This window comes from Lutibacter litoralis (assembly GCF_014646675.1).
In the GTDB taxonomy this organism is placed as follows: domain Bacteria; phylum Bacteroidota; class Bacteroidia; order Flavobacteriales; family Flavobacteriaceae; genus Lutibacter; species Lutibacter litoralis.
Genome location: NZ_BMNS01000003.1, coordinates 353,251 through 410,921, shown reverse-complemented (window position 1 = coordinate 410,921; position 57,671 = coordinate 353,251). Strand labels below are relative to the sequence as shown.

Sequence of the window (57,671 nt, the reverse complement as noted above, 5' to 3'; positions counted from 1 at the left end):
TGATAAAGCAATTAAACTTGCTAAACATAAACCAGAAAAGGTAATTGTATATCAACGTAATTTAGGAGCGGTAAATCCAAAAACAGAACGTTATATCAGCTATAAAAAATTAGAAAAAAACTCAGAACCTGCAGCTTGTGTTGCTATGAAAGCAACAGATCCACTTTATATTTTGTATACATCAGGCACAACGGGAAAACCAAAAGGTATTTTACGTGATACCGGAGGTTATGCAACAGCTTTAAAATATTCTATGAAAAATATTTATGGTGTTGAAGAAGGAGATACTTTTTGGGCAGCATCTGATGTTGGTTGGGTTGTTGGGCACAGTTATATTGTGTATGGACCATTATTAAATAGGAACACAACCATTGTTTTTGAAGGAAAACCAATTAGAACTCCAGACGCAAGCACATTCTGGAGAATAATTAGCGAAAATAATGTAAAAGTTATGTTCACTGCGCCAACTGCAATTAGAGCTATAAAAAAAGAAGATCCAGACGGTGAATTCATGCAACAATACGATTTAAGTTGTTTGAAATATCAATTTTTAGCTGGTGAACGTTGCGATGTTGCAACTTTAAAATGGTTGGAAGAAAAATTACAAATTCCTGTAATTGACCACTGGTGGCAAACTGAATCTGGTTGGCCAATGCTAGCTAATTCTATGGGAATAGAAGCGTTACCAATTAAACCAGGATCTGCAACAAAACCCGTTGCAGGATATAATATTCAAATTTTAAATGCAGAAGGAGAACAAGTTGATGCAAATTCTGAAGGTTTTGTAGCTGTGAAATTACCACTACCTCCAGGGAACTTATTAAATATTTGGGGCAATACAGACCGTTTTATAGATGGATATTTAACAAAGTTTCCAGGTTATTATTTTTCTGGAGATGGAGGTTATACAGATGATGATGGATACGTTTACATTACTGGACGTGTAGATGATGTAATTAATGTTGCGGGTCATAGGTTGTCAACTGCAGAAATGGAAGAAATAGTTGCCTCTAACTCTTCAGTAGCAGAATGTGCTGTTTTTGGGATTGAAAACGACTTAAAAGGACAAGTTCCTTTAGCGTTAGTTGTACTAAAATCAGGCGATTATGTTTCCAATTTCGAATTGGAATATAATATTGTACAAGAAGTTAGAAAGCAAATTGGTCCTGTTGCTTCATTAAAAAAAGTATTGATAGTTAAGCGTTTACCAAAAACACGTTCAGGTAAAATCCTTAGAAAATTATTGAGAAATATTGCGGATGGAGTTGAGTTTACAATTCCTTCAACAATTGATGATCCTGAAATAGTTACTGAAATTACCCACGACTTCAAACTTCATAAAATAGGAATTTATGAGCACGCTACCGAAGAAGAAAAAGAAACTTTAGATGATTTACAAGTTGATTCTTTTATTAAATATTATAAATCTTACCAACATAGTGTTAATGATCCTGAAGGATTCTGGGCACAAATTGCAGAAACGTTTACATGGCGTAAAAAATGGGATAAAATTGTAGAATACGATTGGGACAAACCAAAATTTGAATGGTTTAAAGGTGCAAAACTTAATATTACTGAAAACTGTTTAGATCGTCATTTAGAAAAAAGAGGAAATGACCCAGCAATTATTTGGGAACCTAATAGTCCAACAGAACCAAATAGAATTTTAACCTATACAGAATTACATTCAGAAGTGAGTCGTTTTGCCAATGTACTTAAAAACAACAATGTTACAAAAGGCGATAGAGTTTGTATTTATATGCCAATGGTTCCAGAATTGGCAATTGCAGTATTGGCTTGTGCTAGAATTGGAGCTGTGCATTCGGTAGTTTTTGCAGGATTTTCGGCAGTAGCACTTTCAACAAGAATTAATGATTCAGAATGTAAAATGCTATTAACTACAGATGGCGTAAATAGAGGCGCGAAAGCAGTTGATTTAAAAATTATTGCAGACGAAGCTCTAGAAACCTGTCCAACTATTGAAACTTCAATTGTGTTGAATAGACTTAATTCTAAAGTAGTTATGAAAGAAGGAAGGGATGTTTGGTGGCATGATGAAATAGCAAAAGTAAATGATATTTGTCCTGCTGAGGAAATGGATGCTGAAGATATGTTATTTATCCTATACACCTCTGGATCAACAGGAAAACCAAAAGGAATGGTACATTCGTGTGCTGGATATATGGTTCATACTGCTTATAGTTTTAAAAATGTATTCCAATACCAACATGGTGATGTTTATTTCTGTACTGCAGATATCGGTTGGATTACTGGACATTCATATATTGTTTATGGACCATTAGCAGCTGGTGCAACAACATTAATGTTTGAAGGAGTTCCATCATACCCAGATTACAGTCGTTTTTGGCAAATTGTTGAAAAATATAAAGTAAATCAATTCTATACAGCACCAACTGCAATTAGAGCGTTAGCGGCACAAGGAAATGAATTAACCGAACAAAACGATATTAGTTCCATAAAAGTTTTAGGAACTGTAGGAGAGCCAATTAATGAGGAGGCTTGGCACTGGTACGATGAAAAAATTGGAAAGCAAAGATCTCCAATTGTAGATACTTGGTGGCAAACAGAAACAGGTGGAATTATGATTTCTCCAATGGCAGGTGTTACTCCTACCAAACCAACATTTGCAACAAGACCATTGCCTGGAATTCAACCTTGTATTTTAGATGATAACGGTAATGAAGTAAATACAAATCCTGCAGAAGGTAAATTGTGTATTAAATATCCTTGGCCTTCTATTGCTCGAACTATTTATGGAGATCACAAACGCTATAAAGAAACTTATTTTACAGCATTTAAAGACAAATATTTTACAGGAGATGGTTCATTTAGAGATTTGGAAGGAAATTATAGAATAACTGGTAGGGTTGACGATGTTGTAATAGTTTCTGGACATAATTTAGGCACTGCACCAATTGAAAATGTAATAAATGAACATTCAAATGTTGTAGAGTCTGCCATTGTTGGATATCCACATGATATTAAAGGAAATGCCTTGTATGCTTATGTAATTGTATATGAAACTCCAGAAAACGATGATTTCTTACGTCATGAAATCAACGATTTAATACGAAGAACTATTGGACCAATTGCAAAATTAGATAAAATTCAATTTGTTCCTGGCTTGCCAAAAACACGATCTGGAAAAATTATGCGTAGAATCTTAAGAAAAATTGCAGAGAACGAAACTTCTAATTTAGGTGATATTTCAACATTATTAAATCCAGATGTTGTAGCTGCTATTATGGAAGGTTCTTTGGTTAAATAATTTTAAAATCAATAAAAAAATTCTTTTTATTGCTAACATTTCTGATTGCTTCATTTTATTTAGAACGACAATTTAAAAAGTACTAATAAAAATGAAGCAATCTTTTTTCTTTAATTAAAAAATGACTTCACTCCTATGTTAAAGTTTATCAGAAAAGTAATTATTTAAATTATTCTGCTTATTTATTCAACAACATAAAATCGGTTAACACCATAGCGGCTAATGCCTCAACAATTGGCACTGCTCTTGGCACTACACAGGGATCATGACGACCTTTACCATGCATTTCAACAATATTCCCATCTTTATCTATTGTTTGTTGCTTTTGCATAATGGTGGCAACTGGTTTAAAAGCTACTCGAAAGTAAATATCCATACCGTTACTAATACCTCCTTGAATTCCTCCAGAAAGGTTAGTTTTAGTAGAACCATCATCATTAAAAATATCATTATGCTCACTACCTTTCATTTTAGCACCACAAAAGCCACTTCCATATTCAAAGCCTTTAACTGCATTAATAGAAAGCATAGCTTTACCTAATTGAGCGTGCAGTTTATCGAAAATTGGTTCTCCTAGGCCAGCAGGTACATTTTGAATAACACAAGTTACAGTACCTCCAATAGTGTCACCTTGTTTTCTAATTTCATCAATTTTAGAAATCATTTTTTTAGCAACTTCAGTATCAGGACAACGAACAATATTGTCTTCAACTTTACTAAAATCTAGTTCCTGATATGGTTTTTCTAAAAATAAATCACCCACCGATGATGTGTATGCATTAATCTTTATTGATGGTATTACTTGTTTTGCAATAGCACCTCCAACAACCCAGTTAGCAGTTTCTCTAGCAGAAGTTCTACCGCCTCCTCTATAATCTCTATGACCATATTTTTTATCGTATGTATAATCTGCATGAGATGGTCTAAATGAGTCTTTAATATGAGAGTAATCATTAGAACGCTGATGTACATTTTTAATAATAAATCCAATGGAAGCTCCTGTAGTTTTTCCTTGAAAAATACCCGATAAAAACTGTACCTCATCTGGTTCCTTGCGCTGTGTTACAATTTTAGATTGACCAGGTTTTCTTCTATCCATATCTTTTTGAATAGCATCAAAATCAACTTCAATACCTGCAGGACAACCATCAATTACGCCACCAATAGCTTCACCATGTGATTCTCCAAAAGTTGTAATTGTAAATATTTTTCCAAATGAATTAGACATACAAATAATTTAAGCAACAAATGTAAAAAAAGAATTTTATAGTAGGTACTTTTACCAGTTGAAATAAATTTAAAAAAACCACAGTTTTATTGCCATAATAACAACCATAACAATTAAAAAAATACGAACCATACCGTCACCTTTTTTAACAGACCATCTACTTGCAAACCAGCCTCCCACAGCATTTCCAATTGCCAAAGTTAAACCTATGCGCCAATTAATAGCGTCGTTATAAATAAAAACTGCAATTGCAGAAAATGTATAAATTAAAGCAACTGTTACTTTAATAGCATTGCTTTTCACTAAAGAAATATTATTTACCGAAGATAAAATCAATAACATAATAAAACCTACTCCAGCTTGTATAAATCCTCCGTAAATTCCAACAAAAAAGAAAAGTATAATACTTAACCACAAATGTTTACCTGTTGTTTTTTCTATGTCGTTTACATGCTTAAATTTAGATTTAAACACCATATAAAACACAACAACTACCATTATAACTGCCAAAATTTTATTAAAAGTTTCGCCCTTAATATCTATTGCAATTTGGGCCCCAATAATGGCTCCAATTAAAGCAGAAATACCTACATAAATGCTAAATGGAAATGTTTTAACTCCTTTACTTTTAAAACCAGCGGTAGTAAATATATTTTGAATGATAATAGCAATACGGTTTGTACCATTGGCAATATTTGGTGGCAAACCTAAAAAAATAAGAATTGGAAGTGACAATAAAGAACCTCCTCCTGCAATTGTGTTAATAGCTCCTGCAATAAAACCAACTACAATTAAAACGATAATTTCTACTATTGGATTCATTCAAAAAATTGAAATGCAAATGTATATTATTTTTAATAAAAATATTCTAAAAAAAAGTTCAAAAAAATTTGAGCAAAACAAAAAAGGGTTTTATATTTGCCCTCGCTAAGGGAGAAATGGCAGAGTGGTCGAATGCGGCAGTCTTGAAAACTGTTGAGGGTCACACCTCCGGGGGTTCGAATCCCTCTTTCTCCGCTGAGAATTTACCAAATTCTAACAAAACCCTGTAAATCAAATGATTACAGGGTTTTTAATTTTCTATAATATCATTTTAAACCATAAAATATTAAATAAAAGGTGCGCTATTCGGTGCGCATTGTTTTTTATGAAATTACGCACCTAATTCACCTCAAAATACTATTAATCAAATTGTTGCAGCATATTTATTAATTATTATTTTGTATCTTTAAATACAATTTTAATACATACGCACTGATGCAAAGTAGATTTTCTATATTATTTTACCCTAGAGGCAACGATATAAACAAAAATGGCAGAGCTCCTGTTTACTTAAGAATTACAATTGATGGGAAACGTAGTGAATTAAGTATTAAAAGAAAAGTTCTTTTAGAAAAATGGAATACAAAAGCTGGTAAAATGAGAGGTACAACCTCAAATGTACGAGAACTAAACAGGTATATAGATGGTATTAGAAATAGAATTTATAAAATCCATGAAAAGCTTAGTGAAAATGAAAGCACAATTACTTATAGCTGTACAAATTTCGTAGTGCTTCCTCTTCTAATAGTTGCTCATAATTGGTAACATGTTTTTTAGCATACGCTTTTATACTTTTTCCAAACTTATGTTCAACGTCTTTTTTTGAAGTTGCAAGTAACCTTTTTTGTGTTGCTGTATCTAAATTAGAATAGTTTAAATAAATCATAACTTGTGTATATTAAATTAAACCGTTATCTGAAAAACTATAAAACTCACCATTTGGAATTATAATTAAATGGTCGAGTACTTTCACATCAAATAAAACTGCTGCTTTTTTTATTTTTTGGGTCAATTGTTTGTCCGCTTCACTTGGCTGTAGTTTACCGCTTGGGTGGTTATGTGCTAATATAATCCCAACTGATAGGGATTTTAAAATGACGGCAAATAGTATTCTAATATCAACTAAGGTTCCAGTAATTCCTCCTGTAGATAATTGATAAACTCCTTTGACTTTATTTGAGTTATTCAATAATAGTACCTTGAATGTTTCTTGCAGTCCAATGGTGCTTTTGTTCCAATGCTTAAAAAGTATCTTTGCTGCTGTTGAGGAGCCCCTTATTGCTTCCAAGGTTTCTAATTTGGTCTTTTCTTTATAACTGATTTTTATTTCATTAACTTTGATTTTTCTCATAGCTAAATAGTTGTTTTGGAATTCGTGAATCTTCGATTTCATTGTTTTACTTTTTATGGTTAATACTAATAAAAGAGGGTACAATTTTCCAAGAGAACACCCTCTTTATGTTGTATGCTATTCAGCGTTACCTAGCAATACTATTTCATTTGCTAAAACTTCAGTTACATAGCGTTTTTCACCCTCTTTGGTTTCATACGAGCGAGATGTCAATTTACCTTCAATGGCAATCTCTTTGCCTTTGGTAACATACTTCTCAATAATTTCAGCAGTTTTTCCCCAGGCTACAATGGTATGCCAATTGGTTTCTGTTTGTTTTTCTCCGTTTGAGTTTTTGTAATTTTCATTGGTTGCCAATGATAAACGAGCTACTTTTTTACCACTTTCAAGGTTTGTAATGGTTGGTTCTTGTCCAACGTTTCCGATTAACTGTACTTTGTTTTTTAGAGTACTCATAATAAAATTATTTAAAAATTAATTAAAATACCATCTGAACTTTTCAGACAGTTTGTTTTTGTTTTTTTGAAGTGATTTACTTATTATATCTTGAGCATTTTCCTTTTTTGTTTTTTTTGGTGCCGCTTCCTTTTTGATATTTTTGTAAGATTTCATAAGATTAATTTTAGATTTACTTCCCATAGTGCCCTCGCTGTTTCCTTTTTTTGTTGCTGATACATTTTCAATAGTTGGAATTGATAAGGACTTATAAAAAGTGAAGCGTAGCGAAATGGTTTATGCAGTCCGTTCAACTTCCAACTATTGGTATTTTGCTGTCAAAAAAAGGGAGGATCAGTGAGGGTGCGGATGTAAGTTTAAAGATTTTTGTGAAGTATCAAAACATAGGAAGCAGTACCAAAATGAATAATGTAATTCCGATTTGGCGGACGCTATTCACGATTTTGGCTCGGTAATGTAGTGTTCCTTCCCAGCATAGAGGGAAAGGTTAACGCAATGGACAGCTGAAATCGGGGATTGTGTCCAAGATCTTTGTAATGAAACTCTTTCACCGAAATGAAGCTTTTTTTGCGGAATGTAGGGGAATGTGCTGAATGGAATTAGAACCAATAGTATAGTAAAAACTCCCGTTTAGTGAGGTACTAGAGAAATCTTTTACAATGTTTCTTTAAACCATTGCATATATTTCATCAAACAATTTCTTATCTAACCTTTCCTGTTGTGAAAAGGACTTTCAATGGTTTGCGAAAGTGCATTACTATTAACTATCAATGACAAATTGCTGATTTGGCATTCAACAATGAATAAATTAAATACAACCCCGACAGCTATAGGAACACACGCGATTTATATGAAACATATTTAGCAGTATTTAAGAAATTAATAGTAATTTAAACATCAAATATATTGCTAACAACCTAATATGCAAGGTAATTGCCCTTTAACATGAAATGTTTTCTTTTTGAATTTAAGGTAATCACTGTCAATACCTGTTAAGTGACTAGCCTCAAATATTAAAAACTTGATAAGATATCAAAAAAAATAGCATATGGGAGTAAAACCTATCAATTGAGTCCCCTTCAATTCCTAGTCCTGAACATCCGCAAACAAGTTGACTTTCGTTATCGTAAAATAAACTTTTTTTATAATCTCCTATAGTATAAATTGGTTATAATGTTTTCAATTTTTATGTATTAATTTATATTAAAATCAAAATTATTGTCGTTATCAAATAAATGCAGGCCATTATCTACATAAATAATTTGGTTCAAAATTTGTTTTGACTTCTCTTTTAAAAGAAAAGCAACAGTATTTGCCACTTGACTTTTTGTTAAATCTGAATCCTTATTTGATTTAACCTTAACCCTTCCCAATTCTGAAGTTGAAATAAAATTATCAAACTTCGGAAAAATTACTGTATTCTTCTTAAACTGAAAAAAACATTCAATTGCAGCATCTTTTTTATCAAAATCTATTACCTCTGTTTCATAGGAATCTCTAATTATCTTTAATGACGAATGAAAACCAAGATTAATAATTGAAAAATTATTAGAAAGTATATTTTTTAAATCAAAATCTTGATAAAAATGCTGTAATAGTTTTTTGTATTTATTAGCTTTATCATCATCAACAATATTTATAAGAGCATCAATTACTACATTCTTTGAAGGTATATTATAAATCTTTTTTATATTATTATTTAAATCACTTAAGTTGTTTGCATTAATAATAATTGGGTAAGCACGTTCACTCTTGAGAGTTCTTGCTATTTGATTACATACGCCATAAATATCTTCTGTTATAATAACAACTTTATCTTGAAGGTTTAAATCCATAATTACAAATTAATATTTTAAGATTTAATATAAAAAATTAAGTGTATTTTCCTGATTTGTAACTGGCAGGAGTTAATCTTGTAACTGATTTAAAACTCTTGAAAAATGATACCGATCTGAAAATACCAAATAAAATGTAAACTTAAGCTGAATATAATTTATGCTTAAATTTGAACTAGCACAAAATGACAAACATTTTAACAAACGATTTGCTACGTCCGAAAAAGCTCAGATTTTTACAGTCACACAAATCATATTCAAAATCAGTTAATAATTAGATGAATTTCCTTTTTTGTAATCGGCTAAAAACTGAGCCAATCCAATATCTGTCAATGGGTGCTTTAACAAACCATATATTGAAGATAAAGGACCTGTCATTACATCAGCTCCTAATTTTGCACAATTAATTACATGCATTGTATGACGGACTGAGGCAGCTAAAATTTGAGTTTCAAAACCATAGTTATAATAAATCTGTCTAATTTCAGAAATAAGATTTAAACCATCTGTTGAAATATCATCTAAACGACCAATAAATGGCGATACAAAAGCTGCTCCTGCCTTTGCTGCCAACAGAGCCTGTCCGGCTGAAAACACTAAGGTAACGTTCGTTTTAATACCTTTATCAGAAAAATACTTGCAAGCTTTTACTCCATCTGCAATCATTGGTAATTTCACTACTATTTGAGGATGTAAAGCCGCTAGCTCTTCTCCTTCTCTAACCATTCCTTCAAAATCTGTTGCAATAACTTCCGCACTTACATCACCTTCAACTATATTACAAATAGCACTATAATGCTTTAGAATATTATCTTTCCCTGTAATTCCTTCTTTTGCCATTAACGATGGGTTCGTGGTAACTCCATCTAGAACTCCTAAAGCTTCTGCTTCTTTTATATGCTCTAAGTTTGCTGTATCTATAAAAAATTTCATTTTGTGTTTTTTATTTATGAATTTAACTTCATATAATTAATAATTTCTTTGCTTATATGTTCTGGAGTAAATCCAAATTTATCATCTAAAACCGTTGCTGGTGCTGAATATCCGAAATGATTTAATCCCCAAACTTTTCCATTTTCACCAACCAAACCTTCTAGGTTTACTGAAAGTCCTGCAGTCAATCCAAAACGAGGAATTCCAGCAGGTAATACAGATTGCTGATATTCCAATTCCTGGGAACGGAATAATCCTTCAGATGGAACGGATACTACACGAACTTTAAAATCTTCTTTCAATTTATCAGTACTCTCAATTAATGTAGAAACTTCTGAACCACTTGCTAAAAGCACAATATCTGGTGTCCCTACACAATCAACTACAACATAAGCTCCTTTTGCTGCCTTCAAAGCATTTATATATGGATTTTCTACAGGTAGGTTTTTAATGTTTTGTCTAGAAAGGATTAATGCTGTGGGTGTTTTCTTATTTTCTAAAGCCATTTTCCAAGCAACAGTAGTTTCAACCACATCAGCAGGACGTAAAACCAGCATAGAATTTCTACCACTATGATTTTGTAATTTCTCCATCAATCTAATTTGTGCCTCTTGTTCAATAGGCTGATGTGTTGGGCCATCTTCTCCCACACGAAAAGCATCATGTGTCCATATATAAATTACTGGAAGTTCCATTAGTGCCGATAATCGAGTAGCTGGCTTCATATAATCTGAAAACACAAAAAATGTTCCACACACTGGAATCAATCCTCCATGAAGTGCAACTCCATTCATAATGCTTGCCATTGTCAATTCACAGACTCCAGCTTGTAAAAATGCCCCAGAAAAATCATTTTTATTTAAAGATGTTGTATTTTTTAAAAAACCATCTGTTTTATCTGAATTCGACAAGTCTGCTGATGAAACAAGCATATTTTCAATTTCATTTGCAAAAGCACTTAAAACAGTTGCAGATGCTCCCCGAGTTGCTGAATTTGGGTTTTGTTCTATTTTTGAAAAATCGAAATCTGGTACCTCTCCTGATAAAAATCGTTCAAGTTTAACCGCCAATTCTTTGTTTTCAGCAGTCCATTCTTTCTCTATTTTTTTCTTTTCAGCAGCAAACTTTAAAAGTTCTCCTTTTCTATTTAAATATAATTCTTCCACTTCTGGAAAAACTTGAAATGGATTTTCAGGATTACCACCTAAATTTTCAATAGTGGCTTTAAAGCTTGCCCCAGCAGCCGATATAGGCTGACCGTGAGTTGCTGTTTTTCCTTCAAAATTTTCACCAGACTCCTGTAAACATCCTTTTCCCATTATAGTTTTACCTATAATAAGTGTTGGTTTATCTAAACTACTATTTGCTAACTTTAATGCTTCTCTAATTTCACTAGCATTATTACCATCAATAATACTCACATTCCAGCCCCAGGCTATGTATTTTTTAGCAGTATCTTCAGACGTCACATCATCAACTGTTGTTGATAATTGAATGTCATTTGAATCATAAAACATAATAAGATTATTTAACCCTAAATGTCCTGCAATACGACCTGCTCCCTGAGATATTTCTTCTTGAATACCTCCATCAGAAATAAAAGTATATGTTTTATGAGCCATCCATTCACCAAATCGAGCCACTAAAAATCGCTCAGCTATTGCTGCTCCAACTGCCATTGTATGTCCTTGACCTAATGGCCCTGAAGTATTTTCAACACCTCTTTTAAAATCAACTTCCGGATGTCCAGGAGTAACACTACCCCATTGTCGAAATTCCCTCAAATCATCCATCGTATAATATCCAGACAATGCCAATACTGAATATAACATTGGAGACATATGACCTGGATCTAAGAAAAATCGATCCCTGTATGCCCAATTCATATCTGATGGGTCATAATTTAAAAATTCAGAGTAAAGAATATTTATAAAATCTGCTCCACCCATTGCTCCACCTGGATGACCAGATTTTGCTTTTTCAACCATGCTCGCAGATAAAATTCGTATATTATCTGCAGCCCTTAATTCAATATTTTTTATCATATCTTAAAATTGGAATAGTAGTCATCTCAAATTTTAAATTAATTCTTTTGGACTACTACTCTCTAATAATTATTATTTATTTACACTATGCTTCGCATAATTTAATCCCATAACCTCATATCTTTTAGAAATATGATTTAATCGTTGTTGAAAATCATCCCAGTTCTTTCCTTCTTTTGACGACCAAACTACTTCAGATAAAGCTGTCATTCTAGGTAGAATCATATATTCAACATAATCAGTTGTTTCCATATATTCTGTCCAAACATTTCCTTGAGCCCCTAAAATATATTTTTGTTCTTCTGTGGTTAACTCCTTAGGTGTTGGTTCATAGGCATATACATCTTCAACGGTGGTCATTCCTCCGATAGCCAATGGCTCATTATCCTTATCCTTGGATTGGTAATGATCAAAATAACAAGAATGCCCAGGAGTCATAATTACATCGTGTTTTTGTTTTGCTGCTTCAATACCTCCTTTGGTACCTCTCCAAGACATTACAGTTGCATTTGGCGCTAAACCACCTTCTAAAATCTCATCCCAGCCAATTAATTTTTTTCCCTTTGAATTTATATATTTTTCCATTCTCTGAATGAAATAACTCTGTAGCTCGTGCTCATCTTTTAAACCTTGCTCTTTTATTCTTTGTTGACATCTGGAGCATCGTTTCCAATTTCCTTTTGGACATTCATCACCTCCGATATGAATATATTGAGAAGGAAACAATGGAATGACTTCGGCTAAAACATCTTTTAAAAACTGAAAGGTTTCTTCTTGACCGGCACAAAATACATCATCAATTACACCCCACGTTTCGTAAACTATTTTGGGTGTTCCGTTGGCTTGAAGTTCTTTTCCTTTGTCTGAGACCATATCATTATAAATTTTTGTTGGTTCTTCAGGGAAACAACTTAAAAAAGGATAGGATGCAATAGCTGCTCCTCCATGACCTGGAAGTTCAATTTCAGGGATTACAGTTACATGACGTTCTGAAGCGTATTTTACTATCTCCTTTACTTCTTCCTGTGTGTAAAACCCTCCATATTTCTTTTGATCGTTTGAAATTCCCGGGTGATGACCAACAATAGTTCCATTTCTCCAGGCTCCAACTTCAGTTAATTTTGGATATTTTTTTATTTCAATTCTCCATCCCTGATCTTCTGTTAAATGCCAATGGAATGTATTCATTTTATGCATTGCAATTAAATCGATGTATTTTTTCACAAATGAAACAGGAAAGAAATGACGAGCAACATCTAAATGCATTCCTCTATAAGAGTATCTCGGATTATCTTTGATGCTCACTGCTGGAATGGTTAATTCTTCTTCTGTATCACCTCCTGATTCAATAGAAGCTGGCATTAATTGTCTTAATGTTTGAATTCCATAAAAGATACCTTTAGAAGTTTTTCCTGAAATAGTAATTTCATTGTAAGTTACTTTTAATTCATACCCTTCATCATTAGTTATAGCTTCATCTATTTTTAATACAATGTTTCCATTGCTACTTTTTGAATCAAACTCAATATTTTCTCCTGTTGAAAGACTTAACATTTCTGCTAAATATTCTCCTTCGTTTGTCAAATTTAAATCCCCTAAAATTTTAGTATCCGAATTTATTAAAAATCTTCCTTTTGAAATTTCTAGTAGAGTTGGTTTTGGTATTACTTGATAAGCCCCTTCTTGATTGCTTATATCCTTATATTTATTTGAGCAGGAAATACTCAATAAACAAATTATTGCTAAAATTGTAATTCTCATTTTTATATTTTTTAGTGTATTTTTATTTTTGAAACCTTATTAATTTGTATGGATCAATACCTTTAAAGGTATTGATCCCACAAATAGACAATCAATCCACAATTAATCAAATAAACTTTAATTTTAATATTCATAAACCACTCCACTGTGGCATCTAAATTCAGGAACAACTACTTCTAATTGGTTTCCAACTTTTTTCATTTTCAATTCCATTTTATCTGGAATAGTGTAGACCTTTTTAATTTTTTCATCAAAGTCCACACGTACATTTACATTGTATAAAGGTACCAAATCTTCTATTACCTTTGCACGACCACGCTGATGTGGCGTGGCATATGTTAAATGCACCACATAGCGATTTTCTTGCGGTTGATGTAATAAATTTACACGTCCACTACTTGGTAAATCTGCTTCTACAAAAGGATCTGTTAACACCTGTTTTAAGGCATTATAAAATAATTGCTTATGTACTCTCGACCCTTCTTTTCCGTAGTTTCTTTCAAGACGGTGTGCCGCCCAAACAATATTTCCATTTCTAATAATTGCTGGATGAGCAGCTGCTTTTGTATTATACGGCGTATTGTCATGAGATGTCCAATGCTCAACAGTTCTGTTAAAATAAGGTTCATGAATTTTTGCTAGTATTTCTGTTCCTGCTTCAGGTTGAACTCGAACTGCAGGATAACGATTTAAAAATGGCGATTGTATTAAATCTTCTGTCAATTTATCTGAGACTAATGTATAATAAACATCGGCTGTGGCATCTCCCAAATATGTTGCTCCAATATCAAATTTCCACTTCCCGTTTTCAAAAGCTCCTTTTTCAAGAATAAACAGTTTCCCTCCCTTATCAACAAATGCTTGAATCTTTATTGTTTCTTCCTCATTTAACTTCACATCACTGTTTAAGATTATTAATTTTAAATCACTCCAATCATTTAAATTATTTGCCACCACAAAATTCACTTGTTTTTCCAACAACATTTTGGTCAAATCATTATCTCTTCCTGTAAAGCTTAACCAAATAGCTGTTTTTGCCAAATGTTTTGAGTTTAAACTATAATCTTCAATTTTTTCAATATACTCATATGCATGACCAATATTATCATAAGTTGCTTTTTCTAATTTTCCTGTAGGATGTAATTGATCTCCAAAATTAGCCATAGCTCCATAAGAAAGCATACTCGCTGCTTCATACCAGATAGCATCTTTGTGTTTAAAGCCTCCAAACTCTCCCCAGGCCGAATGGAATTTCCCACTCATAGCCACAATTGGTTTTCCTGTATTTGCATAATATTTAGCTCGTACCGGAAATACATCATAACCTGCCCAAGTAGTTGGTAAATCTTCTAAATCCTGCTTGGTATTATATTGATCATAGTGCTCATCCACAATGCGTTTATTACTTATTGGAGTGGTCCAGTTATAATAAATAGTGGCATTGGGTTTGTATTTTTTTATAAGCGCATTTGTCTTCTGAAAATAAGTATGCATTTTTTTACAATGATAAGCCCAGGCCTCCTCTTCATTATTCCAATCTATACCATTGGCTTCCATATCTTTTTTACTGTACTCATTGTAATTGATATTTCCAACAGGCACAATATCAAACCAAAAACCATCAACATCGTAATTTTTCACAATCTCTTCAGTATGCTTCAACAAATGCTCCATATAAGGGCCTTCTGGATACATGTTAGGCCATCCCCAAGAAAAATGTTCTCCTGGTTTTGATTTCGCCTCCATTTCTGCAAAAGTATTTTTACCATCCTTACCTGTTGACACCCATTCTGGATGCTCCTTTCCATCGAGCACATTCCAGCCAACAGTTACATAAGCTTGAGATGAAACACCTATTTCTTTGTTTGCTTCAATTTGAGCTTTAAGTAAATCAAATTTTAAATTGGGGTGACGTTTCCCTATTTTAGTATTATAATAAGCCCATCCGTGATGTCCTTTGGCAAAAATATTAATGGAGTTTACATGTCCATCTTTTAAGGTTTGTTGCCATTCATCCTTATTCCAACTCTTACCAATATTCTCCAATTTTTCAGTAGTATGAAAATCAAGATGAACTTGTCTGGAACCTTCTCCCTTATAAAATCCTTTCTTATTCGATTGAGAAAACCCTTGAAATGTCATTAACACCAAGGTTAAATTTACAATAAAATATTTCGTAATTGTACCTATCACTTTTATAGTTTTACTTGAACGTATTATTCAATTTCTTTTCGTTACATTCTTATTACAATCTCATATTTAAAACCCTACCAACTTTTGTCTTTTTTATTTTACAACATTGCTAATTTTAAATGAATATGCATACTTAGATGGTAATTCATCAGGTGTAAGATTTGGAACTTTAAGAATTAAATTCTTTCCTTTTTGAACAAATTCAACTTTTAAATCAGTTCCCACTAATGTAATTTCAGTAGTTGAAGTTGCCTTCATATCTCTAATAACCAATGTCTCTTTAGGCCATTTTGGTACAATTGCAAATACGTCTTCTCCTTTTTTAGTAAAGAAAATCTCACGAACTCCATATCCAGGTTCTGGATCAATAGTTTGTTTTAAAATGAAATCAGCTGGTAGGTAATGAGCTCCTTCTGGTTTCCAATCTTTTTTTCCTTTTTTAGACCACTGACAAGCACGTTCCCATTTTCTTGAACCATAAATAGCTTCTCCATTTACCTTTAGCCAATCACCAATTGCTAACAATCTATCCTGCATAATTGGTGGAATATTACCGTTTGCATCAGGACCTATATCTAGCAATAAATTCCCTCCATTACTCACTACATTTAATAGTAAATAAATTAGTGTTCTGTCTGAAGCATAATCCCATGAATCTTCATTGGCATTGTATCCGAAAGAAAAACCAATTCCTCTACATTCTTCCCAAGGCTTGCTTCCATCCAATTCTGATTGATATTCAGTTGTATAATAACCCCCATGATTAAAACGAGCCCCATCTCCCCAGCGGTCATTCACCACAACAGATTCTGCAACCGCTGACTCATTGAACAACCATTTTAACAACTCAGGTGAATGCCATGTTTCTGGTTTGGCACTCCAGTCACCATCAGACCAAATTAGATCTGGTTTGTAATTTTCTACCAAATCTTTAAATTGTGGGTGAGTGTGTTCTAAAGCAAACTTTTCCTTGTCTTTTTTCCATAACGGATTGAACCATTCGTATAAAGAATAATAAGTTCCGAATTTCACATCGGTCTTTTTAACCGCGACTTCTAATTCTTTCAATAAATCTCTTTTCGCTCCAACATCTTTTGCATTCCAAGGGAAACCCCATGTTTTATTTGCTTCTTTACTTGGCCACAATGTAAACCCATCATGATGCTTTGAAGTAATCATCATATATTTTGCTCCTGCATCTGCAAAAAGTTTTGCCCACTTATCTGCATCAAAATTACGGGCTGTAAATTGTTCTCCAAAATTGTAATAACTAAAATGAGGACCATAAGTTTCTACGTGATAATCATACACTTCAGTCCCTGTAAATTTTCCATTTCCAAAAAGCGATTTACTTTGTAACCAATATTGATACCATTCTGAATAAGTTCCCTTCGGACTCCATGCGGGAACCGAGTAAGGTCCCCAGTGAATAAATATTCCAAATTTTGCATCTTCAAACCATGGTGCTATCGGACGACTGTCAATTGATTCCCAGTTTGCTTCGTATTTTTTTTGAGCAAAACTTCCTTGAATTCCTATTAGACATAGGGCGATTATACTAAAAACTGCTTTTTTCATTTTATTTACTTTTATTCTGTTATTATATCGAACTCAGCATATCCTGCTTTGTTATTATTATCGGTATTTTTTATAGCTCTTAATTTTATAAATCGAGTTTTTGCTGTATCAAATGTTTTAGTTTGCCAAATTGGACTATTTTTAATATTGGAAAACTCTCCCTTGCTCTTTAACTTCCAATTTCTACCACTCGCAGAAGTATAAAACTCGTAGTTAAAAATAATTCCTGAAGACCATCTACTTTGATCTGGTAAATATCTAAATCCAGCTATTTTATTAATTCTTCCTAAATCAACAATAAGATCTAAAGGCATTTTCTTACCAGATTGCCCCCAAGAAGTTGAAGATTCACCATCAAATATTTTAGCCACATTTTCATCTTTGGAATTTAAAACTTTCCATTTCTTTTTTGAAATATCAAAGGTTTCTGAAGAAACAGGGCTCGACTTCCCTGATTGCTTATCAAGAACTATTGCTTTAATTTCTGATTTCTTATCGTATTCGAATGATTTAGAATAGCTGTTAGAACTTTTAGTTGGTTCCGAGCCATCGGTTGTATAATACACTTCTAATTCTTTATCTGCTGAATGGATGGTTATCATCCCTTCTTTATTTCTTTTAATTTCAGGAGCAACTACAACCTTTGGAGCTTTGTATACTTCAATATTAGAAATTACAGGACAAGCCTTTGATTTTTTAATATTCAATTGAAGTTTTGAAACAGTAACTGTTGGAAGCCTCAAAATTCTTTTGTAACCAATAGTAGTTTCTGAAGCTAACTCTTTCCAATCTCCATCAACAAAGCCATCCAAGGTAAATTCTTGAACACGTTGACCCAATTGAATATATTCTTGAACTAAAAATCGGTTTATTTCAGTTGGTTGTTCTAAATCTATCGTTAATGAAGCTGTTGTTATTTCATCATTGGTTGTCCAGTAGGTTTCTTTATTTCCGTCATTTACATTTGAAGCATCGTATTTAGATGAATTTCCTCTAACACTTGTTGCTTCAGCATCTTTATTTTTGGCTAATTCTTCTTTAAAATCTTCTTTTAAAATAGCAGCCAATCCTCTCACCCGTTTTTCATCAATTTCATGAACTAACCCTCTTTGATCTACAGGGAAATTTAATAAGAAGTTACCACCTCTACCAACAGAATTGTAATAAATATTCAGTAATTCTGGAACTGTTTTTACTTTATGATCCTCCGATTTATGATAAAACCACCCTGGACGAATTGAAACATCTACTTCGGCTGGTACCCAATGCGTACCGTCTTCATGACCATACCTTAATTCTTCATAATTTGGATATCCAGGCCAAACTTCATCACGCCTTAACAAATTCCAATTGGTTTCTCCTACCCAACCTTCTTCATTTCCACACCAACGTGTATCAGGACCTGCATCACTAAACAACATGGCATCTGGTTGTAATTCACGAACAATTTTATAGGTGTTTTGCCAATCGTAATATGTTTTTCTATCTACACTTCTTGTTTCATTGGCTCCTCCATAATATCCTGATCCTCCATTGGCCCCATCAAACCACACTTCAAAAATATCACCATAATTTGTTAGTAATTCTTTTAATTGATTACGGAAATAGGTAATATATTCAGGTTTTCCATAATTGGCATAATTACGATCCCAAGGCGATAAATACACTCCAAATTTCAATCCAGCTTCCTTACACGCTTCAGAAAGTTCTTTTAATAAATCTCCTTTACCATTTCTCCAAGGTGAGTTTTTCACTGAATAATCTGTATACTCTGAAGGCCACAAACAGAAACCATCATGATGTTTGGCTGTTATAATTACCCCTTTCATTCCAGCATCTTTAAATACTTTTACCCATTGACGTGTATCAAGTTCTGATGGGTTGAATAATGCAGGATTCTTATCTCCGTATCCCCATTCAATATCAGTAAAGGTATTCATACTGAAATGTACAAAGGCATAGTATTCCATTTCATGCCATTTCATTTGACGTTCAGAAGGAACTGGACCAAAAGCTGTTGGAGGTGGTACTTGCTTACAAGAACCTAAACACAAAACAGCTGTTAGAATTAGTAAATATTCAATTTTTCTCATATCTTATTAAATTTTATATATGTAATAATTTGTATAATTTTAAGCTTGTAAAATCAAATTATCTTTCAAAGATAATTAAAACTTTTTATTGCTTAAACGATTTAGCATAATTATTTTAAATATTTTTTTATATCGAAATAACCTAATGATTTAGATTCTATACTTCTTATCCTTTTAATAAATGTAACTTTTCAGAATCCAATAACGCTAACTATCATTCTCCTTAAAACCCCAATATATATATAAGACTCATCTCCAGATTACACATAGTTTAATGTATTCCGCATAAGTTATTATTTATTGTTTTAACCATTGTAATTCATACCAGTATAAACCATGATTATCCAGCATTTGATGACCTTCAATTCCACAAGTACTGATATATGTTTTTCCTTTATAAGTAACTATTTCGGGAGCATGGCTATGTAGGGTTGTAATCGTATTTTCCAACTTAAAAGAATCAAAGCGATCAGAAACTATCACCAAAGTTTCGTCATAATGTCTGTGCGCATAAGACACAAACAAATAATACAATCCGTTTCTTTTTACAACATAGGGAGATTCCAATCCACTCCAGCTAACGCCATCTGGAATATGGATTACTTCTTTCGGTTTTCCAAAAGCTTCAAAATTTTCAGTCTCTATAACGGATATAGATGATCCTTCCATACGCGGAGTTACAATATATAAATAATCTTTTCCGTTATCATCTTGAAAAAAACAAGGGTCTCTCATATTGTCGTGAGATGCTAATATGGGTGCATGGGTTCTTTTCCAATTGTACAAATCATCAGAGACTGCTAATTCCTGAAATCTTTCTTTCCCAAATTTTGCCTGAAAGAACATCAAATACTTGCCTTCTTTATTTTTTACCACATAAGGAGCTCCAACAAATCCATTACCGTTTTTATACTCTGAAATTGCCATTCCTACATGCTCAAATTCCTTTTCAGGAGCACTCATTACTGCGTGACTGATATGAGGGTGATAAGAATAGTTATAACTTCCATCCTTTAAAAACGGATTATTAATACCAAAGAAATGAAGATTTCCCTTTAGATCTTCAATAAAAGTGTGGTCATTAATATACCATTCCCCAATAGAATCAATAGGTTCAGCATTCAGAACATATTGAGCCTGACCTTTAGTAAATGGAATTTCTGCAATTTCTGTTAACCTTGAATTTTGACTGAATACCTGAAGTGAACCTAACAGAAATATGACTCCAAATATTGTTTTTTTTATGTTTCTATAATATTTCATATACTTATTTTTTCAATCTGCTCAATGCGCTTAACCAACCTCCAGAATGTGTAATCCAACCTTCATCTGTAAATACTTTAGGTTCTGTAAATTTAAATTAACGAAATCCGTTGTACATTTAGAGAAAATTTTTATCTGGAGCCTCGAACTGACATCCAAGAATAAATAAATCCCCCTCAATGTACAGCGGGTTAACGAATTTTGAACATTTCTTTCATCTTTTAACAATAATCAAATTTGGTTGAAGAAAACTTGAGGTTTTCACATCACATTAAACTCATAAAAATAACTTTCTATTGATCTTTAGGATCAACAGTGTGTAATTTTTCAAAATCTAATAATACTTCTTCTTTCGCTCCTTTATAGTCAGGTTTTATATTAGATTCTCCACCTGGCATCATATAATAAAATGTTGTTGGAGCATAATTTATTGAGGCTTTATTCCAATGCCACAACTCCATATCAAATTTTAAACTTGTATTAAAAGGCAACACATCAAGTGCTCTAACTCTTGTATTTACGGTATAACCTGGCGTCATATTTCCTCCACCTGAAGGCTGGGCAATAAACGGGTGTGAAAACTTTTCTGCCTTGCACCAAGCATAATTATAGTAATCCTCTGTTCCTGTTCCAAAATGTGATGGAAATTGCTCTCCATCAATGTATATTTTTTCATCTCCTTCTCCCCACCAGCAATAATTAAAAGTTCCCTCTTCTTTGGTCCAACTTGTTTTTCCTATAGGCAAATTATCATTAAACAATGTTAATACATCACCCACATATACTCCTTTACCTTTTAGAGTTACAAAATTTACGTCTCTAACACCTTCACCTCCTAACATATTTTTAGGAACTCCAGTATTTACCTTTGTATATTGGTGCCATGATGTATAAAAATGCATTGCGTTTTTATTCCATTTATATGAAGAATACTTTAACGATCCATTAACTCCTATGGTTGTTTCTCCAATATTTTCTAAAGTAATTTTACAAGATTTCTTAAAGGGCATAAGCCATTTAGATTTAAGATTACCATCTACAGATACTTTGTTATACCTTGTTTCAAATGCATCTATTCGATAACCTGCTCCAAAAAAGTCACCTAAAGGTGCCCATACTGTTTGTTGATCGTCAAAAGTACATTTGATGATAATAGACCTTAACGATTGTGTTGGGTTATCTTCCTGAATACGCATATTTAATTGTTGAATAGCTGCCCCTACATCTTTTTTTGAGACCAACAACTCTTCACCAGGAGCTAATTTTATTTGAAAATTATCAAGCTCATTTAACTTTTTTTCTTGACTAAACCTTCCATCTAACAACATTTGATTGGTTGCCTGAATAATTGACTTGTTTTGAGTTATTGAATTTTTATTGAAACTTTCAATTCTTGTTCCTTCAGCATATTCTCTATAATCAATATTATAATACAAAATTTCACTTCTTGTTTCCCAAGGGTTTCCGTCCTTAACCAAATCCGATTGATAGGTGATTTTACAAGATTTTGCATAAGGTATTGGCAAATATAAATTATGGCCACGTTCATCGGCTATAGTCTCCGGAGACACGGAACAACTCATTGGATAGCCTACTTCTTTATTTTCCCCGATAAAACTTCTTATCGTCTGACTTATTACAGGTTTTTCATTACCATCAATATAAATTCGTAATGTCCCTTGCCCTCTGTTTTCCCCTGATCCAGTCATCCAAAAATGTGTAATTGCTCCTGGAGATTTTTCATTCATTAAAACATATTCCTTTCCATTCTTAGTATCTTCAACACCTTCCCATTGATTCATATCCCAATTATGAAACCAGTTCTTTTCAGAAGGTGAAGTGCTTGATCTATCATAACTACTCACATGTTTCGTGAGAAATGCTTGTTTTGGAAAACGTGTAATTTGTTCTCTGGAGGTCATTTCATTAAGCAGTGATTCAACACTAACAATTGATTTCTTTTGAGCCTGAATACAGCTTAAAACTGAAAATGAGACTAAGAGTAAAACTATTTTTATTTTTAAATTTTTCATTTTATTTACTTATCATTTTTTAATATTGGCTTATTGATTTTACTTAAAGAAGTATGTTGCTTTTCAATTCCTAACAAAACAGTCTTCTTAGTTCCTTTATAATCAAGTTTTATATTTTTTTCCTACCTTGTATCATATCATAAATTCAGTCTTACAAGACAATTACCCCTCCAGCTAAATTCAGGTTTATCATAAATTGTCACTGCTTGAATATTACATTTTTGGCCTCGTGGCTTTATACTGTTAGCAAACTCAACAGGTATCAACTGCTTCATTGACTGCGAAGCGTAATACACACCTGCTGATGTGTTTGAAGAAATCTCTATTCCAGATTTTTTTACAATTAACCGATAAGCATCCATGGGAAGCTTAGCATCGTTGAATACCGAAATTCCTTTTGATGGTATTTTGTCAGTAAGTTCAATTTTTATTCCGCTTGCTTGTTTAAGTTCATTTATAAACTGATTGCTTACTTTTAGTAACTTTTTTGCATCCTCATGAAAATAGATTTTTGTATTTTCATTTAGCTCAAAACTTCCCTCTTCTGGAATAAGCTCTACAGGTTGAGAAACAAGCTTATATGAGTTTATTTCATTTCTCTTTTCTAATGTACAACTAACATTAAAGAAGGTAATAATTACTAGTGAAAATAATGTAAATCTGTACATTTTATATATTGCTATTAAAAATTTAAAATGGTCAATGCCAACATACAATCAAAGTTACTTTTGAAGCGAATAGAAGTCACTTTGATTATATACTAGCAATAGTTGATTTTTTAAAAAGCTACTTAAACAAAATTGCGCTATTGTGGTCCAAATTTACGCCCACCATAGACAGGCTGTTGATCAACCACTTTAAATCGCAAAACTCCAAGTTGATGCTCTCCTGAACTATAAACTTTAAGTTTCACATATCTAGCTTCAACAGGCTTTTGATCTTCACCATATTGTTGATTTATTGCCAGTGTGGAAACTTTCTTACCTTCTCCGTAAGTAGTCCAATTTTCACCATCCGTAGAAGTAAAATATTCGAATTCATATCCGTGTCTGAAATAAACTTCTTCTTTTGTTTTAGGCTGAATGTAACCAAATGCCGAGTTTACATAATACACATCTGATGTTTTTCCTAGATCCAATATTAATTCTCCTTCTTTTCCTTCACCTCTCCAATACGTTTCTGTTTTCCCATCAGTTGTGAAAGATGCTCTACTGTTTGCAGTACTACCAACAGCAGTTATCTTTTTACCTATAGCTACACCTTTTTCAACGACATGAAATTTAGCATCAACTGGTAAAGACTCTGGTAATAATTTCTCAATTTCCTCTCTGTGTCTTAAGTCTTTAATTTCAGATTTTACACCTGCCTTTTCTTCGATCCATTTTGGGTATTCTCCAGCATCACTTTTATAATAATAGGCTTCTCCCCTCACATTATAATCATGTGATCCATTTGCCAAGTATGGTTCATGTGAAGAACCTATAACTACATTATCTTGAATTTCAATTCCTCTAGAACCATTGTCTATATAAATACCATGACTATAAGCACTGCAAAACCTAGCCTCAGGATGTGCTACATTTTCAATATAATTGGCATACCATTTTGTACCTGGAGATGCTCCTAAATTGTAAATTGCTGCAGTATCACCCAGTTTTGTAGTAACATTGGTAATTTTATTATGTGCTACTAGAACTCCTCCAGCAACTGTGTCGTGATTGTAAGCTTTGTCTGAACCGTCTTTCCAGAAATCGAAGTTGTCAACATCATAACGCCCCCATCCCCATCCAAGGGTAATTCCACCTGCTGAAGATCCATTGATCGAATTGTTCACGATGGCTGCATCCTTCACATACGAGCATTTAATAGCACAAACATCCCAGTACTCAACCCCTACATTTTCAATGCTATTGTTGTCGATAATAATTTCACGGCTTATTTTTTCAGGAACAATATGATGATCTTGTAAGTTTCCAATAGCAATAGCTGAACCTGAAATATCATTGAACGCATTACTAAAAATATTTACGTTTTGGTTGTTCGTATCAAAATTCAAGGCTGTTCCTCCAAGATGCTGAAAGGTATTTCCTTTCATTACTATATTTCTTGAATTCTTAAAGTGAACATTCCCTGGAATATCAACCAAACCTTCAAAAGCGTCTTCGATTGATTGGTAATCAGGATCTGCCAAAACAGCACCCGATTGGATACTCACATAACCAAGAGGCGTAGAAGGTTGATTCCAGTTTGCATAGGCAAATGTTATTCCTTCGAAGGCTACATTTTCTAATCCGTCAGCATCAATAATCTTTTCTACATTAGAAATAACCACTTCAGCTTTATTTAATTCTTCACCTTTCATTGGCTTATAGTAGAGCGTACGGCTTTTCTTATCTAAATACCACTCTCCATCTTCATCCAAAAATTCAATGGCATTTTCCAACCAGTTAACTGCCTTATGATTATCATTATTCAATATTGCGAAAGGACCTATTTTAGCAAGATCCCAATATTTTTGATTCACATAAGCAATACCATCTTCTATTTTTTGAAGTTTTCCCCTATACATTTTCCAACGCATAATATTAACCATCTCAACATCTTCTATATTTGAAAGCTTAGGAAAATCTTTCGGTATTTTAAATCCGTTAGGAGTATTTTCATCATCTCTACAAGATACCGATCCACATGGATCTGGTCTATTTGCTATTCTTTCCCATCCGTCAGCATTAGCCGTTCTTGCTCTAACTGCTCTATTTCCGTTCACATATAAATGTCTACCTTTTATTCCTCTTGGAACTTTAGCATGCCAAATTCCATTTTTACCTTTTCTCCAATTCTTTACTTTTACACCACCACTTATAATTGGTTTATCTCCATCTACTGCTTTATAAGTAACATTAGAATCTTGATAATTTAATTCTAAGGTCTTATTTAAAGTGTACGTTCCGTCAAAAAGGTTGATGTTTACATTGCCATCAAAAAATCTTGCTTGTTTCTTTGCAAATTCCAGCGTTTTCCATGGTTTTTCTTTAGAACCATCATTAGAATTAGTACCTGAAGGAGATACATAAAACTGTGTATTTTGTGCAAAAGCATTGCTCATTCCTGCTAAGAATAAGATGAATAAGCAGCTTATTTTTAAATGTTTTTTTATATTCATTATTGATCTATTTATAATTGTTACTTTTTTTATTTTATCATTCGTTTTACTTAGCTCTTAGCTCTTGAAGTTTTACTGCATTTAAAGCAATTGTTTTACTATTTAATTTAAATAAGCTTACCACCAATGCTGTTAATACAAATACAATTGCTGGTACAATTGCAAATACAAATAAAATACCATTAGTTGCTTTTAGCGTTTGTTCAACACCCCCGCTTACATATCCATAATACCCCATAATAGTCAATGCCAAAGCTCCTCCTATTGAAAGTCCTAGTTTTAAAGAAAACAATGTAAATGAAAGTGTTAATCCGTCCATCCGTTTGAAAAATTTCAACTCTCCATAATCAACAGCATCAGCAGTAAATGTAAACCAGATAGGTGCAATCATTTGGTTAAAGAATCCTACAAAAAATTGTATTACCATAATTAAAATGATATTTGTGTTTCCAACGAAATAGGAAATTGCAGAAATAATAGCACATATATACAATAACATAATATATGCCTTTCTCTTATCCATTATATCCAGCACTTTTGTTGCTAGCTGTGCTCCTATCATACCTCCAATCATCCAAATAGATAAAAATAAGGCTGAATAGGTCACTGCGTCTTCAACATAAATAGTTATATAAAATAATTGTGTCGTATTTTTAATTGTTTGAGCACTCACCATTAAAAGTGTTGCCAAAGCCACCAAACGATATTGGTCATTTTTAAAAACAAATTTAATATCTCTTATAAAATTTCCTTTTCCTTTTTCTGAAACCAATCCTTTTACACGTTCTTTTGTTGTTGCAAAACAAATGACAAATAGTATAACAGATAAAATAGCCATTAAAATCATGGCATTTCTATATCCTATTGCCGGGTCGCTCCAATAGGTGGTTAAAGGAAGAACCAAGGATGTTACTATTAACCCACCTCCTGTAGCAAACATAAATCTAGTTGCATTTATTGATGCTCTCTCCTTAGGGTCACTAGTCATTACACCTGTTAATGCTCCATAAGGTATATTAGTGGCTGTAAATAATAACATTAAAGTAGTATACGTAGCATACGCATAAATAACTTTTCCTTCAGGTCCTAGATCTGGAACAGTAAAAACCAACACACTTGCTATCGCATATGGCACTGCTAATATGATTAAATATGGACGATATTTCCCCCATTTAGTATTTGTTCTGTCTACTATTGCTCCCATTAAAGGATCGGTAACTGCATCTACAATTCTTACAACTAAAAAAATAGATGCTACTGTTGTTGTACTCAATCCATATATTTCTGTATAGAAAAAACCAAGTAATAGTAATACTGATTGGTACACAAAGTTACCTGCAGTATCTCCTAATCCATATCCTATTTTTTCTAGCAATCCTACTTGCCCTTTATTTTTGTTCAAATTCATCATTTATTTATTATTAACGTTTATTGAATCGACAGCCCTTCTTTATTTGGCAAAGATTTTAATTGAATGCTTGGTAATGTTTGGTACCAAAAGGCAACTGTAGCTATATCATCCTGACGCATTAAATACTTTCGTTCTTCAACGTTGTCAAACTGTTTTGTATTGAAATTCTTCCATCCTAAATCCTGAACCGTAACTTTTAGTTTTCCTTTAAACCGAATAGGATCTTGTATATGCCAACGATACAATGAAAAACGTGGTTGAATTTTATACAAACCATCAGGAGCTTCATATTTATGGAAGCCTCCATAAGGTGAATTATAAGTAGTGTATCCTTTATTTGTTTCCCAGTTAAAGGCTCCTAAAAAATAATCTTCCAAGCCAGTACCACAAATTGTAGGAAATTTATTATCATCGTCGATAAAAAATTTTACTTCACCTTCTCCCCACCATCCACCGGCACCGTTTAAACCAACACTCATTGCTGTACCGACATAATGGCCTTCTCCTACTATATTGTCAATAATAGTATGAACCTCATTCACCTTAACGGGATTTGACCTTCTAAATGAAGCATGAAAATAGGCGCATTTTTCAGGTATTTGTGTTAATTGAAAATTTATCTGATAATATAAAACCCTATCAATATCACTTCTATTTTCTATGGTGAAATAGCATCTTTCTTTAAACGGCATTGACCAAAAACAGTTAAACGCATTTGAAGGATTTACTGCTACCGGAATGGAAACCAAAGGATCAAATTCACCACCCAACAACACATCGGTATTGTCAATATAACCACTGGCAAAAAAATCTGGAAATGGCACTTCTACAGATGGATGCTCTTGATTATCCCAATAGATTCTAATAATTAAATCTCTGGAAATAAGACCAGTCATCCAAATACTTTGAATATTCCCCATCTCTTGAATATCTGCTATTACAACTGTTTCTTTTGGAGCAATAGTAATTGCTGGGTTTACTTTCCAACCTTGTCCTAACTCACTTGCCTGTTTTTCAGCAAAACCTTTTGTTGCTCTTCCACCTCCACCAGTTTCTCCTGCGGGGTTTTCTGCAGTAATACATCGCGATTGCGCATCAGATAGCAGACTTAAATTTCCTAAAGACATATTTAATCCATCAAAACTCATAATTACCTCTTTTTAGTATTCCTATATATTTTTTATACTTATTGTACTATTAAATAATCTACCCCTAATTTATCAGCATTTAGATTATTCTTATTGGTTCCTTTAACTATTAATTTTATTGAGTTATTTCCTTTGTTAAGTTTTCCATTATCTATACTATATTCTTTAAGAGATACTTTTTCGCTGTACAGATCTAAATTTTTGAAGATGATTTCATCATTCAACAACACATCAACAATCACATAATCAGGAGCATTGGTAAATACAGCAGTCAATTCTCCTTTTCGTTCTTTTTCTGAATACAAAATAGTTTCCAATTGATCACCTTTTTGAATGCCTCTCCATAATAAATGACTTCGTGCACTCCAATCATAAGAAAGAAAAGCCTGAGTGATCACCTCTCCTCCCTGAACTTGTTTAACCTTAAATCCTTCTGCTTCAAATTTACCTGATAATTTCACAGGGAGTTGCACCCCTACTACATCTTCCATAAATTCTGCCTTTGCATCCAAAGTTCCATACCAAAAAGTGGTAGGCGCATAATCCATTTTTGTAGATGCCCAATGCCAGATTTCCATATCAAATTTTAATGATTTGTCAAATGGAATTACATCCAAAGATCTCCAACGGCTATTGACTGTCAACCCCGGACTTCTATTTCCATCTCCAATAGGCTGAGCAATAAATGGTGCTTCAAAATCAACTACACTACACCAGGCATACCCGTAATAATCTTCCGTACCTGTTCCAAAATGAGAAGGAAACTGTTCTCCATCTACAAAAATCTTTTCATCACCTTCTCCCCACCATTGATAACTATCATTAAAAAGAGTCAATACATCTCCCACATACTTTCCTTTTCCTGAAATAGTGATGAAATTAACATCCTTTTTTTCTGAAGTTTTAACATTTGGATAATTACGCCAGTTGGCATGAAAATACAAACTTGTATCATCCCACTCCCAATCAGAATGATGTACATCCATTTTTACCAGTTCAATATCTTCTTTTCCATAATTATGGATTGAAATTTTTGCTGACTGCTGAAAAGGCATTGGAAAATATAATAGCATATCCCCATCTTCTTTCACTTTACTCAACCATCCTTTATAAGCTGATATTTTATAACCTGTACCAAACAAATCTCCTACAGGAGCCCAAACTGTCTTTTTCCCATCAAACTCCATAGACACCACCGTTGAACGCAATGCCTGTTCTAAATTTTCTGTATTCAGTTTTATCGCTATTTTCTTGATTGCCTTTTCACCTTTTAAAGTTGTTGATACCGATTTACCCGCTTTTACTATCCCATTTAAATGATCTACCTGAGTTCCATTTACAACAGACTCATATTCATTCAACTTTTTGGATACATCTGAAATAGCTTTTTTATATTTATTGCTTTCTAAATCTCCTTTTGTATACGTTTCTACCAAAGTTTCAGATGTATATTTTCTATAATTAATTTGATAGTAAAGCACATCGTTCACACTTTCATCCGCTTTTTGATAGGTTACTTTACAATGTTTTGAATATGGCAAAGGAAAATAAAGATTGTGACCTGAAAACCAACCTCCATTCTCTAAGAAAGGTGAAGTGGTTTGTGAAAGTGGTGCTCCAATATATTTATTAGAAGAAATAATTTCATCAATCCTCCCTTCAATTTGAGGAGTATTTGCATTATCAAAATAGAATCGAAGTGTACCCATTGAAAATTGTTGTGCATGCCAAGTACTCCAAAATCTAACTATCGCACCTGGACCGTCTACATCCATAAGCACATGTTCTTTTCTACCTTCAATTGTATCTACTTTAATAAACTGACTTGCATCTGCATTGTCAAACCAACCTTCTTGATTCTTAGAAATAGACTTACGCGAATAACTACTCGCCTGTAATGTTTTAAATGAATGCTCAGAAAGTTTTGCCAAACCATCTCTATCCACCATCTCATTTAGTAAAGATTGCGTTGTAACAATTTCTGATGTAACAACTCTATTGGGTTTAAAATTACAGGCTATCAACAGAATTGACAGTAATAGAATACTAAATAACTTTATATTTAATGTTTTCATTTCCTAAATATTAATCTTAATTTTTCTTTAAATAGTAAAAGGCCACACTTTTATAATTTGCTTCAATGGTATTATTCGTTCCGTGTTCCACAGTAACCTGAATGGTATCTTTAAATGGAATTGGATCTAATAAATGCCAACGATATGCTGATGCTTTTCCAATCTCATTCATTTCATATTCTGGAAATCCGTGCAGTGGAAAACTTCCCGACTTATTCAAACGTCCTACAACACCATACCAACCACAGTTAAAATAATCTTCTGTTCCTGTACCGTGAATTCGCATTTCCCCATCACAAACAAAAACCTCATCTCCTTCTAACCAAACAGGTAAGTATTCTTCTCCGTGTGTTTTTGCCTCTGTCATTAAAAACGTTCCTATATACTGCCCTTCACCTTTTGCATCAAGCCATAAAAAGGGCTTATCCGTGTTGTTTGCAGGTAACTCTTCATTGTAAAAAGTAGTTAAATAATTTTCCGTAGCATATGTCTGTTTACTGATTGAATAACTAACTTTCAGTTTTAAATCTTTGTCAGCAGCTACAATTTCAATTCTGGCTTTTTTGGAAAATGGCATAGGTAATTTATTAAACAATTTTCCGTCCTTATACCCAGCGTATAATGAATGTTGTAAGTTTTCTTCATTTGAAATGGTAAAAAACATATGAACCGGTACGTTAATAGATGGCTGTTTTTGATCATCCCAATATATTTTTAGTTGACTTTTTAAAAGGCTCTCTAAATTATCAGGCGCTGTTTCAATACTTAAGCGATTTATTTGACCAATTTCATTTTCAATTTCCAAAACTTCCTTTCCTTCAGCAGGAATATTCATTAAGATTTCATTCGTAGAATCACTCTTCTTTTCAAATCCATTTAACAAGTTCTCTCCAAGTATTTCAAGAAGTTGCTTTGTTTTTTTCACCTCTCTAGATCGATAACTTTGAACTATTTTATCTCCAGTGTACTTTTGAAAATTAACTTGATAAAATTTAACTCCATCTCCTTCCACTTCTATCCGGCAATAGTTAGCAAATGGAATTGGCACATTGTAATACCAACCTCCCAAACCTTTAACAACAAGCCCTAAAGGGAATCCTGGTTCAGTACCTTCAAAAGTTTGTTCCAGAGGAATGTCAATAGCAGGTGTAATTTTATCGTCTATATATATTTTAATATGTTCTCCTTTTAACTCCAGCAATCCATCTTTTTTGTGTTCTGAATGCGTAAACCAAATTCTACTTACATATCCAGCTCCAGTAGTTTCTGCCAATACGCTATTTCCATTCTCAAGACGAAGTTTAGAATAAGTTCCTGCAAAGCCATCATTATTGCCTCCATTACGATCATAACTACTAAATATGATACCTTCCCAATCTGTTTGTGGTTTTGATATATTTTCAATGTCTAATACTTCTTCATACACATTTAGTTGAGGATTAAATGAAGAAATTAGTAATCCACTTAAAACTCCTAAAATTAATTTTGGTATTCTCATTATATTTATTATGCTAATTCGATTTAGCTAAATAATTAAAAAATAATGATATTTAAAAGCTTGTAGTAAAGTAATTATGAAACTTTATGCTTATTTAGAAGCACTATTTATAAAAAACTAAGGGAGCCGAAAGACTCCCTTATAAATTAACTAATTCAAAAATATCATTAACTCAAATTATAATATAAATAAGTAATATTAGTTAATATTTTTACCAACCTGGATTTTGTTCCAAGTTTGGATTTAGGTTTATTTGTTTTTTAGGCAAAGGTCTTAAATAGTGTTTAGAAGCATTAAAAGTTCTATCTCCTGCAGGTTCTGCTACAATATATCCTTCACTATCTACTTGAAAATGTACTCCAGGTGTTAAATCTGGGAATACAGTTTCGTACTCTGTTCCGACAAACTTAATTCCTTTCACAGCTTTTGGCATTTCTTCCTCAGCAGTTTTCCAACGCATTAAATCATTAAAACGGAATCCTTCACATGCCAATTCAATCTTTCTTTCTCTACGAATTTCTAACTGCATGTCTAAACCATTTGCACCAACAAAAGCATTTGTCAAATGCACCATACCTACCCTATCTCTTAATTTGTTAACTGATCCATCTAAATCAGCATCTGAAATAGAGCCTTCCAACTCATATTTTGCTTCTGCATAATTTAATAATACTTCACCATAACGAATTATTATATTATCATATTCACTATTATTACTCCACGATTCTAATGATTCCGCTAAGTATTTATATACACTATACCCAGTACGTGTTACAGGACTCACCAATGAAGGTTTATCAAATATTTTTGTAGTATCATACCATGCGTACTCTGTTCCAACCATAAAAACAGTTTGAGCCATTCTTGGATCTCTATTTTCAAATTCAGAAGTCATTGTATCATACCCATTAAACAAAGGTGAATCACTAATTGGCAAACCATCAGTACATAAATAATCATCTACCAAACTTCTTGTTGGATTCATGATGTTTTGCTCTAACCAACGCGTGTGATTATGAGTGCCATTAATATCTTTTACATATCTTCTAGATAGTATTACTTCCTCACTATCTTCACCAGCTTCAATGAACAGTTTTCTATAACTTTTATCCGTTCCTAAACTATTGAAAAGTTCATATTCTCCACTATCAATAACAGATTTTGCAGCCTGAGCGGCAATTGTTAATCGTTCGTTAGCTTTTGTCCCATTATGGTATTTTGCCCAAGTACCTTCAAATAAAGCTATTCTACTTAAAAAAGCTTGTGCTGCTCCTTTAGAAATTCTACCTAAATCAATACCCTCTATTTCACTTGCCTTTGGTAAAAATGAAATAGCCTTTTGAAGATCTGCAATAATTAGGTCCGCTACTTCCTCTCTAGAATTTCTTGGAGCATTTAACTCTTCACTATTAACATCTAATACTTTAGTGATAATAGGAACTCCTCCAAATTCAGTTAATAATCCAGCATACTGCCATGCTCTAAAGAAATATGCCTCTCCAACCCAAGTTTTAATTTCATCAGGGTTTGCATATTCTTCACTTTTAGCCAACAAATAATTTATTTCGCGAATAGCTCCATACGAATTATCCCAGTGTCCAGAATTATCTGGAGCTACATAGGTTCCATTACTCACTTCATTAGGTCCGCTACCAAAGGTAGATTCTGCATTACTATCATGGTGTGAAAAATGACTTGGAAATGCTCTATAAAACCTATTTGCTGCCAGTTCAAAATCTTTTGGACTTTTCCAAAATGACCCATCAGAAACTTGATCTTTTGGGTATAGGTCCAATTCTTTAGTACATGATCCTAAAATCATTACTAAACCAATAATTGCTACTATATATTTTGTCTTCATATTTTTTATTTTTAAAAAGTTATATCAACACCAAATGAAACAGTTTTAGCAAAAGCATAATTATCACCGTAAGAATTATCTTCAGGATCATATCCTCCACCCATTTTATGGTAATCCCATAAATCATTTCCACTAAAATATACTCTCACTTTACTTAATGACATAGAATCAACAATTGATTCAGGTAAGGTATACCCTAACTGAATATTCTTCATCCTTATATAAGCCCCATTTTCTTCGTTATTAGATGAGTGCTGATAATTCCAATATCTGATATTGCTATGTGAAAGTCTCGGATATTTAGCATCTGTTCTATCTGGTGCCCAAGTATTGTTATAATACAATGCAGTTGGGTGATACCATGGTTGGTGGAATGGCACTCTTGCAGTTCCTTCTCTAAATACTGAACGCTTACCAACTCCCTGAAAAAATGCTGTTAAATCGAACCCTTTATACTCAGCATTTAAATTGATACCAAAATTATACTGAGGATCTGATGTTCCTAATATTGCTAAATCACCATTTTCACGTTCGTCACTATAGGCATCAATTCTTCCATTACCATCAACATCTTTATACATAGCATCTCCAATACCAATATTTCCAGGCACTCCTCCCAAGGTCTTATATTCATCTAGCGTAACTTGATCTTGAATAATCCCATCGAATACATAACCATAATATAAGTTGGCTCTATATCCTTCTCTTACCCAGTTATAACCAACTCCATAATTATCATATCCACCTAAATCAACAACTTTATTATCACTGTTACTCAATACTACTCTAGCTCCGTATTTGAAGTCCTTAATCTGATCTTTCCAACCAGCACTCAATTCCCAACCCCAAGAATCTAACTCTCCATTATTTCCAGCCGGTGGTGCAGCACCTAAAACTGAAGGTAAAGTAACTCCTAACAACATATTCTTATTCGTCTTATAATAATAATCATAAGACAAATCCAATCTATTATCTAAAACTGTCATATCAACACCAATATTTCTAGAAATTAGGGTTTCCCATGTTCTTTCTCTAGAAACCATTCCTGCAAGACTCGCTGATTGTGCCTTTTGTGTATCTCCAAAAGGATATTGACCTCCAATATTGATGTTTTGTACATAATCATACAATCCTATTCCTGCTTGATTTCCTAATTCACCGTATGACATACGTAATTTTAAATTATCAAACCAACCTGTATTTTTGATAAAATCTTCTTCTGACAAACGCCAAGCAGCTGAAGCTCCTTTAAATAGTTTCCAACGTTGTTCTTCTGCAAATCTAGAGGAACCATCATATCTTAGGTTTGCTTCAAAAATATACTTGTCTTTATAGATATAACCAATACGTGAAATTAAAGATTCTAATGCCCAATGATTCCCGCCACCACCATTACTCATATTATCAGTACTTCCTAAATTTAATGAAAACAGTTCATCTGAAATAAAATTATCTCTATAAGCACTAAACCAGTCATAATCACTTTCTTCATGAACAGCTCCTACCATCACACTCACATTATGAACATCATTAAAAATGTGGTCATACTTTAATGTTAGTGAGTAGTTTCTTTGATTTGTTTTAGAAAAACCATAATTAGCATTACTAGGATTTGTTTGGTACTCGTAATATGAAAAAATATCCTCCCAAAAATAATATGGAATTTGTTTTTTTATCAATCTTGAATTATAATTTTCGAAGGTTAAACTCGCCTGACCTGTTAATGTAAGATCCTCTAAAATATCCCAGTCTAGTTTAAAGTTAGGTGAAACTCTGTTTGTCCATTTTTCACGAGGATCTCCTGCTCTTGCCAAAGTAATTGGATTTGCGTACCCCCACTGGCTAAACCAATTTCCTTCGGGTGTTTTTACTGGGAAAAATAATGGGTACGTGGCAAGACCATTCAAAGCACGTCCAAGATTATAAATTTCTTTTGTTTTCAACCTATCGTAGCTCAATTTGGCATTCAAATTAAGGTTGTCCAAAATTTTATACGAATAATTCATTCTAATATTGAATCTTTCTGCCTGATCAGGTGCCTGATCTATCATACCATCATCCTTATTATAACCCAATGAGAAATAATAGTTACTTTTATCTGAACCACCACTAATACTTAAATTATAATCTTGTCTGAAACCTGTTCCATATAATTCTTCAAACATATCAATTCCTTTGTAAAACTGGAAATCTCTACTTGATCCAAATCTATCAGGATCAGCTCCATCAATAATTTTTTGGATTCTTGCATCATCCCAAAAAGGAGCTACTCCATTGGCTATATCAGCCTCTTGATTCATATGAGCATACTGTAAAAGTGTAGGATATTTTACTTTATTTAAAGGTTTTGAAAATGCCGTATTTGTAGAAAATTTAACAACTTGCTTTCCTTTTCTTCCAGACTTAGTTGTTATTAAGATAACACCTCCTGCTGCACGTGAACCATAAATTGCAGCTGCAGCATCTTTAAGTACTGAAATATTTTCAATATCATGTGGGTTTAAAATATCTAAATCTTCACTTGGATTACCATCAATTAAAATTAAAGGTGAGTTTCCTCCATTAACAGAAGACAAACCTCTAATATTGATATTAAATCCTCCAGCACCCGGTTGACCATTTGATCTTGTAATTGTTACTCCTGGAATAACTCCTTGAATTGCAGACATGGCTGTTGGAGCAGCTTTTGATTCTAATACATCAGAATTTACAACTTCTACTGCACCAGCTATAGTTGCTTTGGATTTAGTTCCATATCCAATTACAACTACCTCGTCAAGAGCATTTGCATCCTCTTCCAAAGTAATATTTATTGTATTTGAATTTCCAACAGTTATATTAACTTGTTTCATTCCTACGTATGAAAATATCAGTACATCCCCATTGTTAGCTTCAATACTATAATTCCCATTAAAATCAGTATCAACGCCTTTGTTAGTTCCTTTTATTATAATATTCACACCAGGTAAAGGAGATCCTTCTTTATCTGTTACTTTCCCTTTAATTATACTTTGCAGAACTGTATCATAATTATCATCTCCAAAAACAATATTGTTGTTGTTTAAAGAATTTGCTGTTGCACTCATTGTAATTAATGAAACAATAAGAAAGCCAATAGTTAATCTCGTATTCAGCTTCTTATAAAAAAGAACATCTAATTCTTGAGATAAGCATAAATTTTTAATCATAATTTTGCTTTATTTAAAAGTTACTTATTAATTTTTTTGGTTTAAAGAATCAGAAATTAATATTTTAAAGTTTTTCTGATATAAGTTTAGTTTTTTATAGTTGTTTTTTGAGTTTGGTTATTTTATCATATGTTATCACTGGTTTAAAGATTAGTAATTATTTGAGTTGATATTATTCAATTTTAATATTTCAAATTGCTAATTCGTTTTAGCTACATGTGTAAAGAATTGATATTTAATTGAATTCTTTCTACTAAAATTTTGCTAAAACGTTTTAGTTAAAAAATAAAAAAAATGAATTTTTTTAAATTAAATCCTGCTAAACGCATTTAGCTAATATATTAACATTTTTTTAAGAAACCAAATTTTTTTAGATGGATAACTAAAAAACTTAGACGAACAGCACTATCGCAGTACTGTTCATCAGTATTATTAGCTAATTACTATTGCCATTTTAACTTTGCTAGGAACAAACCTTTCTTATCCCATCCTGTATTGGAGATATACCATTCATCTTCATTTATTTTAATAACCTCTGATGCATGGGTTGGTAATTCACAAACAAAATTCTCTTTTGGGAAATTCATTGGATCTTTAGACCAATACACATGAGTTTCATTGTATTTTGTCATTGCTCTGCAAACAAACAAATAGAATATCTCATTTCTTTTCACAATAAACGGACTCTCGGCATCTCCACCCCAATCTACTTCATAAGGTTGGGTATGCACAATTTTAGGACCGCTCCAATGTTTTAAATCTGGACTGGTTCTTACAGCAACACAAGAGCGCAAATCTACTTCACTAAAAGTACGTGTGTAGTAAAAATAATATGTATCCCTGTCTTTTAATATGTATGAATCTCTTGCATGTCCTGGATCACTAAACAGGGGGTTAAATTCATAACGATTCCATTTAAACATATCATCTGATTCTGCCATACACAGCTGCCCCCAACTTGCATAATTTGGTGCGCTTTTTTGCAAGTTTCCTATATTATAAAACATATAGTTTTTCCCTTTTTCCTGAAATACATGTGGTGCCCACAATACACGTTCTACTCCTGGTTTTATTTTTAAAGCATAGTCATGATCTTCCCACTTTAACTGGGAAATACTATCTGCTGAAATATGAAATAATTTATTCTCTCCAGTCCATGGATTGATGGGTTTATGCCCAATAATTCCATAAGCGTGTAGTTTGCCATCAGCTCCTTTGGCAAAACAATGATCATTGGTATACCAAGTAGTATCTATTTCTGAACGGGTATCATTGGGGTTAAAAATATGTTGCCATTCACTTGCTATAACAGGAGTTTCTACTCTGAATTCCTTTTTTCCTTTTGATTTATTTTGATTTGTATTACAACTGCTTACCAAAACAGTTGAAACCATTAGACTTAATATGATGTTTTTTATATTTTTCATAATGAGGGTGTATTTTAGTTTATTATAATCTCTAAAATGTCGGTAGCTTTTAGTTGGATTGATTCAAATTTCAGGTTTAATTGTTTGTTTTTTACTGAATAAGTAGCATTCATCTTTTTCTTATTCAATAGTACTACTACATCTATTGATATCGCATTTGTAACCAAATTCAATTCTTTTAATTTGAGCCTTCCGTAGTTCAATTGAAGTTGACACACTTGCTTTTCATTACTTATTTGTTGAGAAAAACTTCCCCATCCTTCAGCAGCTATAAATGCTGATTTAAAGTTTTCTGGGTTAATTTTTGGGTCAAAACCAATAATTCCGTTTGGCCCATGATAAGTGAATCCAGAAGCAGAAACAAAGGGTGCATACCCACTCATTGCTCTGGTATAATGATTCCCATACTCAATCTCATTGTATGGATTTCTTTTTGAAGGTGCATAGCGATCATGTACCGCTTTTTCAACTTTCATAGCCTCTTCTACAAGGCCTTCTGAGATCAGCGTTGCTGCCAATTGGTGTTCCTGTCCTGTCCATATTTCACTAAAATAACCAATGACTAATTTTTCCCAATCATTTTTTATAATTCCCGGTGCTTTGTCTGTTCCTCCTTTTGGAAAAGTACACATGATAATTCCTTGTTCATTTTTATCAGCATAATAACGTTTTACAGGAATCTCAGCTTTATCCAAATAATCACCATAATTTTCCACAAAATTGTATTTCATGATAGATTGAAGCGACTTCTTTACTTTTTCTTTTGGTAAAATATCTCCCAATCCTGTTTGAGTAGCCCAGTACTGCCCTAATAGTTGATCAGTATGGCAACCTATATTTGTATTTGGAGCTTCAGGATGTTTCGGATCTGTCTTCTGAATAAAATATTCACCATTATATAGTTCTTTTGAAATATTTTTAAAAGATTTTTGAGCTATTTTTTTACAAGTATTCGCAAACCTCTTATCTCCCATTTCTTTAGCCATTTCAGCACCCGCTTTTAACGAAGCAGCATACAAACCACTAATCCAGGTAATTTTACCATACCAAGTTCTGTCTAAAGTATTGTATTGTTTTCCTTCTAAGATTCCATCAGCACGCCCTGTTTTTTCTTTATCCTGAGCAATCATCACTTGAATGGACTTCTTAATTTTCTTCCAATTCTTTTTCAAAAATGTTTTATCTGAAGACATTAAATGTTCACGGTAAATACGCATTACGGTACCTGCGTGTCCATCTATGGCAAATCCTCGACCATCATGTCTTCCCAATCCACTAAACTCACCTCTGTATTTAATAATTCCACTCTTATCGAATGACAAACCTAAATCGGTCTGCTCACGAAGTTGACGTGATAAATTTGGAAAAACTCTTCCCATTGCTTGTTCATAATGAAATACGTGTGTACAAGTTCCTTCTCCTAAATAAACACCTTCGTATGTATAAAAACGACCTTCACTTTCTGGTGTATCTTTTAAATCATTAAAACGAACCGAAGCCGTTGTTGCCAAAGTACTTACATTTACAAAAGTTCTATCTAAAAACCATTTTGGTAAAGAAGAATCGTACCAAGTACTATTCCAATTTTTAGTAGTTTCTAGCAGCCAATTATTTTTCAATAAATAATCTGACACATCTCCTGCACTATTGAATTTAGAAGTATAATAGTGTCTTAAATTTTCTTTGTTTTTCCAGTGATGTGCTCCATTCCATAAATGAATATTTGGAAAGTACCAGCTTAAATGAAACGTAAAAGTTTTACTTTCTCCTGGTTTTAAGATTGCATTTCCGGATACACTTCCAACCAATTTATTTCCTAAACTAATTGAAGCTTCTTTTTCCTCTTTATTAACTGTATAAATTGAACTTCCATTTTCTTTTACAGCATTAGCAGTCGCTTTCCCTTCATCTACCAATGTTAAACTCATAGTTCCCCAATCTGGTAGTTCATCTTTAAATTTCTCATCACTTTCACATACCAAACGTGTAAATTTATCTGTTGAAATTATTTTATTGGTATGTTTTCCTTTTTTACCTTCAGCACTCCAATAACTCGACATATTTTGTAACCATCCAGCTAATTCAACTTCAACATCTTCTATATCTGTATTGGTTACTGTGTATTCTAACACCGTTACAGGTAATCCTGAATTATCAGCATCTGTTGGGATAAAAGGTGTAAAGGCATTTAGCGTAGCGCTTACAGGAAGCCTCGCATCATTATAAACTACTTTTCCTACAGGATATTCTCCTTCAAACTGAATATCAGAAAACCCTTTACTATTTAAATTTTTCTTATAAACACGCCCACCTTGTTGAACAGTTAAACCAAAGCCATTTTCAAACTTTTGTTCTTGGGTCAATGGGTTTTCATAATATCGATGTCCTCCTTCATTACCAGGGGATATCATAGCAACATTAAAAATATCCCAATACCAAAGCTGTCCATCACCTCCTAAATATACTTGTCCTGCACAAATTCCACCAACTGGCATTCCTATATATTTTAATTCTTTTTTTGAATTATCTACTAATTCATTTGTATTTGTTTGCGCTGTTGCCTTCAATACAAAAAGCCCTACTAAAATTATGGCCTTTAATTTATTCATCACCTTATATTCTTTATTCTTGTTTTAACCACCCCAATTCTGCCATTGTCACACCATGACCATTCAGATAATGAGCATCCTCAGGACCACAAGAAGTGATATATTCTTTTCCTTTATAATTGACTATTTCTGCGGCATGACCAAATAAGGTTGTTACCACATTTTTTTCGTAATCAAAATGGTTTGGATTGTCAGATACTATAACCAAAGTTTCAGCATAACGTCTGTGAGCATAGGTGAAAAACAAATACCAAAGTCCGTTGTGTTCTTTTAAATAAGGAGATTCTATTAAAGTTGCCCATTCAATATCATTAATACCCAAAATTGTTTCTGGGTCTTCAAAAGTGATGAAATCTTTAGTTCTAATTCTCAATACCTGTGATTGTTTTACGCCTTTATTTCCAGTTGCCACCACATGAATCCAATATTTTCCATCATCACCTTTCATAATATGAGGATCTCTTGTTCCTACCCACAATTTATCTGGTAATATAGCTGTTTTAGTTTCTTCCCAGTTCGTAAGATTATCAGACCAATAGACCTCCAACTGCCTTTTTTCTCTCCATTGTTCCACAACCATTACCCAGCGATTTGATTCTTCATGCCAAATCACATAAGGTGCACCTATATATTCAGTTCCTTTAATTTCATTAATAGCAAATGGTTGACGTTTCCAATTTTCAGTGGCTGAATCAGAAGTTAAATGCCCTAAATAAGGGTGATATCTGTACAAATCTTTCCCTTTTGGAGGAAATGGGTTATTAATTCCAAACCAATGAAGATCTCCCTTTTTATCGGTTACAAAACAATGATCGTTAGTAAACCATTTATTTTCATCAAAATAAGTAGATGGTTTTGGGTCAAATATCTGACGGCTTTCTCCTTTTAAATAAGGAATTTCGGCACGCTCTAAAATGGTTTTTTTAGCAGTATTTTCCTTCTCTTTTTTAGAACAGCAGGATGCCATTCCAAAAAAAATGCTTACTAATAAAATTATATACAATCGTTTCATTTTTATTTCTTTTAATATATTTATAAATTAACTTTCTATTCTAAAATATCAATTTCAGCAATGCTTGCCGAAGAACTTCCTCCAGCCCCCCTAATGGAAACAATTTGAATATATTGTCCTTTTACTTTTTTGGCAAAATGTATTGTACGAGCCGTTGGGTCATTGATTAGGTTTCCTAAATCAAAAGTTTGTACTGTTTTCCATGACCTTCCATTTTTACTTACTTTTATAATTCCTTTCTCAATAAGTCCTTCTTTAAAGTTTAAAGGCGGCGTATAAATAAACCCTCGAATCGTTTTAGTTTCTTTTAAATTGATTGTTAATTCTGGCGCTCCACTTCCGGAGTTCCAATAAGTTTTCTCATCGGCATCAATTGCATTTTCTGGCTTGTTTTTATTATCAGTTGTTCCTTTAACAGTCCAATTCTTTTTAACCAACCCAAATTCTCTTTCTGCTAAACTTCCTGTTTGTTCATTTTCAAATGCTTTCGCTTTTACTTCTCCCGATTTAAAGAAAAAAGAATCAGTATATATTTGTGATTTTTCATTTGGCATTTTACCATCAGTAGTATATCTGATAACCAGATTTTTTGAAATACTTTCATTAACATCAATACCATGCGTTTTCCAATCAAAATCGCTTTTTTTAGGGGCAATAGTCACCTGTCCTTTTAGGTTACGGTTAATTGACAATTGTGGTGGGCGTGGTGTATAATAATGTGCGGAAACTTTCGATAAGGAAGGTTTTGAACGAGCTTCCAATATTCTTATTCTTAATTTATTGGTAGTTACATCAGCAAATCTCAATATTCTTTTATAGCCTACCACAGTACTTTCTATTACTTGCTGCCATTTATTATTTACCCAAGCATCTAATGCATGTTTTTCTATTCGTTGTCCGTGGGTTTGGATGGCTTCTTGCAATACAAAACGATTCAATGTTATCTTTTTTGGTGAAGTAATTATAAAACTACCTTTACCATTTTCTCCTAAAACATAGGAATCTTCATTTGCGTCAAGAATAGCACTTTCTCCTTCGGCTCCTTTCAATAGATCATTGTCATAGGTTTCTTGTATTCTTTTCCCTACTTCTTTAAGTACACGTACATCTTCATCAGAAAACTTTCCTTCTCTGTTGGGTGGTATATTTAACAACAATGTAGCATTTCCTCCAACAGCACGTTCATAAATATCAAACACATCATCTGCACTACGTACTTTTTGATCTGTCTCATCTCTATAAAACCAACCTTCACGAATAGAAGTATCTGTTTCTGCAGGCAAATAATGTAAATATTTTGCTTTCGATAATTTCTCTCTACTCCCTAAGTCTCCATGCATATCAGGAAAAAGATTCATTTGATGAGGATCTTCATCAAAGGTAACCACATCCCATTCTGAAGCACGAGTAGCACCCGATTCATTTCCACACCAGCGAACGTCTTCTTTTCCAAAAATAACAGCCTCTGGAGCCAAAGTTTGTATAAGTTTTTTCCATGCTAAATAATTGTATTGTTGATTTCCCTTACGCTTAGGATGTGCTCCATCAAACCATACTTCATGGATTGGCCCATATTCTGTTAACAATTCAAAAAGCTGGTTCAAAACATACTCATTATAATCGTCTACCTTAAACTTAAAAGTTGTTTTGTTAGCAAAAGGTCTGTTTTCTACAGGTCTTGGGATGATACGTTCTGTGTACTTACTCAAATTCCCATACAGACCTTCTTTATTTTCTATTTGATACAAATCTGCTGGAGAAAGATATACTCCTAACTTCAACCCGTATTTTTCACAAGATGTTGCTAGTTCTTTCAGCACATCTCCTTTACCATCTTTATATGGCGAGGACATTACGCCGTGTTTGGTGTAACGAGATTGCCAAAGAACAAATCCATCATGATGCTTGGCTGTAAACATAACCAATTTCATACCTGCTTCTTTGGCTGTTTTACACCATTGATCAGTATCCAGATTTTGAAGATTGAAAACTTTAGGATCTTCAAATCCATCTCCCCATTCTTTTCTGGTAAACGTATTCACTCCAAAATGAACGAAACACGTGAATTCTAATTTTTTATAAGCATATTGATTTGCCGTAGGAACCACCAGAGTTGCTTTTTTAATAATATCAGTATGTGAATCTCCTGATTCAATTTTAATAGTACGCTGACCTTGGGCATAAGTTGCTAAGGATACCATCATACATATTAGAGTTGCGAAAAAATTATTCATTTTTAATTATTTTATTTAAAAGACTGCTTCAATTTCTTCAATTGAAACATTCAATAGTTGTTTTGATATTTTATTTAATACTTCTTTTGAACCTTTGAAATGGTACATACGTTGTGTATGGCTATAGTGCTCTCCTGATTTTAAAGCGAGTGCTGGAGAGGAACTTTCTAATTCATAAAAAGGTCCCATTTGAGATCCATCTTCTAATGGTCCATCGTTATAAGAATTCAACACATCTCCTGAGTAGGGATCTTTTTGTATTTCCCAAGCTGAATTCACATACTTATCGGTGGACTTTGGTTCTGGAATCTGTAAAATGGTTAACACTTTATTTTGAGCATCATAACTTCCAATAAATTCAGTTGACCTTTGTGGGGAAAATCCTATTTTTCCTCGACTTTTACCATCAGCTTTAAAAAACACATTTTGCTCCGTACTTTTTATTCTATCTGCTGAAATTTTCCCAAAATAATTGTCATTTACTTTTATTCCTTTTTCACTATCTAAACCTTCTTTTATAGGTGCAACTACTGTAACCTCTGATGAAGGAGTCATCATACTTAACATCCAAATTGACACCAAACCAGTTTCTTTTTCCCAAGCTTGATCTCCAATATTTTTTACAATATTTTGAGTTTCATATGCCACAGATGAGAAATCATTAGAAGACAATTGTAATGCTTCTGATATTTGACCTTTAGATAAAAGTGTTATATTCCTTTTTACCTCTAAATGGAATTTTGTGCCAGAATAATTAATGAGGTTCATTTCTTTTTGAAATGCTACACTATTTTCATTTTGTTTGATAACATTAAACCCTTCTGTATCAATTGCTGCTGGCACATACCAGTTTTCAAATTCAAAACTTTTATCTTTTTCAAAATAAATTGAAAATTGACCTCCTTCTGGCCCTAACCAAAAACGCTCTTCACCACCTGTAGGATTAAAGTGTTCCTCTATTTTTTTAGAAGCAATTAAATCATAATTCAACCAACCAAAACTCATTCCTTCATCTCCATTTAAAGTACTAGTCATAACACGACCTTGTAACTCCGGAGATAGAATAATGCTTGCTTTTTGATCGCTACTTTCTAAAACAATAGTATTTTTATAGTTCTTTTTTAAAAAAGCCTTATCATAACCAAAAGTTCCTTTTTCCTCTATTGTTTTATCTTCAGTTGTTTTTTCCACTTTTTTAGTGTTTTTAATATTGCACGAAACTGTAATTATCAAAACAATTGCTGTTACAGTTATATTTTTTAATGTTTTTTTCATGATTTATGGTGTATTAATAATTGTTCTTTGATTTATTCCTAGTTGTACCTAATCGCTCTGTAGCCGTATAAAGCAACCACTACATAGCACATTAATGGTAGAATAAATGAAAAATTCACTTCAGGTACACCTAATATTGAAACATCCTCATATCCAGAACCACCAATATCTAAAACTAAACCTTGCAATGATGGCATAATAGCCCCACCAACAATGGCCATTACTAAAAATGCTGAAGCATATTTGGCATCTTCACCTAAACCTTTCAAAGCAATTCCATAAATTGTTGGAAACATTAAAGACATACAAAAAGAAATCGCTACTAAACTGTACAACCCGCCCATTCCGTGAATAAATATAGCTCCAAGGGTACAACCGATTGCTCCAATAGAAAGAAAAAATAATAATTTTCCCGAGTTTATATATTTCAATAGAAAAGTACAAATCCAACGTCCAGCTAAAAACACTCCCAAAGCAGTCATTGCATAGTACACCGTAGTTTGATTATCAATTCCTAAAATTTCTGCATATTGATAAATGTACGTCCAACACATAATTTGAGCTCCCACATAAAAAGTTTGTGCTACTACCCCACCTACAAAACGCTCTTTTTTAAACAATCTTTTTATAGATTCCCAAACACTAGATTGATTTTTTTCTAGATTTTCAGGCATTTTCACAAAAGCAATAACAGCTAACATCAACAATACAAAAGCTCCCAAAGCTACATATGGGTCTCTTATTACTAATAAATCTGAAGTTTTAATTACTGATTTAGCGTCTTCAGTTAATGCTGAAAAATTTACATCATCAGATTGCAAGGCTCCTAACACAAAAGTTTGAGCAACAAATAATCCTGATAATGCCCCAATAGGATTAAAGGCTTGTGCCAGATTTAAACGTTGCGTTGCCGTTTTTTCATCTCCCATTGACAAAATATATGGGTTGGCTGTTGTTTCCAAAAAAGCAAGTCCAAACGTTAAAATATATAAAGCTGCTAAAAAATAATAGTATTGTTCATAAACTGCCGCTGGATAAAACAATAAACATCCGATGGCATAAAGAGTTAATCCCATTAATATTCCTTTTTTATAAGAATATTTTTTTATGAAAATTGCGGCTGGCAATGCCATTGTACCATATCCGCCATAAAAGGCTAACTGTACTAACGAGGCCTGAAAATTATCCAATTCCATTATTTTTTTAAATGCTGAAACCATTGGATTGGTTATGTCATTTGCAAAACCCCATAATGCAAATAAAGATGTAATTAAAATAAATGGAATTACTACTTTTTTAGACACTACAGGTATTTTCTTTTGTTTTTGTATAGTTTTATTGCCTAGATTCGAATCTTTCATTTTATTTAAATTTTAAATTCTCTGTGTTTATTATTTTTAGCTTTTCACTAAAGCTTTATTTAGTGTTTTTTAGTTAAAAATTATTTAAAATATGAATACCAACTTTAAATTAAATCTCTATAAACAACCCTATAATTTTAACTTATACCTTGCTACTTAAACGATTTAGCTAAAATGATAAAAAAATTCAATTTCGATATAATATCTAAACTGAATCTTTTAGTTTGAAATTATTTAATTTCTAGTATGTCAATTGGTAATACTCTTTTCTCATTTACCAAAGTATCTGAATCAATTTGTTTTACAATTAAATCCACTGCATTTTTCCCTAATAAACTTATAGGCTGAACCCCATAAACTATAGGAACTTCTAATAAATCCATAAAAGCATAGCTATCAAAACTACAAATCGATACTTGTCTTTTATTCTTTCTATTATGTTCTTTAATTAGCTTCAAACCAAGAAAAGCCAAGTGGTTATTTGTGAAAAAAATCACTTCAACATCATTCTCTAATAATTCCTTTACTGCTTTTTCTGCTTTTTCTTCAATATTTTCAAAAGAGACATTTTTAACAAGCTGGTCATCATACTCAATTTCGTTAGCTACTAATGCTGCTTTATATCCTTCCAATCTATAATCCATCTGAATAAGACCAACATTAAAATTCACACAACCTATACGCTTATACCTCTTTTTAATTTGCCCCTCAACAATCTGAAAAGCCCCTTCTTTATTATTAACAACAACTATATTTCCTTCAATATTTGAAAAATATCTATCGACCATTACATTTGGAATCTTTGCCTTTTGCAATTTTTTAATATAATTTTCATCTCCTTTAGAAGGGCAAATAATCAAACCATCAACTTTTTTATCTAAAAAAACATCTATCAATTTTGTTGATTTTTTACTATCTTCATCAGAACTACCAAAAATTACATTATACCCATATTTAATTGCCTCATCTTCTATACTTCTAGCTAATTTAGCGAAAAATGTATTTGATATATCTGCTACAATAAGACCTATTGTGTTGGATTTACCTGTTCTTAACGCTTTTGCCAAATAATTAGCTTTATAGCCCATTTCTTTAGCCTTTAACAACACTTTTTCTGTCATTTCCTCACTAATACGCATTTCTTCAGCCTTTCCATTCATTACAAACGAAACCAATGTTTTGGAAACACCTAACTCTTTAGAAATATCTGCAAGACTAACCTTTTTCATAAATTTACGGTTTATTATTAATTTTATCTCGTAATAAAACTTCAATTAACTATAATTATCACTGTCTTTCACAATAGTTTGTAATAACGTCTACTTAATTTTAATCAGTGCGTAAATTAACTATTTATACTTAAATTACTTTATAATATAGAAGTTTTTTTTAAACTTTACACTTCCCTAATTTCAAATATTTTTTATAATTTTCTTGGTATACAACTACTTTATCAGGTTCAGGTTTATATTCATTTTCCATACCACACCCCATTGCTATTTGGGCTTCTTGAAGAGAACTATATACACCTCCAACAACTGCGGCATACATAGCTGATCCCAATGCACAAGTTTCATAAGACCTTGCTATTTTAATTGGTAAATTAAGTACATTCGAAAGTGTTTGCATCACAAAATCTGATTTTTTAGCTACTCCTCCTAATGCAATTACTTCATTAATTTGCACGTTATTTTCAATTAACCTATCAACAATTGCTCTGGAACCATAAGCAGTAGCTTCAACTAGCGCTTTAAAAATCATTGGTGCTGTTGTGCCTAGTGTTAAACCTGTTATACTTCCTTTTAAGGATTGATCAGCATCGGGTGTACGGCGTCCATTTAACCAATCTGTTGCGATTAAATCATTTGGAGTAACGGGGATTTTAGATGCTTCCAATGAAAGTTGAACAATAATTTGATCTTCAATTTCTTTTCTTTGTTCGTCACTTTCAATTAAAGATAATGGCCAAGCCAATAAACTTTTATACCAAGCATAAATATCCCCAAAAGCACTTTGACCTGCTTCCAAACCAATAAATCCTGGAACTACAGAACCATCAACTTGTCCGCAAATACCTGGTATTAATTTATCATTTACTTCTTCATTGGGTACAACCATTATATCACAGGTAGAAGTCCCAATAATTCTTAAAAGAGCTCCTGGTTTAGCCTCACCGCCCACGGCACCCGAATGTGCATCAAAAATACCAGCGCCTACTTTCACATTGGTTGTTAAACCTAACCTATCAGCCCATTCTTGTGACAATGAACCAACACTAGTATCACTGGTATAAGTTTCAGTAAACAATTGCCCTCTAAAATTCTTTAATAACGGATCTAATGTTGTTAAAAATTCTTCTGAAGGTAGTCCTTCCCAATCTGAATGCCACATAGCTTTATGACCAGCTGCACATCTACTACGTTTTATTTCCTTTGGATTGGTATTTCCTGTAACCAATGCCGGCATCCAATCACAATGTTCTACCCAAGAAAAAGCTTGTTCACATAAAGATTTGTCTTCTCTTAAAACATGAAGCATTTTAGCCCATACCCATTCAGAAGAATAAATTCCTCCTTCATATTTGGTGTAATTTATTTCCCATTTTCTAGCCAAAACATTAATCTCTTCGGCTTCTTTAATGGCTGTATGATCTTTCCACAATACAAACATCGCATTTGGGTTGTCAGAAAACTCAGATTTTAAAGCCAGTGGAACCCCACCCTCATCTACTAAAGCAGGTGTACTTCCAGTAGTATCAAAGCCCAACCCAACAACATTTTCGATTACTGATAAATCACATTGTCTTAGAGCATCTTTAACTGTCCATTCTAATCCCTCAATATAATCTAAGGGGTGCTGTCTATATTGATTTTCTGAGGGATTGCAATACAATCCCTCAATCCATCTTGAATATTTTTTTATAGAGGTAGCAATTTCTTCACCGCTTAGAGCATTTACAACTACAGCTCTTACAGAATCACTTCCATAATCTACTCCAATTACATACTTATTTTTCATTATTTCTAATTTACATTATTAGTATAATGGCCCGTAAGTATCACAGGCTCTGTAATCTGCACCTTCCTTATCCATTCCAAAAGAAGCCCAAGCACTTGGTCTGAATATTTTATTTTTATCTACATTGTGCATATTTACAGGGATTCTTAACATTGAAGCCAAAGCTATTAAATCCGCACCTATATGACCATAGGTAAAAGCTCCGTGATTTGCTCCCCAATTTGCCATTACGCTATACACGTCTTCAAAAGCTCCTTCACCTGTTAAATTAGGCACAAACCAAGTTGTAGGCCAAGTAGGATTTGTTCTCTCTACTAATGTATCGTGTACATTTTCAGGCAAATCAATTGTTTTTCCTTCAGCTATCTGTAACACAGGTCCTATTCCTTTAACAATATTAATTCTACACATTGTTACAGGCATTCCTCCTTTAGTGTTAAATGTTGAAGAATATCCTCCTCCTCTAAAGTATTCCAACATTCCAGGTCCCCAAGTTGTGTTGTCTAAGCATTTTTGTGCTTCTTCCTCTTTAATATCCCACCAAGCTTTCATAGCTGGTTTTCCGTAGATACTTTGTTCTCCAGAACCATCTAATGCAGAAGCTCCTGAATTAATTAAATGAATAAATCCGTTTTTTGCATCTCCAGTTAACTCATGACCAGTTACTCTTTTTACGGAATCTGGACTCCAATATGTACGAACATCACTAAATATTTGCGCCGCTCCATTTATTAAATGTCCAAATAACATGGAAACTCCATTTAAACTATCGTTTTCAGTTGCAACCATAAATGGTTGTCTAATTCCGTTCCAATCAAAAGATGATGTTAAAATAGCTTCCATAAAGTCACCATTTGGAAAATGATCAGTCCATTGTCTTTGACCTTGGAATCCACTTATTATAGCATTCCTACCCAAAGCTTCTTCTCCATATCCCAGTTCTTTCAATTTAGGATTACCAATCATTAAATCACGGCCAATTAAAGCCATTTTAACTACAAACTCCCAATCTTTATCTAACTCTTCTCTTGTTTTTTTTCTATCTTCTGGATTGTAATCTTTTCCTTCTTTACAATTTTCTTTAGTCCAAGCTAATGCCTTTTCATATTCATCTTTGTCGTATATCTCTTCTTCAATTCTTCTAGTAAATTCAGACATATCAACGTTTTCACATCGCATACCTAAGAAACTTTCAAAGAAATTGGCATCAATTATTGAACCTGCGATTCCCATTGACACTGCTCCCATTGAAAGATATGATTTTCCTTTCATTGTAGCTACTGCAAGACCTGCCCGAGCAAAACGTAATAATTTTTCCTGGACATCGTCAGGAATGGTAGTATCTCCACTATCTTGAACATCTCTTCCATAAATACTAAATGCAGGAATTCCTTTTTGATTATGCCCAGCTAATGCTGCGGCTAAATATACTGCTCCAGGACGTTCAGTACCATTAAACCCCCAAATAGCTTTTGGAATTGTAGGATCCATATCAATGGTTTCACTTCCATAACACCAACATGGAGTTACTGTAAGAGATACTCCAACACCCTCTTTTGCAAATTTATCAGCAGAAGCCGCAGCCTCTGCAACTCCACCAATACAGGAGTCAGAAATTACGCACTCTAACTTGCTTCCATCTGCATGCCTTAAATTCTCTTCAAGAAAGGCTGCTGCATTTTTAGCCATTTGCATTGTAATTTCTTCTAACGATTCACGCACTCCATCCAACCGACCATCAATTGTTGGTCTAATTCCAATTTTTGGTAACTGTCCTATCAAATTTTTATGTTTCATATTCTTTTTATTTATTTTATTCAAATACTATTAAAAAATTAACAATTACAAAACAAAAACTAACGTTATAACATTGCCAATTCAACAAATGAAATTATTAATATTTTAAAATCAAGCTAAATTGATTTAGCACAAACGTAACATTTTTTTTTTAAATTAGCTATAAAAATTAAAAAAAGATAATTAATGTACGAGACAAAGATTCTGGAGTTACTACATTTACTCGGGCAATATTTTAAGACTGTTTAACTAAAAACAAATATCTTAGAATTATAAAAAAACGGCATTACAGTATTAAATTTAAATTGGAGGCAATCAGATTTAGTAGTAAACGAGAGAACATAAAGGAATTAACCAATGAGTTATGAGTCCAAGTTTAACGTATTTAAAAGTGGCGAGCTACTTACAAAGAAACTTCCAGTTTAACAACAGTATCAAAAAAACCGTTTATATCTTTTGATTATTTTTTTTCTATTTTAAAATTTGTTATTCACGAATGCTAAATCATTTCCAAGAGCGATGGGAAGTCTATCAGTTTATAGCGAGTTATAAACATTTATATCCTATTAAGAAGATGTGTAAAGTATTAAAAGTAAGCAGAAGTAGTTATTATAGGTGGTTTAGTTGTGGCCCTTCTAATCGAGCTTTAGAAAATAGCCTATTTACCGATTTAATAAGGAGTATTTTTGATAGTAGCCAGAAAACTTATGGAAGTCCTAAAATAGCAACTGAATTAAATAGACAAGGTTATCATATTTCAAAAGGGAGGGTTGCTAAATTAATGAGGTTGAATGGTCTGAGAAGTAAAATAATCAGAAAATATCGTATTACAACGAACTCTATCCATCGATATCCTATTTACAGAAATTATTTAAATAGAAATTTTACTCCTGAAGATTTAAACGAGGCTTGAGTATCTGATATCACCTGTATACAAACCAAACAAGGTTGGTTGTATCTTACAACTGTTATTTATTTATTTGATAGGCAAGTTATTGGTTGTACTTTGAGTACAACCTTATACACCAATCAATTAATTATTCCGGCTTGAAAAATGGCATTATCAAAAAGAGAAATAGACAAGCCTTTACTTTTTAATTTAGACAGAGGTATCCAATATGCTAGTAAAGAATTTAGAAAACATATTAAAACCAATAAGCTCATTACTCAAAGTATGAGCAGGAAAGGAAATTGTTGGGATAATGCTGTAGCTGAGTCATTTTTTAAACATTGAAGTCTGAATTGATTTATCATCATAGTTTTAAAACCATAGAAGAAGCTAAATTAGCAGTATTTGAATATATAGAAATACGGTATAATAGAAAAAAACCACATTCTTCTTTAAATTATAAAACACCTAAAGAAGTAGAACTGGAATTTAACAATTTAAAATATGTAGCATAGGTCTTAAAAAAATTGTCTGACTTTTTGTTACAAGTCCACTATTAGTTTGAAGCAAAAAGTAGGATAAACTTTATTGGTCTTATTGTATATATTTTAAAAAGTTGATGCTCGTTGTAATATGCTATGTTAATAAATTCTGAAAGTTTGGTATTTTTGCTGACCAATTTGTATAATCTTCTATATAATCAATATTCCATTAATTACTTATCCGAATACTTTAGTTGAAAAACATGTAAGTTGTATTTTTCTAAAAATTCAGTCAATCCAATTTCTTTTACTTCTTTTTTAAACCTTAATGGGGTTTTTCCAAATTCAGATTTGAAGCATTTTGTAAAATATTTAGAGTCCTTATAACCAACCATATAAGCTGCTTCTGAAATTTTATATCCGTGTTTTACAATTAATAATGCAGCTCTTTTTAATTTAATAGATCTAACTAATTCAATAATTGTCTTTCCAGTAATTTCCTGACATTTTCTATAAATAACTGAATAACTCATATTTAGTATTGATGATAATTCTTCCAACTTAAATTTTGGATTATCAATCTCATTATTAATTTCTTTTATTAAGTTTTCTATAAAAATATCATCTTTTGATTTTACCTCATCATCTTTCGGTATCGTTGAAATTTCAGCCTTATAATTAATTATTACCTTCTCTTTCACTTCAATAATATTGCTAATTTTAATTAATAGTTCCTTAAAATTAAAAGGCTTATTAATAAACTCTATTGCGCCAGATTCCAATCCTCTCATTTTAGTTTTTGTAGTATTTTTTGCGGTTAATAAGATTATTGGAATATGAGAAGTTTTTCTATTTTTTTGAAGTATTTCACACATTTCTATACCATCCATAGATGGCATCATAATATCACTTAATATTATATCGGGAATTGCTTGTTCAGCCAATTTAACTCCCTCAACACCATTGTCAGCAATTAAAACATTATAATTTTTACCTAATACATCATTTAATAACATTTGCATTTCAATATTATCTTCAACAACGAGTATCGTATATTTTTTACTAGTAGAGTTTTTAGTGTCATTCTTAAAATCATTATCCAAAACCTCAATACTTTGTTTAATTAACTCATTTGATATTATGGAAGAATCAACAAGTATTTTTTCATCATCAGAAAAAACATCTTCTTTTTTTGACAATTTAACTGTGAAAATGGTGTTGCCATCGGGTAAAGAATTTACACTAATTTCTCCTTTGTGCAAGTAAATTAACTCTTTGGTCAAAGCCAAACCAATACCAGAACCTCTTGTCGTTTTTCCGGTGTTGGATTGATAAAAAAGTTTAAATATATCCTCTAATTCTTCTTCAGGTATTCCAGATCCAGAATTAATAACTAAAATTTCAACAAAATCTTCATTTTGGTTAGAAACAACTTTAAATTTAACATTTCCCTCTTTAGGAGTAAATTTAAAAGCATTTGATAATAAATTATAAAACACATGTTCAATTTTATCAATATCATACCATAAAAATATTTCTTCTTCAGGGTATTCCTCAATAAAATCAATATTTTTAAAACGAGCCTGTTCTGAAAATGATATTGCCATTTTTTTCAAATGAACCAGAAGGTTATTTTTAGACGCAAAAACTCTTGATCTACCCAATTCTTTATTTCTTACAGTTATAAGTTCTGTAGCAATTCTAGATAATCTTTTTGCATTATTCTTAATTATTGTTAATCGTTGTTTTAGGAGGTTGTTTCCACTTCCATCAGCCTTACTTAACATATCTTCAATGGGTCCCAAAATAAGAGTCAAAGGAGTCTGTATTTCATGAGACATTTTTGCGAAAAAATTCATTTTTAAAGCATATAGTTCCTTTTCCTTATTATTTTGCCATTCTTCTTTTGCCAAACTACTTCTTAATCGAAACCAATTAAAAATAGCAAAGCCTACAGATAAGCTTACAAAAGCATAAATTACAAATGCCCAAAAACTAAGCCACCCGGGAGCTTTTATTGAAATGTTAATTTTTCTTGAATCTATATTCCATTCTCCTTTTTTTACGCCTGCCTTTACTTCAAAAACATAATTTCCATAAGGAATATTTGTATAAGTTGCAATTCGTTCTTTATTAGGAACAATCCAATTTTTATCAAAACCATTTAATTTATAAGCATAATGATAGTTAGAATTAAGCAAATTATTAACAGCTGAAAACTGAAATGAGAATGATGATTGATTTGATTTTAATTTTAACTCATCAACATATTCTATTCCTCTTTTAACTTGATCAGCAATTATCAAATTAGCTGGCTTATTTAAAATCTCTATTTTACTTATATATAATTTTGCGGAGATTTCTTTTTCAATTAAATTAGATGGAACGAAAGAGTTTACACCTACTTCTCCACCAAAATAAAATGTTCCATTAGGACTTTTAAAAGAACTGTTTTTAGTGAAATTATTGGTTTGAAAACCATCAACTTGGTGAAAGGATTTTAAAATATTGGATGTTATATTATAATTATGAATTCCATTACTACTACCCAACCATAAACTATTTGGTTCTTCAATTAAAACTGATTTAATACTTATATCTTTAATTCCCTCTTTACCTGCATACGATTCAAAACTATTATCTAAGATATTATATTTTACTAAAAACCCTGATTTACATAAAACCCATAGGTGATTAAATTTATCAGGAATTATTTGTTGAATATTATAATTATTGATATCCTCATATTTTTCAATATAATAATTATATTTCGTAAAATATGAATTGTTTAAATTTTCAGAATTTTCATTAAATTTAAATAATCCTTCTTCATTTACACCCAACCAAATAGATTTATCGCCACTCTCACATAAGGTAATTGGAACTTCACCTTTTAGACCTATCGATTTATAATCATATATAGCTAACAATTTTTGACTCTTAGAAAATATATTTATTGCAACTCCATTTGTAGCCCAAATTCTGTTCTTTGAATCTTTTAAAAGACACCTTACATCTTCCGACACATTACCTGAAGAATCCTTTGTTTCAATTTTAGAAAATGTTTTCAAATTGTTATCATATAACCATAAACCATTTCGGTATGTTGCTATCCATATATTTCCATTAGAATCTTCTTCCAAATTTTGGATATATTTACCTTTAAAAAATTGTTTTCCTTTCTTAGATTCGTCATATTGTATTTTAGAATTATCAGGAAAAACTCTATTAAGCCCATGACCATCCGTTCCCAGCCATAATGATCCATCTGAAGATTCCAATATTGAAAGAATTTTAGTAGATGTATTACTTTCAAGACCGTTATAATATTTTATTTTTTCATTATTTTTTGGAAGTATATTTATTTTACCCTTTTTGTCAACCAACCAAATATTATTGTGAGTGTCTTCATATATATGAGTAATTGTATTATTGCTAATTGAAAAGTTATTCGTTTTTTCATGTTTAAAAATAACTACTTCGTCGTTCTCAGGATTAACCATGTACAGACCATCGCCATCTGTCCCCGCCCAAATTTTCCCTGAACTGTCACAAAAAACACTAATAAACATAGCATAATTCAAATTAGATTCTTTAGTCTCAAGCTTACCATATCTATTAAACTCGTTTTTCTTCGGATTATACTTCATCAATCCATGAAAATTTGTAGCAATCCATAGATTTTCTCTAATGTCTTCAACTAGCCTAATATTTTGAACAACATCATTTAAAGGCTTTTCTATTTTTTTTAGTGATTTTAATCTTAAAGAATAATTATATATAAAACCATTACTAGTACTAACCCAAATTTCTTCAGGATTTGTAATAGCAATACTTCTAATCAATTGAGGTGAGTTATTTATTTTTGGAAGAACAGTTACATTTTCTATTGCTGAAATAAGGTGATTATATTTAAAAACAACTCCATTTGAAGAGCCAAACCATATATCATTATTTATTGATCTAATAGATGTTATATACAAAGGCTCTTTATTATAATTAAGACTTTCCTTATAAGAAATAGATACTCCATTTGAATCTATTTTTATTAACTCTCCTTTATATGAGGAAACCCAAATGTTTCCAAGATTATCTTTTGCTAATAAATAACGGTCATCACTTTTAGTTGTAGCTTTTTCAAAAACCTGTCCATATGGAATAATTGAAAAATCATATCCATTGTACTTATTCAAACCTTTTGTATTAGATATCCATATATATCCTAAATTATCTTCAATAATATTTGAATTGCCATCAAAAGTTTGGCTTAGTTTAATAAAGTTTGATTTTTCTTGTCCAATGATAAAATTATCATTAAAAAACAAGAACCCCAAACAGCATAA

Annotated in this window: 38 protein-coding genes and 1 tRNA gene (2 of these 39 only partly in view); 6 read left to right on the top strand and 33 right to left on the bottom strand. The window is 32.4% G+C overall.

Translation table 11 applies throughout. The annotated features are described in order from the left end of the window. Positions 1–3,289, top strand: the 3' portion of a protein-coding gene (gene acs, locus IEW75_RS06630; RefSeq protein WP_134247941.1) for an acetate--CoA ligase. 536 nt of this gene lie to the left of the window's left edge; the window shows 3,289 of its 3,825 coding nt (coding positions 537–3,825); the start codon falls outside the window, past its left edge; the stop codon is at positions 3,287–3,289. Between the two features lie 178 nt (positions 3,290–3,467). On the opposite strand, the gene aroC is transcribed toward acs, so the two are convergent. Both aroC and IEW75_RS06620 read right to left on the bottom strand, forming a co-directional pair. After that, entirely contained in the window at positions 3,468–4,517 is a 1,050-nt protein-coding gene (aroC, locus tag IEW75_RS06625; protein ID WP_134247940.1) for a chorismate synthase, read from the bottom strand. 69 nt (positions 4,518–4,586) lie between these two features. Then, on the bottom strand, positions 4,587–5,339 hold the full coding sequence (locus IEW75_RS06620; RefSeq protein ID WP_134247939.1) for a sulfite exporter TauE/SafE family protein: 753 nt from the start codon (positions 5,337–5,339) through the stop codon (positions 4,587–4,589). Positions 5,340–5,449: 110 nt separating this feature from the next. Between IEW75_RS06620 and IEW75_RS06615 the strand changes: the two genes are divergently transcribed. Next, a tRNA-Ser gene (locus IEW75_RS06615) sits at positions 5,450–5,534 on the top strand. Positions 5,535–5,774: 240 nt separating this feature from the next. Continuing rightward, positions 5,775–6,104 (top strand): Arm DNA-binding domain-containing protein, encoded by a 330-nt coding sequence (locus IEW75_RS06610; protein ID WP_134247938.1) that lies wholly within the window; start codon positions 5,775–5,777, stop codon positions 6,102–6,104. On the opposite strand, the gene IEW75_RS15760 is transcribed toward IEW75_RS06610, so the two are convergent. From IEW75_RS15760 to IEW75_RS06465, 30 genes are all read right to left on the bottom strand, one after another. Next, the gene (locus tag IEW75_RS15760; RefSeq protein WP_134247937.1) at positions 6,043–6,225 is read right to left on the bottom strand and encodes a hypothetical protein; all 183 of its coding nucleotides are present in this window, start codon (positions 6,223–6,225) and stop codon (positions 6,043–6,045) included. The genes IEW75_RS06610 and IEW75_RS15760 overlap by 62 nt on opposite strands. 12 nt (positions 6,226–6,237) lie before the next feature. Then, the gene (locus IEW75_RS06605) at positions 6,238–6,732 is read right to left on the bottom strand and encodes a JAB domain-containing protein (RefSeq protein WP_229714409.1); all 495 of its coding nucleotides are present in this window, start codon (positions 6,730–6,732) and stop codon (positions 6,238–6,240) included. A 75-nt stretch (positions 6,733–6,807) separates the two neighbouring features. Further along, positions 6,808–7,146 carry a single-stranded DNA-binding protein gene (locus IEW75_RS06600; protein WP_134247936.1) on the bottom strand — a complete coding sequence of 113 codons (339 nt, stop codon included), beginning with the start codon at positions 7,144–7,146 and terminating at the stop codon, positions 6,808–6,810. A gap of 18 nt (positions 7,147–7,164) precedes the next feature. After that, positions 7,165–7,302, bottom strand: coding sequence for a hypothetical protein (locus IEW75_RS06595; protein WP_188703992.1), 138 nt, complete (start codon positions 7,300–7,302; stop codon positions 7,165–7,167). Positions 7,303–8,339: 1,037 nt separating this feature from the next. Continuing rightward, positions 8,340–8,981: a Rossmann-fold NAD(P)-binding domain-containing protein gene (locus tag IEW75_RS06590; RefSeq protein ID WP_134247935.1), complete on the bottom strand. Its 642-nt coding sequence runs from the start codon at positions 8,979–8,981 to the stop codon at positions 8,340–8,342. 267 nt (positions 8,982–9,248) lie between these two features. Beyond that, complete coding sequence (gene fsa, locus IEW75_RS06585; RefSeq protein ID WP_134247934.1) at positions 9,249–9,914, bottom strand: fructose-6-phosphate aldolase; 666 nt, start codon at positions 9,912–9,914, stop codon at positions 9,249–9,251. Positions 9,915–9,928: 14 nt separating this feature from the next. Continuing rightward, positions 9,929–11,959, bottom strand: a complete 2,031-nt coding sequence (locus IEW75_RS06580; RefSeq protein ID WP_134247933.1) for a transketolase family protein — start codon at positions 11,957–11,959, stop codon at positions 9,929–9,931. A gap of 72 nt (positions 11,960–12,031) precedes the next feature. Further along, positions 12,032–13,720, bottom strand: coding sequence for a beta-N-acetylhexosaminidase (locus IEW75_RS06575; protein WP_134247932.1), 1,689 nt, complete (start codon positions 13,718–13,720; stop codon positions 12,032–12,034). 123 nt (positions 13,721–13,843) lie between these two features. Continuing rightward, positions 13,844–15,862 carry an alpha-amylase family protein gene (locus tag IEW75_RS06570; RefSeq protein ID WP_134247931.1) on the bottom strand — a complete coding sequence of 673 codons (2,019 nt, stop codon included), beginning with the start codon at positions 15,860–15,862 and terminating at the stop codon, positions 13,844–13,846. Positions 15,863–16,006: 144 nt separating this feature from the next. Then, on the bottom strand, positions 16,007–17,491 hold the full coding sequence (locus tag IEW75_RS06565; protein ID WP_134247930.1) for an alpha-L-fucosidase: 1,485 nt from the start codon (positions 17,489–17,491) through the stop codon (positions 16,007–16,009). A gap of 11 nt (positions 17,492–17,502) precedes the next feature. Then, complete coding sequence (locus IEW75_RS06560) at positions 17,503–19,584, bottom strand: alpha-L-fucosidase (RefSeq protein ID WP_134247929.1); 2,082 nt, start codon at positions 19,582–19,584, stop codon at positions 17,503–17,505. 297 nt (positions 19,585–19,881) lie between these two features. Further along, positions 19,882–20,847, bottom strand: a complete 966-nt coding sequence (locus IEW75_RS06555; protein ID WP_134247928.1) for a family 43 glycosylhydrolase — start codon at positions 20,845–20,847, stop codon at positions 19,882–19,884. A gap of 293 nt (positions 20,848–21,140) precedes the next feature. Beyond that, positions 21,141–22,880 (bottom strand): glycoside hydrolase family 172 protein, encoded by a 1,740-nt coding sequence (locus IEW75_RS06550; RefSeq protein ID WP_134247927.1) that lies wholly within the window; start codon positions 22,878–22,880, stop codon positions 21,141–21,143. A 137-nt stretch (positions 22,881–23,017) separates the two neighbouring features. Next, positions 23,018–23,596: a glycoside hydrolase family 20 zincin-like fold domain-containing protein gene (locus IEW75_RS06545; RefSeq protein WP_134247926.1), complete on the bottom strand. Its 579-nt coding sequence runs from the start codon at positions 23,594–23,596 to the stop codon at positions 23,018–23,020. A gap of 89 nt (positions 23,597–23,685) precedes the next feature. Then, positions 23,686–26,043 carry a discoidin domain-containing protein gene (locus IEW75_RS06540; RefSeq protein ID WP_134247925.1) on the bottom strand — a complete coding sequence of 786 codons (2,358 nt, stop codon included), beginning with the start codon at positions 26,041–26,043 and terminating at the stop codon, positions 23,686–23,688. A 46-nt stretch (positions 26,044–26,089) separates the two neighbouring features. Continuing rightward, the gene (locus IEW75_RS06535; protein ID WP_134247924.1) at positions 26,090–27,454 is read right to left on the bottom strand and encodes an MFS transporter; all 1,365 of its coding nucleotides are present in this window, start codon (positions 27,452–27,454) and stop codon (positions 26,090–26,092) included. A 17-nt stretch (positions 27,455–27,471) separates the two neighbouring features. Beyond that, complete coding sequence (locus IEW75_RS06530; RefSeq protein WP_134247923.1) at positions 27,472–28,602, bottom strand: glycoside hydrolase family 172 protein; 1,131 nt, start codon at positions 28,600–28,602, stop codon at positions 27,472–27,474. A 38-nt stretch (positions 28,603–28,640) separates the two neighbouring features. Further along, the gene (locus tag IEW75_RS06525) at positions 28,641–30,677 is read right to left on the bottom strand and encodes a glycoside hydrolase family 172 protein (protein WP_134247922.1); all 2,037 of its coding nucleotides are present in this window, start codon (positions 30,675–30,677) and stop codon (positions 28,641–28,643) included. Positions 30,678–30,693: 16 nt separating this feature from the next. Next, positions 30,694–32,175 (bottom strand): DUF2961 domain-containing protein, encoded by a 1,482-nt coding sequence (locus IEW75_RS06520; RefSeq protein ID WP_134247921.1) that lies wholly within the window; start codon positions 32,173–32,175, stop codon positions 30,694–30,696. Positions 32,176–32,386: 211 nt separating this feature from the next. After that, the gene (locus IEW75_RS06515; protein ID WP_134247920.1) at positions 32,387–34,036 is read right to left on the bottom strand and encodes a RagB/SusD family nutrient uptake outer membrane protein; all 1,650 of its coding nucleotides are present in this window, start codon (positions 34,034–34,036) and stop codon (positions 32,387–32,389) included. 11 nt (positions 34,037–34,047) lie between these two features. Further along, positions 34,048–37,224, bottom strand: coding sequence for a SusC/RagA family TonB-linked outer membrane protein (locus IEW75_RS06510; RefSeq protein WP_134247919.1), 3,177 nt, complete (start codon positions 37,222–37,224; stop codon positions 34,048–34,050). Between the two features lie 443 nt (positions 37,225–37,667). Beyond that, the gene (locus IEW75_RS06505; RefSeq protein ID WP_134247918.1) at positions 37,668–38,651 is read right to left on the bottom strand and encodes a family 43 glycosylhydrolase; all 984 of its coding nucleotides are present in this window, start codon (positions 38,649–38,651) and stop codon (positions 37,668–37,670) included. Between the two features lie 14 nt (positions 38,652–38,665). Then, positions 38,666–41,260, bottom strand: coding sequence for a GH116 family glycosyl-hydrolase (locus IEW75_RS06500; protein WP_134247917.1), 2,595 nt, complete (start codon positions 41,258–41,260; stop codon positions 38,666–38,668). Between the two features lie 13 nt (positions 41,261–41,273). Next, the gene (locus IEW75_RS06495) at positions 41,274–42,272 is read right to left on the bottom strand and encodes a hypothetical protein (RefSeq protein ID WP_134247916.1); all 999 of its coding nucleotides are present in this window, start codon (positions 42,270–42,272) and stop codon (positions 41,274–41,276) included. Positions 42,273–42,307: 35 nt separating this feature from the next. Then, positions 42,308–44,506, bottom strand: coding sequence for an alpha-L-fucosidase (locus IEW75_RS06490; RefSeq protein ID WP_134247915.1), 2,199 nt, complete (start codon positions 44,504–44,506; stop codon positions 42,308–42,310). Between the two features lie 15 nt (positions 44,507–44,521). Beyond that, positions 44,522–45,781, bottom strand: a complete 1,260-nt coding sequence (locus IEW75_RS06485; protein WP_134247914.1) for a DUF6786 family protein — start codon at positions 45,779–45,781, stop codon at positions 44,522–44,524. Positions 45,782–45,819: 38 nt separating this feature from the next. Then, a complete protein-coding gene (fucP, locus tag IEW75_RS06480) occupies positions 45,820–47,142 on the bottom strand; it encodes an L-fucose:H+ symporter permease (RefSeq protein ID WP_134247913.1) in 1,323 nt (440 codons plus the stop codon). A gap of 230 nt (positions 47,143–47,372) precedes the next feature. Continuing rightward, on the bottom strand, positions 47,373–48,371 hold the full coding sequence (locus IEW75_RS06475) for a LacI family DNA-binding transcriptional regulator (protein ID WP_134247912.1): 999 nt from the start codon (positions 48,369–48,371) through the stop codon (positions 47,373–47,375). 160 nt (positions 48,372–48,531) lie between these two features. Continuing rightward, entirely contained in the window at positions 48,532–50,160 is a 1,629-nt protein-coding gene (locus IEW75_RS06470; protein ID WP_204744170.1) for a ribulokinase, read from the bottom strand. 18 nt (positions 50,161–50,178) lie between these two features. After that, positions 50,179–51,957, bottom strand: coding sequence for an L-fucose isomerase (locus IEW75_RS06465; protein WP_134247910.1), 1,779 nt, complete (start codon positions 51,955–51,957; stop codon positions 50,179–50,181). 496 nt (positions 51,958–52,453) lie between these two features. Here IEW75_RS06465 and IEW75_RS06460 point away from each other — a divergent pair, with 496 nt between their 5' ends. The 3 genes from IEW75_RS06460 to IEW75_RS06450 all read left to right on the top strand — a co-directional run bounded on the left by IEW75_RS06460 (position 52,454) and on the right by IEW75_RS06450 (position 53,361). Continuing rightward, positions 52,454–52,870: an IS3 family transposase gene (locus IEW75_RS06460; RefSeq protein WP_134247909.1), complete on the top strand. Its 417-nt coding sequence runs from the start codon at positions 52,454–52,456 to the stop codon at positions 52,868–52,870. 141 nt (positions 52,871–53,011) lie between these two features. Then, the gene (locus tag IEW75_RS06455) at positions 53,012–53,191 is read left to right on the top strand and encodes a DDE-type integrase/transposase/recombinase (RefSeq protein WP_134247908.1); all 180 of its coding nucleotides are present in this window, start codon (positions 53,012–53,014) and stop codon (positions 53,189–53,191) included. Further along, on the top strand, positions 53,188–53,361 hold the full coding sequence (locus IEW75_RS06450; protein WP_134247907.1) for an integrase core domain-containing protein: 174 nt from the start codon (positions 53,188–53,190) through the stop codon (positions 53,359–53,361). Before IEW75_RS06455 ends, IEW75_RS06450 begins: the two co-directional genes overlap by 4 nt. A 200-nt stretch (positions 53,362–53,561) precedes the next feature. On the opposite strand, the gene IEW75_RS06445 is transcribed toward IEW75_RS06450, so the two are convergent. Next, on the bottom strand, positions 53,562–57,671 hold the 3' portion of the coding sequence (locus tag IEW75_RS06445; protein ID WP_134247906.1) for a two-component regulator propeller domain-containing protein. It continues 21 nt past the right edge of the window; the window shows 4,110 of its 4,131 coding nt (coding positions 22–4,131); its start codon lies off the right edge, out of view; it ends in the stop codon at positions 53,562–53,564.

What these genes read in the sequence shown, in the direction of transcription:
- aroC (WP_134247940.1), bottom strand. Translation starts at nt 4,517, where the DNA reads ATGTCTAATTCATTTGGAAAAATATTTACAATTACAACTTTTGGAGAA.
- IEW75_RS06620 (WP_134247939.1), bottom strand. Translation starts at nt 5,339, where the DNA reads ATGAATCCAATAGTAGAAATTATCGTTTTAATTGTAGTTGGTTTTATT.
- IEW75_RS06610 (WP_134247938.1), top strand. Translation starts at nt 5,775, where the DNA reads ATGCAAAGTAGATTTTCTATATTATTTTACCCTAGAGGCAACGATATA.
- IEW75_RS15760 (WP_134247937.1), bottom strand. Translation starts at nt 6,225, where the DNA reads ATGATTTATTTAAACTATTCTAATTTAGATACAGCAACACAAAAAAGG.
- IEW75_RS06605 (WP_229714409.1), bottom strand. Translation starts at nt 6,732, where the DNA reads ATGAAATCGAAGATTCACGAATTCCAAAACAACTATTTAGCTATGAGA.
- IEW75_RS06600 (WP_134247936.1), bottom strand. Translation starts at nt 7,146, where the DNA reads ATGAGTACTCTAAAAAACAAAGTACAGTTAATCGGAAACGTTGGACAA.
- IEW75_RS06595 (WP_188703992.1), bottom strand. Translation starts at nt 7,302, where the DNA reads ATGAAATCTTACAAAAATATCAAAAAGGAAGCGGCACCAAAAAAAACA.
- IEW75_RS06590 (WP_134247935.1), bottom strand. Translation starts at nt 8,981, where the DNA reads ATGGATTTAAACCTTCAAGATAAAGTTGTTATTATAACAGAAGATATT.
- fsa (WP_134247934.1), bottom strand. Translation starts at nt 9,914, where the DNA reads ATGAAATTTTTTATAGATACAGCAAACTTAGAGCATATAAAAGAAGCA.
- IEW75_RS06580 (WP_134247933.1), bottom strand. Translation starts at nt 11,959, where the DNA reads ATGATAAAAAATATTGAATTAAGGGCTGCAGATAATATACGAATTTTA.
- IEW75_RS06575 (WP_134247932.1), bottom strand. Translation starts at nt 13,720, where the DNA reads ATGAGAATTACAATTTTAGCAATAATTTGTTTATTGAGTATTTCCTGC.
- IEW75_RS06570 (WP_134247931.1), bottom strand. Translation starts at nt 15,862, where the DNA reads ATGACATTTCAAGGGTTTTCTCAATCGAATAAGAAAGGATTTTATAAG.
- IEW75_RS06565 (WP_134247930.1), bottom strand. Translation starts at nt 17,491, where the DNA reads ATGAAAAAAGCAGTTTTTAGTATAATCGCCCTATGTCTAATAGGAATT.
- IEW75_RS06560 (WP_134247929.1), bottom strand. Translation starts at nt 19,584, where the DNA reads ATGAGAAAAATTGAATATTTACTAATTCTAACAGCTGTTTTGTGTTTA.
- IEW75_RS06555 (WP_134247928.1), bottom strand. Translation starts at nt 20,847, where the DNA reads ATGAAATATTATAGAAACATAAAAAAAACAATATTTGGAGTCATATTT.
- IEW75_RS06550 (WP_134247927.1), bottom strand. Translation starts at nt 22,880, where the DNA reads ATGAAAAATTTAAAAATAAAAATAGTTTTACTCTTAGTCTCATTTTCA.
- IEW75_RS06540 (WP_134247925.1), bottom strand. Translation starts at nt 26,043, where the DNA reads ATGAATATAAAAAAACATTTAAAAATAAGCTGCTTATTCATCTTATTC.
- IEW75_RS06535 (WP_134247924.1), bottom strand. Translation starts at nt 27,454, where the DNA reads ATGATGAATTTGAACAAAAATAAAGGGCAAGTAGGATTGCTAGAAAAA.
- IEW75_RS06530 (WP_134247923.1), bottom strand. Translation starts at nt 28,602, where the DNA reads ATGAGTTTTGATGGATTAAATATGTCTTTAGGAAATTTAAGTCTGCTA.
- IEW75_RS06525 (WP_134247922.1), bottom strand. Translation starts at nt 30,677, where the DNA reads ATGAAAACATTAAATATAAAGTTATTTAGTATTCTATTACTGTCAATT.
- IEW75_RS06520 (WP_134247921.1), bottom strand. Translation starts at nt 32,175, where the DNA reads ATGAGAATACCAAAATTAATTTTAGGAGTTTTAAGTGGATTACTAATT.
- IEW75_RS06515 (WP_134247920.1), bottom strand. Translation starts at nt 34,036, where the DNA reads ATGAAGACAAAATATATAGTAGCAATTATTGGTTTAGTAATGATTTTA.
- IEW75_RS06510 (WP_134247919.1), bottom strand. Translation starts at nt 37,224, where the DNA reads ATGATTAAAAATTTATGCTTATCTCAAGAATTAGATGTTCTTTTTTAT.
- IEW75_RS06505 (WP_134247918.1), bottom strand. Translation starts at nt 38,651, where the DNA reads ATGAAAAATATAAAAAACATCATATTAAGTCTAATGGTTTCAACTGTT.
- IEW75_RS06500 (WP_134247917.1), bottom strand. Translation starts at nt 41,260, where the DNA reads ATGAATAAATTAAAGGCCATAATTTTAGTAGGGCTTTTTGTATTGAAG.
- IEW75_RS06495 (WP_134247916.1), bottom strand. Translation starts at nt 42,272, where the DNA reads ATGAAACGATTGTATATAATTTTATTAGTAAGCATTTTTTTTGGAATG.
- IEW75_RS06490 (WP_134247915.1), bottom strand. Translation starts at nt 44,506, where the DNA reads ATGAATAATTTTTTCGCAACTCTAATATGTATGATGGTATCCTTAGCA.
- IEW75_RS06485 (WP_134247914.1), bottom strand. Translation starts at nt 45,781, where the DNA reads ATGAAAAAAACATTAAAAAATATAACTGTAACAGCAATTGTTTTGATA.
- fucP (WP_134247913.1), bottom strand. Translation starts at nt 47,142, where the DNA reads ATGAAAGATTCGAATCTAGGCAATAAAACTATACAAAAACAAAAGAAA.
- IEW75_RS06475 (WP_134247912.1), bottom strand. Translation starts at nt 48,371, where the DNA reads ATGAAAAAGGTTAGTCTTGCAGATATTTCTAAAGAGTTAGGTGTTTCC.
- IEW75_RS06470 (WP_204744170.1), bottom strand. Translation starts at nt 50,160, where the DNA reads ATGAAAAATAAGTATGTAATTGGAGTAGATTATGGAAGTGATTCTGTA.
- IEW75_RS06465 (WP_134247910.1), bottom strand. Translation starts at nt 51,957, where the DNA reads ATGAAACATAAAAATTTGATAGGACAGTTACCAAAAATTGGAATTAGA.
- IEW75_RS06460 (WP_134247909.1), top strand. Translation starts at nt 52,454, where the DNA reads ATGCTAAATCATTTCCAAGAGCGATGGGAAGTCTATCAGTTTATAGCG.
- IEW75_RS06455 (WP_134247908.1), top strand. Translation starts at nt 53,012, where the DNA reads ATGGCATTATCAAAAAGAGAAATAGACAAGCCTTTACTTTTTAATTTA.